Origin of the sequence: Komagataeibacter xylinus (genome assembly GCF_009834365.1) — a bacterium.
Lineage (GTDB): Bacteria > Pseudomonadota > Alphaproteobacteria > Acetobacterales > Acetobacteraceae > Komagataeibacter > Komagataeibacter xylinus_D.
In genome coordinates this window covers 1-57,194 of sequence record NZ_CP041350.1, presented here as the reverse complement: position 1 = coordinate 57,194, position 57,194 = coordinate 1, and the positions used below count along the sequence as shown (strand labels likewise).

Here is a 57,194-nt window from a genome sequence, read left to right as displayed (position 1 = left end):
AAAACTTCCCCACGATCCTGAGCGCCCACACCGGGCATCTGCCCAGAGGCAGGCGGATTGAACTCTGGTGGCAGGACGAGGCCCGCATCGGGCAGAAAAACGGTCTTGTCCGGCAATGGGCGCGGCGTGGCACCCGACCACGCCAGCCTGCCGATCAACGCTATGAGAATGCCTGGCTGTTCGGCGCCATCTGCCCCGCACTCGGCAAGGCGGCAGGCCTGGTGTTGCCGTTTACCGGCACGGCCAGCATGCAACTGCATATCGAGGAAATCTCACGCTGCGTCGCACGCGGAGCGCATGCCGTCGTCCTGCTCGATCGTGCCGGCTGGCATACGACACCCAAACTCAGACTGCCGCGCAACGTCAGCCTGATCTTCCTGCCGTCCCGCGCGCCCGAACTGAACCCGGTCGAGAATATCTGGCAGTTCCTACGCGCCAACTGGCTGTCCAACACCGTGTTCAGCGGCATCGAACACATCATCGAAGCCGCATGCACCGCATGGAACAACCTCACCGCCCTGCCACAGACCATCCGATCCATCGGCCTCAGAAAATGGGCTCATATAGGTCAAAGGTGATAGCCCGTAGTATAAGTGGGGTATCCTTGGCCTGATGAAGTCGGCGGCACTGGAGCTTGGGCGTTACAATATAACATGCAATGCTATTCTTCCGGGCCTGGTTGGAACTGCGCTCACTTATAACGAACAAAGATTCCGGGCCGCGATAGCGCAGTCAAATAAGGCAGTTTCGGCGTATCCTACCGCTCAGGAAACATGGGACGCCCGTGCGCCGACCGTTCCCCTTGGCGTAGGCTGGCTCCAGCCTGAAGATATCTCGCCTATGGCCGTATTTTTGGCATCGGACGCAGCCGCACTTGTGACCGGCGCAGAAATGGCAGTTACCGGGGGAGATGCTGCAAAAGTAAGCTAGTGCTGACCGACTGGGCGGTTCCGAGTATTGGGTGCCGCCCAGTAATACCCATATCACCCGAGAGAGTCTTTAAGTTGGCGCGCCATGAAATTAATGAAACTTTTTACTTTTGGCGCAACAACTTTCTTGGGGGATAAACTGCCCAGATGGCCCGTTCCGCTCCCGGGGCTAGAACCCACTCGAATTGCTCGAGAACCCGTACGAGTTTTCCTGCTTTTATGTCTTCCCCAATCAACCAACTTGGCAAAAGTGCCAGACCAATCTCGCTCAAAGTCGCTTCAAGAAGAGCTTCGGAATCATTTGCTTTCACAGCCCCGCTCACGGACAGCTTTTCGAACTGAGCCTCTGGCTTGCCACAAGGCCTAAAATACCATGCACTTCCTGCCTGGACGGTAAAAAACAGGCAACTATGATTTGTCAGATCCCCAGGACAGACAGGCAGACCTGCGCGTTTTATATAACCAGGGGCAGCGACAAGAATTCGTGACTGACCAGCCAGCCGCTTTGCGACAAGGGTAGAATCAGGGAGCGCACCAATACGGATCGCAACATCGGTACCGCTTTCTATTAGATCAACCGTGGCATCCGTTAATGTTGCGTCAATGCGGATTTCCGGGAACGATGTCAGAAAGGCCGACATATGTGGCATCACATGCCGTCGGCCGAAAGCGGCAGGGACATTTATGCGTAATATGCCTCGCGGCGAAGAATTGTGTAAGGTTACTTCTTCGCGGGCGATATCTAGGTCACCAAGGATACGACTGGCCCGTTCCTGCAACAAGGCGCCGGCCTCGGTCAGGTGAAGACCACGTGTCGTACGGTTGAATAGCGCGACGTCGAGGTCTGCCTCCAGCCGGGAGATATGGCGTGATACCGTTGATACCTCCATGCCCTGTTCAGCAGCAACCCCAGAGAAGCTTCCTATCTGGGCAGAACGAAGGAAAACGCGCAACGCAGTAAAATAGTCCACAACCTGCTTCCCCAAGAGATAACAGGTTCTTTCATATCGACATATAAGGGGGCCATACAATTACGTATCCCCAAAATAGGGAATAGGAGGATACCAGCATCAGCGTCTCACCACCATCGCGATACCCCCTGCCCGGAGACGCCTGAATAGTCTGTTGTAACGCCCAACATCATGGTGCCCATCGCGCGGAATACGCCGGATGGTCGCGACCTGATCATGGCCCGGTGGAGCATGCCCACGCCGCCGGGATACCTGAAAGCCCACAGGGTCGATCGAGGCGTGACCAATAATATCCGCAATCCCACTTCGACCTGACGGAAGCGTTGTGAAGGTGTGGCGCATCACTGCCTGGTGCCTCTCACGGCCTTTTCCGAACCGAAGCGCCTGCCAGAGAGCCCAGCAGACCCGTCTGGTTTACACGCATGAATGCCGGACGCTGGTGGTGGAGACGTCATTGGAGGGCGAACGCTCCGGCCGAGTTCGCGGCCGGAGTTGAGAATATAACGGCTGCTCTGGCACTGTCCGGAAGCCACTGATCTTTGAAATCGAATATATCTCAGGAATTCTCTACCTCCTCGCTGTGTGTACATGTTATGATGACACAGAGGGAGGAGACAATGAGCCAGCATCTTTCAGATAACGCACCATCCCCACAGAAAATCGGTGTTCGAGAATTTCGAGGAAACCTGACAGTTTATCTGCGTCAGGTCAGACAAGGCAGCACGATCCTTGTTACATCTCACGACCAGGTCGTGGCTGAACTGCGGCCGCCTGCTCCTTCCTATCGTCCCCGTCGTCAGCCAGGAGTCCTTCGAGGGCGAATCAGGATGAGCGAAGATTTTGATCAGACACCGCCGGACGTTCTTGAAAGCATGGAACGCGACCTGTGAAGGTTCTGCTCGATACGCATGCGTTGCTCTGGTGGCTTTCGGATTCTGATCGGCTAGGAGATAATGCACGGGAAATCATTGCGGATCCGGCCCATGATATTCTGGTGAGTGTCGTGTCATTATGGGAGATTGCAATCAAAATCCGTATCGGAAAACTGGATGCGGATATAAACGATATTCTGGCAGCAATTCCTGGCGAAGGCTTCTCTCTGCTGCAAATACAGCCCGAGCATCTGAAGATTCTTATGTCTTTGCCTATGCATCATCGTGATCCGTTTGACCATCTTCTAATGGCGCAGGCGCAAGCTGAGCATGCCACCTTTCTTTCAGAAGACGGACAAATGGATTACTATTCTATTAAAATAATCCGTTGTTCCTGAGAATGTGAACAGAACAGCCGAGGATCTGTATCGATGTCCATTCGCCACAGAGGAGAGTTGCTGCATCGGAAGAACAATGTCTATTATTTGAAAGAATTGGCGAGCATTCGGTGAGCATATTATGTTTTCTTGGCTAAAGCGTATTTTCAGCGGATCTGAAATTCCGGATACGACCAATGTGGCGACCAGGAAAGAGACTACTGCCTCGTCATCTACGCACGCTTCCTCATCCCATGCCCAACATATATTTCCCAATGATGAGGCGAAATTAGTATTGCATGGACAATCCCGGAGCCACAAGAAGAACGATGCGCACTGGGTCCCTCCCGGTGAAAAAGTCACGATCCATGGCTTCGAGATAACTGATGGCATGGTCTATGTCGGCAACTTTTTGTCTGCAGCGCCGGATGGAGGCTGGCGTGCCGACACTCCAGCGCCCTGCCTTATCAGACCATCGCTCAAGATCGCGGCCAGAGTGCCGCAAACGAACCTGGATCTGGGTTATTGGTCCTCATATACTGACATCACGCCCAATCAACGATTGGCTTACCTGCATTGGCTGGCGAGCGGAAAATCCGACACGAGCTACCCAATGGGCTATCCCTTCCTTTATTTTTATGGGCTTGAACGTCGCTTGGTAGCCGATACGCCTTCAATGGCTGAAGAGGCGTTGTTGATGGCCGAAGTAGAACGCCTGCGCAGCCTCTTCGAACATAATGGTTCTTTTGCAAACTACAGCACTGAACTGCTCAATTTCATTGAAATGCGACAAACCTTGACCGATATGCAAAGATTGGGGGCATGGAAACCGGATGTCTCAGCTTTGGGAGACCACATGTCTCCCTTACTTCGGGTCAAATTAAGTCTGCATGCGTTGCAAGGCATTCCGCTCGACTTCGATCTCGCCATGGCAGGTATTCTGTCTTTGCCCTCTCACTTAACCGGTTTATGGCCACGCATGGCAATGACACGAGCGCGTCCGGAGTTCATTGAACTCACGCGACATCGTTTTAATAAGAAATTTCCTGACGGTGTGCGGCTCAAAGATAAAAAAAAGAGCCGACTTGATCTGAGCTATCGAGCGGCAAGTCAGTATCTCCATGTCTCGATCAAGTTTGATGGCTTCGATCGCCTTCCTGATCCAGCGCAATTGACATGGACCAAAATGATCAAGCTCTGCGAAGGGGCCCGTGAGGATCTGACTCCATTTGCCAAGGTCATCGGCAAGGAACGTGAACGTGTCGACAGTATGGCTGCCGCCTTGATGCTGCCCGTAGAACTTGGGGAAAGAGAAACCGTTCGTGCTTTCAGAGCCTGGCTGGACGATCTGCCCCGGCCTGTTGCCGATGTGCCGCTTAAGGAACTGGGTCTGCGATGCTTTGGTTCTGGCAAGGGGGCCACGGGTCTGCGGCAAGCGCGCGACATGTCCGCCATGCTGGCACGCCTAGGTTACGGCATGGAACCGGATCCAACCTATGGTGGGAACAAGCCAGGCGAGAATATAATCTTATTCTACGCTGGCGACGCCCAGGATTCCCTGATACCCGTCGGTGACAACTTCCGCATCGCTGCCGTGGTCATGACCGCCATCGGCCCGGCAGCAAAAAACCTGACCTTGGGTACAAATCTGGTCAACGATCTCACCACACACCTGCAGCTTACCCCGCCTGAAACAAAACGGCTGATAGCCCGCCTGCGCCTGCTTCCGCCGCGCTTGCCAACGCCTGGCCGCCTCAAAGCCATCGTTGATAGTCTGGAGTCCGGGCAACAAACCATAGTCGCCACGCTGGCAGCTTCTGTCACTGTAATGACAGGTGAAACCGACCAAGGCATGATGGTGGCTCTTGAGCGGCTTTACGAAGCCTGTGGTCTCGATCGACGGGAACTCTACGCCACCTTGCATCGGGTTACGGCTGCCAGGGCATCCTATACCGCGGAACCGATCGTGGTCGAGGATGGCAGGTCACAGGGAGGCGGCCATCGAATTCCAGCACCGCCTTCGAAAGCGAAACCTGCTGACGGTATCATCATTGATATGGGGAAGGTCGGCACCATCCTGCGCGAAACGAGGGCGGTCGAGAAAATCCTGGCACCAATCTATGAGGACGAGACTTCTGAAATTCCAAGTCCGGCAGTCGTTGCACCCACTTTGGAACAGGCAACGCGCTTCGCCGGACTTGGTGCGGAGCAGACGCGACTGCTTGAGATCCTGGTCAACCAAAAGGAGTGGACACGCTCCGGATTTGAGGCCAAGGCACACGAACTCGGGTTGATGCCAGATGGCGCACTCGAAGCCATCAACGAATGGGCCTATGATACTTTCGATGAAGAACTCATTGAGGACGGCGACCCTTTGATCATCAATATGGCGCTCCTTGCTGACGCGCCGGGAGCAGCATCATGACCAACCTTGGTATTGCAACCTCAGACGGGGCGCGCACTGCGGAGAAAATCAGGCCCAGAGACCGCGATAGCGTCATTCAGGCGCTTCGCGCAGGTGTCGTGCCACGGTCAGGCATCCAATTAGTGCAGGTCGGTCGCGCGGGCGAAGTCAACCAGGTGGTGCTGGACGTCAAACGCATCGCGGACGGTGGTTCTGCTGTTCGTTTCATCATTGGCGACTACGGTGCAGGCAAGACTTTTTTCCTTAATCTGGCGCGCTCCATTGCCATGCAAAGCAAGCTGGTCGTGGCGCATGCAGATTTATCGCCTGATCGTCGCCTGCATGCCAGCGGCGGCCAGGCTCGCAGCCTTTACGCAGAACTCATGCGTAACATGGCCACCCGCACCAAGCAGGATGGTGGAGCGCTTGCAAGCGTAGTCGAACGTTTCATCATAGAGACACAGGCTGCTGCCAAGGCTTCGGGTCGCAAGGTTGGAGACGTTATCCAAAAAAGACTGCTTCCCATTCAGGAACTCGTTTCCGGCTATGACTTTGCAACCGTCATCGAATGCTACTGGCGAGCTTTCGAAGAAGGTAGCGAGAGCGGAAAGGCTGCGGCACTGCGCTGGCTCCGTGGCGAATACACGCTCAAAACCGAGGCCCGGGAGGCGCTCGGCGTACGCTCTATCATCGATGATGCCTCGGTTTACGATTACCTGAAAGTCATGAGCCGCTTCGTGACCCTGGCAGGCTATTCCGGCTTTCTGGTCATGTTCGATGAATGCGTAAACCTCTTCAAGCTGGTCAGCGCCCAGTCGCGCAATGCGAACTACGAGCAGATTCTCCGTATCGTGAATGATGTGCTTCAAGGTTCGGCTGAATCCCTCGGCGTCTATTTCGGGGGCACCCCCGAATTCCTGATGGACAGCCGCCGGGGCCTTTACTCTTACGAAGCGTTGCGATCCCGTTTGGCTGAAAACAGCTTTGCCCGAAATGGTCTGGTTGATCTTTCCGGCCCGGTCATCCGGCTTCAGAGCCTGACACCCGAAGACCTCTACATTCTGCTTGGCAGGTTACGGCACGTCTTTGCCTATGGTGACCAGAATCGTTATCTGGTGCCGGATGAGGTTTTCAAAGCCTTCATGACTCATTGCAACCAGAGGATTGGCGAGGCTTATTTCCGTACACCGCGTAACACCATCAAGGCTTTTCTCGACCTGCTTGCCATCCTGGAACAGAATTCACAGGCGCAGTGGCAGGATCTGGTGGACCAGGCTGAAGTCGCGCCTGATACGCCCTTGGCGGGTGGCGATATTGTCGAGGTCGACAATAAAGATACGCCTGGTGGGGCAGGCTCTTCGACGATCGGCTCCGCTCAGGCCTCTCCCGATGATGATCTGGCGGACTTCAAGCTTTGAACGACGCGCCGCCCGACCCACTCGGGCAAACTTCCGGTAAGGGTGCATCGACGGCTTTCGATCTGTTGCACGAGCAAATCCGGCGCTGGATCTGGCGTCAGGGATGGACAGAGCTTCGTGATATTCAGGAACGATCCATTCCCGTCCTTCTGGAAGGACAGCAGGATCTCATCATCGCGGCCGGGACCGCAAGCGGAAAGACCGAGGCGGCCTTCTTGCCAATTGTTTCGCGACTGGCAGCAGATGAACGCAAACCCGGTGCCGGCTTCGAGGCCATTTATATCAGTCCTTTGCGCGCACTGATCAACGATCAGTTTGGTCGCATGGAGACACTTTGCGAAGAAGTGGAAATTCCAGTCTGGAAATGGCATGGGGATGTAGCCAGCAGCATCAAGGAGCGTGCACGCAAGCGGCCCCAAGGGATATTGCTGACCACGCCAGAAAGTCTGGAGGCCATCCTTGTTCGACGGGGAAATGAGGCGAAGCGTCTGTTCGCTGCGCTAAGTTACATCGTGGTTGACGAAATGCATGCCTTTATGGATGCAGAGCGCGGACGCCAACTTCAATCGCTGCTCAATCGTATCGAGATCGCCGCCGGACATCGGGTAGTTCGCGTAGGCCTTTCGGCCACCCTGGCCGACATGAGAACCTCTGCGGCTTTCCTACGGGCATTGAATGCGGATGGCGTGGAGATACTGGAATCTGAAATGGGCAGCCAACCCCTGAAGCTCCAGCTTCGCGGCTATATACAGCCGCGCCTGAAGCAACGGGGCGACAATTCAGACAAGGGCGAGGTCGCCGAGCGCACGGCAGACATGGAGATTGCAACACACATCTTCAACACGCTCCGGGGGCATCGGAGTTTGATCTTTGCCGGCTCACGACGGAATGTTGAACTTTATACCGCAAGGTTACGTGGCCTTTGCGAGACATTGGGCGTGCCGGAGGAGTTTTTCGCTCATCATGGCAGTTTGTCGCGTGAGCACCGTGAGGAAGCTGAACGAAGGCTGAAAGAAGAAGATCGACCAGGTTCCATTGTCGCAACCACGACCCTCGAACTGGGCATCGATATTGGCCACATTGATGCTGTAAGCCAAATCGGGCCGGGACATACTGTTTCAGGCATGCGCCAGCGACTAGGACGTTCCGGTCGTCGTGCAGGACAATCCTCGGTAATGCGGGTTTACACCACCGAGATGGCGATCGACGAGCGCATCCATCCCATTGATGCTATGCGGCCAAGCACGGTGCAGACCATAGCCATGCTCAATCTCATGCTGAGGCGCTGGAATGAACCGCCTCAAATTGGGCGGCTCCACCTCTCCACGCTGATACAGCAAATTCTGGCCCTGATCGCTCAACACGGTGGTCTGACAGTCAAACAGGGCTGGAACCACTTGATCGAGAGTCGGGTATTTCCTGAAATTGATCAGGCCCTCTACATTGATGTGCTGCGGCGAATGAAGCATCCGGAAGTCCAGCTTATTGAGCAGGCGCCAGACGGGACGCTTTTGCCAGGCGAAGAAGGTGAGCGGGTCATCAATGACCGTGGGTTCTACGCCGTATTCATGACGCCTGACGAGTTCAAGGTTATCACGGATCGCGGACGGAACCTCGGTACGCTGCCGGTCGATAACCCCGTGATGCCGGAACAACTCATTATCTTCGCTGGACGGCGGTGGCAGATAATCGAGATCGACAATCGACGCCGGGAAATTCTGGTCACACGAGCTTATGGCGGCGTGCCGCCTGAATTTGGTGGCGAGGGCCTGCCCCCGGCTGACGAAGTCGTGGCAGAGATGCGCAGGGTTTACGAGAACATCGCTATTCCCCGCTTTCTCGACAAGGCAGCACTTGAGTTTCTTACTGAAGCCAGAGAGACGTTCGATCATCTTGGACTGCGCCATGCGAGCCTGCGACGACATGAGGACGAACTCCTGCTTTTCCCTTGGGTCGGCAATCGGGCACAACTGGCCTTCGTGCTGGCGCTTGCCTCTCATGGCGTAATGGCTAATTCGGAAGGTATCGCGGTCACGGTTCCTGCTAAGGATGGGAGCAAATTGATTGCCGCCCTAAAAATCATTGCAGAAGGACCTGTGCCGGACGCGAAAATTTTAGCTCGACTAGTGCCGGATATGAAGCGAGCGAAATATGACGCCTATTTAGGAGACGAATTGCTGGCGCGTTGCTACGCCAGTGAGCATATCGACGCGGAACGTGTGCCGATTATTGCGGCTGACCTGCTTTCTAGATTTCCGACTGAGGTAAAAACAATTTTTGAATCCTAAATACCTTTATAATGTTTGGCGTTGACCGGAATGTATTGGAATGGCGGATACCCCGGCCCGACAACCTGCTCAAAAGTCGAAATATAATCTAACAGTCTGTCGGGTTGGGCATTTTGCGGCTGATAACGCCGAGGCTGACCCGGCTTATGCCGCCTGAAGCCGCGCCATTCTTTTGCAGTTATATGCGAGTGCAACGAGGGTCCATTCGGTCGTGACTTTTGCAAGGCTGCGCAGGCTGAATCTTCTGAAGCCCATGATGCTTTTGATAATTCCAAAGACCGGCTCCACGGTCTGTTTGCGTAGTCTGTAAACATCTCCGGCTTCTGTAGTTTCCAGCCTGTCCTTCATGGCAAGCCGCCAGGGTTCAGTTATCCGGCGTGGCTCCTTTGCTTCGGGATGGGGTCGGAAGTCGTAAGGTCTGCGGGCACAGGGCCGTCCGATGGCGACCAGCGGATCAATGCCCTTTTTCCGCAATTCCCGGACCGCCTGCCCGCTGGCGTAACCGGTGTCGGCGAGCACTGTCTCCGGGAGACCGATCGTGTGTTCCATCGACAGCACGGTGCTGGCAAAGGACGGCGCGTCCGCTGACGTGGCGACAACGCCGGTTGTCACGATCAGCTGACTGCCTTCGGCGCAGACCACGGCCTGGGCATTGTAAGCCTGCCGGAACTCGTGGGCATCCGAACGCCGCATGAGGCGACTGTCGGGATCGGTCAGGCTGATCTGCCGGTCGGGTGGTGGTTCATCATCCGGCGGTTTCGGCGCCCGGCCGCGACGCCCTGTTTTTGCGTCATGCGCCGCCTTCTTTTTCTCGTATGCCGGTCGCGCCGCCTCGGCCTGCGCCTTCGCATCTGCTTCCAGCCGGGCGCAGGCTCCGTCCAGCTTCGCTTTCAGCGCTTCCCGGCGGGCAAGCTCTTCTGGCAGGGCCTGCGGATCTCTGTCTGTGGCATCCGCGTGCTCCGCCTGGTCCATCAGTTTCGCGATATCCACCGCCAGCTGTTCGCGCAGCGCCCTGATCCGGTCGTAGCGCAGGGAACGGTATTTCGAAGCGTCGGCATCGATTTTCGTGCCGTCAATCGACACCACGCCCAGACGCAGCAGGCCCGTCTCGCGCGCCAGAAGCAGGACCTGCGCAAATGCAGCTTCAATGGCTGTCCGGTTCGTCCGGCGGAAGGTCGCAATCGTATCATGATCCGGATGCAGGTTCGCCGCCACGAAGCGCACCCCGATATCGCGATATGTCGCCCGCTCGATCCGGCGTGAGGAAAACAGCCCGTTCGCATAGCTGAAGATCAGAAGGGCCAGCATCAGACGCGGATGGTACTGTGCCTTGCCACCCGTGCGCACTGGCACGCAGAACGCATTCATCGGAACCCGTTCAACGGCGGCTACAACGAAATGCGCCATATCATCAGCCGGAAGCCACGACTTCAGATCAGGCGGCAGAAGATACGGCTGAGACCGGTCAAACGGGATGAAGCTGCTCATCTCACCACCTTACAACCTTACCCCTTCACAGGGTACCCCAACCCTGTGAGTGCTGGTTGTAATCTCCCCAAATGTGCTGGTTGAAAATTCCCCAGTTTGAGGACTGTGCGTGATCGTCATGGGGGCATGCCCCCATGACGATCACGCGGCACATTTATCCCTGCTGATGCCAAAGGAAGGGCGAGCAGGTGATAGGACTCAGGGAGGTCGTTTTGATCCAGGAACTCAAAAGACAGGGGCTCAGCATCAGCGCCATCGCGCGCCAGACAGGGCTCGATCGCAAGACAGTGAAGAAGTATCTGGCCAATGGGCTGGAGACTCCAGCCTATGCACCGCGTAAACCGGTGGCCAGCGCAGCAGAACCTTATCGAACCTATCTGTTGGAGCGGATGGCAAGTTATCCCGGACTTTCATCGCGCAGGCTGCATCGTGAAATTCGCGACATGGGATATGACGGTGCCTATTCATCGCTGACGGAATATCTCCGGCAAATCCGCCCCCCGCTGCCCAGGCCTTATGAGCGGCGCTTCGAGACCGGAGCCGGCGTTCAGGCGCAGGTCGATTTTGCGGAATTCCAGACAGTCTTCACCGGCGAGCCAGGCATCGTGCGCAAGGTCTGGTTGTTCAGCATGGTGCTGGGGCACAGTCGCTGGCTGTGGGGACGTTTCTGCCCGAACCAGGGTCTGGAAACAGTGATGCGTTGCCACATCGCCGCCTTCGAGGCGATGGCGGGCTGCTGCACGGAAATTCTCTACGATCGCATGAAGACCGCTGTCATCGGTGAGGATGATGCGGGCGTGGTGACCTACAATGCCTCGCTGGTGGCGCTTCTGGCCCATTATGGCAGCGCCCCCAGAGCCTGCCAGCCCTATCGCGCCAAGACCAAGGGCAAGGTCGAGCGACCCTTCCGCTACATCCGTCAGGACTTCTTCCTTGGCCGCAGTTTCCATGATCTCGATGACCTCAACGCCCAGTTCGACGTCTGGCGCGCGGATATCGCCAACGCGCGGGCACATGCCACCACCGGGCGGATCGTGCAGGAGCATTTTGCACAGGAGCAGCCCCATCTGCATCCATTGCCTGCCCTGCGCTACGATGCTGTTCTGAGCGTCGAGCGGCGGATCAGCCGCGAGGGGATGGTGGCGGTGGCCGGCAATTATTACAGTGTGCCTGACACTGCCCGCCGTCGCGTGGTCGAGATCCAGCACCATACACATGAAGTCCTGATCTTCGAGGAAGGGAAACTCATCGCCCGGCATCCCGTGCTGGAAGGCAAAAACCGTAAGCGGATCGAGCCAGGCCACCGCAAGGCCCCACCGGTTCAACACGCCGAGATGTTGCCGACGACACCGGCGGTGCCGATCCTCCAGCGTCCTCTGGCTTTCTACGGCGCGGTGGGTGAACGCCTGGCCAACATCAATGCCAAAGGGACCGCATGATGTCTGTCACCGAACGCATCCGACAAAGCCTGCTGGCTCTCCATATGGCACGCGCCCTCGAAACGCTTGATCACACGCTGGGCAGGCTGGAAAAGGGCGAGATCAGCGCCATCGAGGCCATCGACGATCTGCTGGCCGAAGAACTGAACCTGCGCGAGGGACGGCGCATCAGCGTAGCACTGCGCACCGCCCGCCTCATGCCGATCAAAACTATCGAGAGCTTCGACTTCTCGTTCCAGCCTTCACTCGACAGGCATCGCATCACCGCGCTGGCCCAGCTCGAGTTCATCAATCGGGCCGAGGTGTTGCATTTTCTGGGCCCGCCAGGCACCGGAAAATCCCATCTGGCCACAGCCATCGGCGTGGCCGCCGTCAGGGCCGGACGCAGCGTCTATCGCTGCTCTCTGGCAGAACTGCTCGAGGCGCTCACCAGAGCCGAACGCGAGGGGCGTCTGGCCGAGAAAATTCGCTTCTACACGCGGGCTTCGCTGCTGATCGTCGATGAAGTTGGCTACCTGCCAATCACGCCAGGTGGTGCCAACCTCTTCTTCCAGCTGGTCAATGCCCGCTACGAAAAGGGAGCGATGATCCTGACCTCCAATCGCGGTTTTGCCGAGTGGGGCGAGGTCTTCGGCGACCCGGTCGTCGCCACCGCGCTGCTCGACCGGCTACTTCACCATGCTGTCGTCGTCCACATCGAAGGTGCCAGCTATCGCCTGCGCCAGCATGCCGATCTGATCCCCGAGCATACACGGGCCCACGCCAATCTGATGCCACCGGCAGCGCCAAAGCGCCGCGGTAGGCCCCCAAAGCATGGAGCTATCGATCACCTCAATGGCTGATCACCATATCCGTGCTGGGGAATTTTCCGACAGCACATGTGGGGAATTTTGAAACAGCATTTACAAACCCGACAGACTGCTAAGGCACACACTATCACCGCTATGGTGGGGAGACGCAGATCACGGCGAGGGAAACGCAACATTGGCAATCGATGCCTCTCCCCGTCGCACCAGTTCAAGGCCAGCCACAAACGTAGCAGCAACAACCGCGCGACGATCAATGATCCTGTCCGGTCCCCTTAAATCCGTTAGGAGCATACAGTCTTCCCATATGCTGCGGAAGGTTCCGTTCGCTATTTTTTCACAGACCAGAGTCAGCGCATCTGTCACACGCCAATATGCAGGCACATTAATCCGATAGACGGGAACGGACGTCGCAACCCGCGCCAATTCCTGCTCCAGTACACTGAGACAGGCTTCCATCAGACTGAAATACGTCCCCTGCCATGCAGAAACACTGCTATCCGCCCGCGCCCCGCCCCGCGTAAAAACCGACACGCCAAGCTGCGGTCGCGCCTCCAGCCAGTCCGCTGCCGCGCGCATCTGCAACAACCCCTCGATTTGGTCCGCCGTCCGGCGTGCCTCGCTCTCGGCAACCTGCTTTTCCGCCTGCGTGGCAAACAGCAGCCGCGAGCGCAGGAATACCAGCCGGGCGATCCAGATCACCCAGTCCGCGCGCTGCATGAGTGGCGTGGTCTGGGCCAGCCGCTCCGCCTCATCCACAAACTGGGCCGCTAGGTCCGCAATGGACAAGATGCCCAGATCCAGGCGCTGCCGTTCCGCCAGATCCAGCAGCAGGTCCAGCGGCCCGTCAAACCCCTCGACATGGAACTCGGGCACCGCCGGGCGCGGCAACCGACGCGGCTGATCGCCCCAGTCTTCGTCCTTGTCAGGCAGCATCGGCGGTCTTCCCGGCATCAGCGCGCGCGTACTGCGGCCGGATGTCGAAAACCAGCTCTGGCCAGTCCGTCCGCACCCGCTCCAGCGCCTGCCACGGCGTCCATTCCGCCGACCAGAAGTTGTAGACCAGCCGCGCACTGCGGCGGGCGCGCTGGTCGCGCACGGCTTCGACCTCCACCCGACGCAACGGCAGCAGCGTGCCCCACTGTGCCTGCAGCCAGGCCGCCGCCGCGCATGAATCCGCCCCGGCTTCCAGAATGGGACCGGGCACCGGTACCAGCCGGTGCAGGTCAAAGGCACAGGCGGGCGTACCCGCCGCCTGATGCTGCAGGGCGATCCGATGCAGGCGTTCGGATGCCTGGCGCAGCAGCCGGGCCAGCGTCACCGCCTGCGCCCCCTTTGCCGCCATCGGCGCCAGCAGGCGGGCCTGTTCGTAGTCAAAATCCACCTGCCAGGGGATGATCCCCGGTCCCCGGGCCGCCACCCGGAACCGGGCCACTTCGTCTACCGGACCGCTCACCGTCAGCGTTGTCCGGATCCAGCCCGGGGCGGCCCTCATCGTGCGTCGACGCACCGCCGTCCCAACTGGGGACTCTGGCGGGGACCCGGATTTTGTCCGCCGCGTCCGGTGGGCCGGGCGGTCCGGACGTCCCAGCGCCCGGTCCAGCACGAACCGGATCCCCGGCACCGACAATGGATCCCCGACCGTGCCATGCGCATCGATCCCCCGGAACGCCGCCCCCCACCGCAATTGCGCGGCATCGCGCCAGGCCGCCCAGCTCCGCACCGGACAAACGGCCGGGTCCCGGCGGCGCCGCAACCGGCGCAACCGGTGGCGCCCGGACCGGGGCCGCAGCAGGGCAACGGTCATCCCGTCTGTCGTGTCGCTGATGTCTTCCACCGTCAGACGGGCCAGCGCCTCGGCGCCGATGTCCAGCGTAGCCGCCAGCAACAGCAAAGCCCGGTCGCGCAAGCCGGGCAGGTCGGCCCTACAGCGTCGCGCGGCGGCCAGCAGCGAAGCCGCATCGACCCCGGCCCCGGTCCGGCGCACCCGCGTAGCGGGCAGGGCGACATCGAACGCCTCGCCATTGGCAGCACACCATGCCGTCAGCGCCGCGCGATCCACCACCAGGCTCTGCCGCGGCCGTCCCGTCTTCGCCCGGGCCTCCAGCCACGCTGCCACCGCGACAGGGCCGACCGGAAAGCCGCTATCGGCTGGCTGGGTTCTGACAAAGGCGCGCCAGGAGGCCGCATAGGTCCGTGCCGTGGCAGGCGACAGGCCGGTCGGCGAACGCGCCGCCTGCAGCAGTCGGCCGGTCTCAGCCATTCTGATCGGATCCCCGGTTTTCCGCCCTAAACTCGCTGCAGGCCGACGTCGGACGGACGGCGAAAGCGGACAGCCTACCCGCCCTCAGCGGAAAACCGCGCTGCCTGACCCTGACCATATTAAGGCGTTTGTGCTTCATATAATGCGTCGTATCATGTTAACGGGTTTTGGAGAACGGAAAAGCGCCCGATTGATCTGGAAAGGCGCGGTTTCCCGGACTTTCTGCCCCCTCCCTTCCTCGCGGGGCAAAATCCGACCAATCAAAAACTTACTTCCGATAAGTTATCTTGTCGGAAGTAGGACAAATCTGGAAATTCCTGCTAATTTTATCGAATGGCCCTTAATAAGGAGAATGTCAGGTTTTCCGCGATCCTCTCCGATTCAGGTTCCCCTTAATCAGGAGAAAAATGATCCTTATTAATGCGAAAAAGTACCCTTAATTCGGTTACGCATCATCAGTGCTTCCAGGCAGCAGCCTCCCCCAGCCCGCTATGCTTGGATGACGCCACTGCAAAAAACTCTCTGGACTGAAAACCTCGCGTTGCTTTCCTCTCCCCACGGGGCGCCGTCGACTTGTCCCGCCAAGCCCCCTGTCCATCCCGGACAGGGCTGAAGAAAACTCTCATTCTGGTCCGTTATGGCGATCTCCTGACAGCTTTACTCCGTCAATGGTTGAGCGCAAAACAGCATATGCGATAATCTGACCTGCCCCTCGCCCGTCCCATAACCGAAAGAGAAACGTCAATGATCTGTTTGCGTCCGCTCGTCATTGCCGCATTGCCGTTCCTTATTTCCGGGCATGCGCGTGCCCGCATGGTCGACAGGCCAGTTTCGTAGACGTTCGAGGGCGCGCGTTATGACTGCGTCCTAATCTACGACGACACGACTGCCGCGCGGCGGCCGGGTCTCCTGATGGTGCCCGCATGGTTCATGCGTCAACGAGAGCGTGATCCGCAAGGCCGAGGACATCGCAGGGCAACGCTACGTGATCCTGCTGACGGATATGTATGCCGCCGCGATCCGCCCGAAAGACGCCGCTGGCGCACGCGATGCCATATCCCCTTCTGCTCGCTGACCGTTCCATGATGCGCCGTCGCGTGGCCTTTGCCCTGGCACAGTTCAGGTCGTTTGTATCGCAGGCACCAATCGACACGACCCATCTTGCGCCATCGGTTATTGCTTCGGCGGCGCGGCCGTGCTGGATCTCGCGCGGTCCGGTCCGGAGATCGCAGCCGTGGTCGCGTTCCACGGCAATCTCTCGACGGATAATCCCGCCCTGGCACATGCGATCCGGGCACGGGTTCTTGCCATGAACGGGGCGGATGATACCTCGACCAGCTCCCAGTTTGACGGCTTCCTGACCGAAATGTACGGCAGCCCTGCCCCGTGGCAGTTTCTCGCCATCGGCCATGCTGTCCATTGCTTCACCGAAAAGGAGGCCGTGGCCTCATCCGGCCTATGCCGGTACGATGCGCAGGCAGATGCCTGGTCAATGCATATGGCTCGACAAAAGTTTCTCCTCGCATTGACGATCCGGGATGAATGTCCCGCTTCGGTCCAGATTGCGTGGAAGAGCGAACCAGATCCGCACCATTTATCTACTGTTGGGAATATCTCGCCTTCATCAGAAAACGGCGGATATGATGTCCGTCTTAGTGAACATTATGGAATGCTGCGGGCCACTCTGGGTTCATACGCAGCATAATCCGTCACGCCGAAGGATCGATAGATTAGACTTCTATCAATCATAAAAATGCGATAGAATGATTGATAGAGCCTTGGGATATCAATCATGCTTTGGAATTGGCAGCTTCCGGACTGGCCACATTTTCACTTCGAGAAAAGCTGTCTGCGAGACGCCGAAACGGAGTTCCTGAAAGGTTCAGGCGTGGTCGTCGGTGCGATGCAGCATCTGGACAAAGACGCCAATCAGCATCTTGTCGTTCAACTCATGTCGCAAGAAACGGTCGAGAGCTCCGCTATTGAAGGCGAGGAGCTTGATCGGGCCAGTGTGCAATCGTCGATTGCGCGACACCTTGGCTTCGCCACAGACAGGCGACGTTCTACGCCAACTGAGGCTGGGGCCGCTGAATTGATGGCGGACCTCTATCGGCATTATGCGGCCCCTTTGACTGACCAGAGTCTCTTTGAGTGGCATGCCATGCTCATGAACGGTCGGCGAGATCTGGATGTCATTGGCAGATATCGGACGCATGCCGAGGCAATGCAGATTATCTCCGGCCCCATCCATGCGCCGCACATCCACTTCGAAGCCCCGCCATCTCGAAGCGTCCCTTCGGAGATGGCGCAGTTTATCGGCTGGTTTAACAGGACCGCCCCAAGCGGGATCGACCCCTTGCCCGCGATTGAGCGGGCTGCGATTGCGCATCTGTGGTTTGAGACCATTCATCCCTTTGAAGATGGAAATGGTCGCATCGGACGGGCTATTGCTGAAAAAGCATTGGCGCAAACCCTCGCAGCCCCAACGCTGACGGCGTTGGCCGCGACCATCAATACATACAAGAAAGCGTATTATCTCGAACTGCATCGGGCCAGCAAGACGAACCAGATAGAGAACTGGATGGTCTGGTTCTCTCAGGTCGTGTTGGAGGCGCAATCCCGCACGCTTCGGAACATCCGGTTTCTTATTGAGAAAACGCGGTTTCTGGATCGCTTACGCGGAAAACTGAACATTCGTCAGGAGAAGGCCCTGCTTCGAATGCTGGCAGAAGGGCCTGATGGTTTTCAAGGTGGCCTGAGTGCCCAGAATTATCGGTCGATTACAGGGGCGACGTCTGCCACGGCGACGCGTGATCTGGTTGATCTGGTGGCGCTTGATGCTCTTATTCGGACAGGAGAAAACCGGTATGCCCGGTATTCTCTTCGTCTCTGACAAACATGTAGTTTACTGTTCAGCCACGAAAAAACCTTCAAGGTCGCTGCTTATGGACGCGGATAATCTGACAGAGCTCCCGACCGCGCTGGATAGCATTTTCTGCCACGATTAACTGGACGGTGCCAAATAGGTGGTTGGTAAAATAGGATTTCTGTTCCCATTCATGAGGCATTTCGACAAAAATCCCAAAATGCGCTTGTTCCAGAGCCTTTCCACCCTACCTGCCTGTCTGCCCCTCCCCTGCTGCCCGCGTAGCGGTCGGCTCTGTCCTGCCGAACCGATCGCCCAGCCTAGGCCGGGCCAGCGGAAAAGAGGCAGGGGCGACCCCGGTCACCTTTTCTGCACCCAGGGGTCTTCGGACCGGGAAAGCCGGTCATGCTGAGCGACATCCGCATCCTCGGCTCCAGCAGGCGCGCGCAGGCCGCGCTGCACGCCCGCGTTGACCATTTGACACGACAGCGTCTGGCCGAGACACAGGACCCGGCGCGCTGGCGCGAAATCCTCTCGACCGCGCGGTTCACCCCGCCCCTGCCCCTGCTTCTGGCGGGCATCGAATTGCCGGACGGTAGCTATTCCCCGGATATCCCCCTCGCCCAGGGCGTGCCATATGCGTCGGCTGCCCAGCAGATGGCTCAGGACCATGTGGCCGATGTCCCATCGGGGTTCGAACTGGCTGTCGGACTGGAAATCGACGACGGTACGCCCAGCTTCCTGGCCTGGTTCCGGCCGCTCCAGCCCGTAGGAGCCTGTCCCGGGACGTCAGACGCATCGCCTCCTGCGCCCGTCGGCCAGCCGGCTGCTGCCGTCGCGCAATGGTTTTCCGTCGTCTCGACACAGCCTGTGCCCGAACATGATGGCCGCCTGGCCACGGCCCGTCAGGCGGCCGATGCCTATATGCACCGCAGCAAGGCCGAAAACACGCTGCGCACCTATCGCGCCGCCGTGCGGTCCTGGTGTCGCTGGGCTGCCGGTCATGCCCTGCCCGCCCTGCCGGCCCGCGGCGAGGATGTTGCCGCCTATCTGGCCGACATGGCGCTGCAGGGCCGCAGGACCAGCACCATAGACCTGCATCGGGCCGCCCTGCGCTACCTGCATCACCTGGCGCAGATTGCCGTACCCACCGCCCACCCGATGGTGACCGCAACGCTTGCCGGCATCCGGCGGGAGGCAAAGGAGACTCTGCCCCGCCAGAAAACCGCGCTCACCTGGGACAGGCTGGTCCGGGTCGTCGAAGCCATCAGTCCACATGATCTGGTCGGTGCGCGGGACCGGGCCATTCTCCTGATCGGTTTTGCTGGCGCGTTCCGGCGCTCCGAACTTGCCGCACTGAAGGTGGACGACATCACGGTGGATGAGGATGGCATGCAGATCCGGCTGGGCCGGTCCAAGGGTGATCCCCAGCGCAAGGGTACTCTGATCGGCATCCCGCGGGGCCTGACCCGGAACTGCCCGGTTCTGGCATACGAGACCTGGCTCCGGCAGGCCGGGATCACGGAAGGTCCGGTCTTCCGGCGCATCTGGTCCGCGCGGGGCCACAGGGCGGGAGTCACTCCCGTCGGAGCCCCGCCCAGGATCGGGCCGCACGCCCTGTCGGACCGGGCAGTCACGGACATCATCCGCAAACGCTGTGGCGACACCCACCTTGAGGGGGACTTTGGCGGACACAGCCTGCGCCGCGGCGCCATCACCACGGGGGCGAAAGACGGGTATGATCTCCTGGAACTGAAGCGCTTCTCGCGGCACAAAAGCCTTCAGGTCGTCGAGACCTATATCGACGCGGCCAGCATCAAGGCCCGGCACCCGGGAAGATCGAGATTCTGAGCCTGTCTTGACCCCTGCCGCCAGAGCGCTTCAACTCGCCCTCAACCGCAACACGTCAGGGCGGATCAAAGAGAGGAAACAGCGTCATGGGTTCCAGAATTCTTGTTGTCGGCGCAGGCGCCGTGGGTGGGTATTTTGGCGCCCGCATGGCCAGCGCCGGGCATGACGTGACCTTTCTGGTGCGCGAAAGGCGCCTGCAGCAGCTCCGTGCCGGGGGCCTGTGCCTGATCAGTTCCGTTGGCAACGTCACCATGACCCCCCGGATGGTGATGGCCGGTGGGATTGAGGGGCCCTACGACATCATCCTGCTCAGCGTAAAAGCCTATTCCCTGATGGCTGCAATGAACGATTTCGCGCCTGCGGTGGGACCGCAGACACGGATTGTCCCGCTTCTCAACGGCATGCAGCATCTTGATATTCTGGCAGACCGCTTTGGCCCTGCCGCGGTCATGGGAGGCACGTGCTTTATCGTCAGCATGCTTGATGCGCAGGGGCGCATTGTCCAGACGGGCTCCCTTCCCCGGCTTTCCGTCGGGGAGCGGGACGGTAGCAATACGCCAGCGGCGCGCAGTATTGCGGAAACCCTGTCGGGCCCCGGATTTAAAACCGTGTGTTCCACCCACATCCTGCAGGATATGTGGGACAAATGGGTGCTGCTCGCCGCCTTGGGCAGCATCTGCTGCCTGATGCGCGGAACCGTGGGGGATATCGCCAGCCAGCCAGCAGGTCAGGGCTTTGCGCAGGCGGTCATCCATGAATGTGCGTCAACGGCCGCCGCTGCCGGTTATCCCCTGCGGGATGCCGCGCTAAAGGGCACTGTCAGTCTCCTGACGAAAACGGACTCCACCCTGACGTCCTCCATGTTCCGGGATCTGCTGCAGGGCGCTCCTGTGGAGGCGCAACAGATTATTGGTGTCCTGGTCAGGCGGGCGCGCGTCCATCAGATCCCGACGCCTCTCCTCGATCTCACCGATCTGAATCTGCGCGTGTATGAACAACAAAGGCACGCATGAAGAGGCACAGTGCAGATACGACGTCCCAGCGGACATATCCACTTCACAAATCATGCCCGCCTTGCTCAAAGATAATTTCTCCCTGCATGAACAGCCGGAATGGAACGTCTGACTTGGGGGGGTAACAGAATGTCGGTTATCAAGCGACAAGGCTGGCAAAGCAGTCATTCATGGGAACATTTGTGAGCTTTTCGTCGTCACCGTAATGGCGAGAAAGTTTCCGGTAAGCAAAGGCAGGACTGGGCATGAATAATTTGCTCAGGCCCTCCTTTTGGCGGCCAAAGTCCGTCCACGTAATGTTGCTGACGCAGAATATTGCGTTGTTCAAAGCTGTCGAAGGCCCAGATATGGCAGATGCGTGACGCACCATCCAGCGCGAACATGTTGGTGATCAGGTGGCGGGTATAGGCTTGTGCAGGCTTCAGAGCACTCTGCCACGCTTTCAGGGTCGGTTCCAACCCTCCAGCTTTTAAACTGTAAGTTCGGATTTCATAGAGTCCACCACATTCACCAAACTCCGGGGGTTTAAGAAACGGAAAGCCTTCAAACGCCTCAGCTTCTATTAAAACGTCGTTCATCTTGATACCGAAGGGCGTTCTGGACTCCAGTGTTCTGTGCCGCGCCTTAAGCAAGGCATCCTGACAGGAAAAGGAACGCAGCAGGAGTAGCGTTCCAAGTTCACCGATCTCCGTTCGCCATACCCCTGTGAGGCTTCCCGCAACAGGATTCAGGGTATCCGAGAACCGTGCTTTCAGGAGACGGGAGAGGGCTGGCACTCCCAAAACATCCGTCCGAAAGCGAATCATTTCATAGATCATGAGTGTTCTTCGGATGGGAATAGAGATTGCAGTTCCACGGGCGGTTTGCCGGTCGATAGGTTGGACAGGCAACCGAACAGCGGATCCCACTCTTCAATTCGAAGATCACAGATCAAACCTTCCGGCGAGAACGGATCCCGAGCCACCATCGCTTCAATCTCCTGCCGATTGGCACCTTTCATGATCAGAAAACCTGACCGCAATGGGGTGCCTTTCAGCGGACCAGAAGCCAGAAGACTACCTTCCTGAATGAGGCGCTTGAGATACAGCACATGCGCCACGACATGCTGCCCCCACCCGTCGCCGTCCGGATGATCCATTCGCACAAGATAAATAGGCATTCTAAAGAGCTCCATCGGAGAAGATGCTTGCCGATCAATCAGCAGGCTCAACATATTCCTCTTTTTTAAGAGATAAATTGTCGATAGAAGATGTCAGTCACAACTGAGGATGATGAATGCTTGATCGTTTGACCAGTATGAAGGTTTTCATCAAGGTTGTGGAACTGGGGTCTTTTGCCGCGGCCGCTCAGCGTCTGACCTTATCGCCGCAGATGGTGGCCAAACATATAGAGGCTCTGGAGCGTCATCTTGGCACGCGCCTGCTCCATCGGACGACACGTCGTCAGAGCCTCACAGAAATAGGGAGTCTTTACTGCGAGCAATGTCATCTCGTCCTGAAGGCTGTCGAGCGTGCTGATAATCTTGCCGCCAACACGCTGGGCGAACCACGTGGTACACTTGCTGTCAGCGTACCAGTTACCTTCGGGCGGACCATGTTCCCCATGTTTCTACATAATTTTCGGAAGAAATTCCCGAAGGTACGATTACAAGTATCCCTTACGGATCAACTGGTTCATCCGACGCTGGATGGCCATGAAGCTGTCATTCGTATTGGCGAGCCAGATCCCGATCTTACGGTCGTCAGTCGCCCTCTGGCCTCATATTCCCTCACGGTCTGCGCAGCGCCTGCCTATCTCGAAAAATTTGGCGCTCCGGACAGTCCTGAGGAACTCGCCCGGCATCAGTGTCTTGTCTACGAAAACTCTGCAAATTCTGTACGAACAGCATGGCACTTTATACGAAAGACCTGCACACGATCTGTCATGGTTTCTGGCACTGTGACGTCCAACGACTGGGGCTTTCTATTGGCCCTCACCTTGTCAGGAGAGGGCATAGTATTGGGTTCTGAACAGGCCTTGAAGCCCGAACTTGATTCTGGCCGCCTTGTCCGCATTCTATCCCAGTGGAGAGTTCCTGGTCGCCCGATGCATCTGCTTTACAATGCCGGCCCTGCTATGACCCCAAAACTGCGGAGTTTCGTTATCGAAGTTCAAAACGCCTTTCCGCCATGACATCTGAGATATCCTACGATGCTCCGGCGCGTCGAAAGGTCCATGCTCTTCGACGGTACGCTCAAGCCCACACGGCAAGCTGCCAGCTGATTTCACAGTTTGAAAGATGCCCCTAACAGATTTCATCTCCACTCAAAGCCAGAAAATTCCGGATCCCAAAAGACAGACAATCTATTCATCGTAGTTTACTCACGAAATATCTGAGATGATCTGCAATAAAACTGGCTACAAAATAATAGCTGTGATCGTAATCAGGACGAAGATTCAGGATGAGTTCCTGCCCTGCATTCTGTGCGGCTTCCTGGAACAGTTCTGGCCTGAGCTGTTCTTTCAGAAACTGGTCCGCCAGACCCTGATCTATCAGAACAGGCAGTCTTTCCTTCGCTGTCCGCACAAGTTCAAGCGGGTCATAGGCTGCCCAACTGGCACGATCCGGCCCCAGATAAGCACTGAATGCTTTTTCACCCCATGGTACCTGCGTTGGTGCCACAATGGGTGAAAAGGCTGACACAGAACGATAGCGGCCAGGATTACGCAGCGCGATCATGATGGCGCCAAATCCACCCATCGAATGTCCCGCAATGCCTCGCTGCTGCGTAACCGGAAAGCTCGCCTCAATCAGCGCAGGAAGTTCCGTGACGACGTAATCATACATCCGATAATGCACAGCCCACGGCTCCTGCGTCGCATTGAGGTAAAATCCGGCACCCTGTCCAAGATCGTACGCATCGTCATCAGCCACACCCACGCCCCGTGGACTGGTATCCGACGCGACAATGGCGATGCCCAGTTCTGCGGCCACGCGTTGCGCGCCAGCCTTGCCAATGAAATTCTGCTCCGTACATGTCAGACCGGAGAGCCAGTAAAGAACGGGAACCTTTTCAGTTTTTGCCTGCGGCGGCAGGTAGATCGCGAAGTTTGCTTCCACACCCAACGACACGGACTTGTGTCGCCAGACTTCCTGCACGCCCCCAAAAGAGGCGTGTGTTTCCTTGCGTTCCATGGCTCTCACTGCCTTTTGCGCATGTCAGTTACCGTCCGTGAAGGTATAAGTGCAGATCTTGTTCCCTGCCGGATCCCGGAGATAGGCAGCGTAAGCGCCCGGTAAGTGGCTTCGCGGACCGGGTGCGCCTTCATCGGCTCCCCCATTGGCAAGACCTGCGGCATGAAAAGCCTCCACTTCGGCGGGTGTCGCTGCTGCAAAACCGATGGTGACACCGTTGCTTGAGGGCGCTTCACCGTTGCCTGGACGTGCAATGATGAAGGCTGGCTTTTCGCGGCCATACAGAATCCACCCATGCCCGAACGGCCCCAGGTTTTTTATGCCCAGAGCCGCAAGCGCGGCGTCATAGAATTTCGCGGATACCGCAGTATCCACTGCCCCAAGAAAAACATGAGAGAAAACACCGTCACCGGAAATAACTGCCATGATCGTTCTCCTGTAATTTCCAACCATTGGAAATGATGTTGCGCGGTGAGACGCAGACCTTAGAAATGAATGACGGAACGGATGGATTTTCCTTCATGCATCAGATCGAAGGCCGTATTGATGTCTTCGAGCGGCATGGTGTGGGTTACGAAAGGCGCAAGTTCGATATCGCCACGCATGGCATCTTCGACCATGCCGGGAAGCTGGCTGCGTCCCTTGACCCCACCGAAAGCCGAGCCGCGCCACGAACGCCCCGTCACAAGCTGGAAGGGACGGGTCGAAATTTCCTGACCGGCCCCTGCCACCCCGATGACGATCGACTGCCCCCACCCACGATGCGCGGCTTCTAACGCCGCGCGCATGACGTTGACGTTTCCGATACATTCAAATGTATGATCAATACCCCAGCCGGTCATTTCCACAAGAACCTGCTGAATCGGTTTGTCATAATCCTTGGGGTTGAGGAATTCCGTGGCGCCGAATGCTTTGGCAAGTTCAAACTTTTCCGGGTTGGTATCAATAGCGAAAATCCGGCCAGCCTTTGCCTGTCGCGCTCCCTGAATGACCGCGAGACCGATCCCGCCCAGACCGAAGACGGCAACCGTATCTCCCGGCTGCACCTTGGCCGTGTTGTGTACCGCACCAATCCCTGTGGTGACGCCACATCCCAACAGACAGACATGCTCTGGATTGGATGCGGGATTGATTTTTGCCAGAGAAACCTCGGCGACAACCGTGTATTCGCTGAACGTCGAACACCCCATGTAATGATGGATCGGCTGACCTTTGTAGGAGAAGCGTGTCGTGCCATCCGGCATCACGCCTTTACCCTGTGTGGCGCGCACTGAAATGCAGAGATTGGTTTTTCCCGACTTACAGAACAGACATTCACCGCATTCCGCCGTGTAAAGCGGAATGACATGGTCGCCGGGGGCAACGCTGGTGACCCCTTCTCCGACCTCGATGACAATTCCCGCGCCTTCGTGACCCAAAACGGCTGGGAACAGTCCCTCGGGATCATCCCCTGACAGGGTAAACGCATCAGTGTGGCACACACCCGTATGCGTGATCTGCACGAGCACCTCACCAGCACGAGGAGGCGCTACATCGATCTCGACAATCTCAAGGGGCTTACCCGCCTCGAAAGCAACTGCGGCCCGTGATTTCATGATTTTTTCTCCAAATAACCTATCAGCCAGCATCGAGGGCATTACCGGAGATAGGATCGAACGAGTGACACCACATTCTCGATCGAACCACTGGCAGCATCACGATCACCGGCACACTCAACAAATTCTTCCCGCAGGTGGCTTTCGAGAACACCGGCCATTAATCCGTTGATCGCTCCCCGGATAGCCGCCACCTGTTGCAGCACCGGACCGCAATCAGTTCCCTTCTCCAAAGCCTGTTCCAGCGCATCAAGTTGCCCGCGAATACGGCGCACGCGGGTCAGAACGCGCTTTTTCTCAGCCGGTGTGTGCGGCACGAACGCTTACTCCCGAATATACTACCCTTGAGTATCCTTTTCATACTATGGGGCAGTATGTAAGGGATATAAGGAACGTGCTTGTCATATGATCCGATCACAATTCCGTATTGCTGAAATTTTCACCATAACGTCCATGGGTTGCCTGTCTGTGTCTTGGGATCATTCAATAGGTGCAATCAGTGAGATCCAGACAATCTCTGCAACGAGGCTTTGAAGCGCTGATGTCCGCTATTTGGCAAACAACCTTGTGGTCCAAACGACCGAGATGAGGCGAAAGCGGACTATTTCCTGAGCCTGATGATTCCGAGTTCGTGCCACATCCACCCAAAATCGTAGGCAGCCATGCCACCGCCACTCCCTTGGGCGCGGACCGTAGTGTTTTCGATATCCTTCAACCAGATGGTCACCTTTTTACGTCCTGAAGCTGTCTGGACGGCCTGGCGCGGCGTCATATCCCCCAGGGCCGGGACTGGCTCATCAAGCACCTGCCGATAGTGCTGCTCCAGCATCTGCCCGATAATCCGGGCTTCCTCCTCGGGCGGGATCTGCAGTTCTGGCGAGACCTCCCGTCCATGCGTCCCCCGCTCTTCCATCGCCTGCGCCGGCGTCATGATCTGCATGAGCGGAGCGCGCACGAGATCTCCCAGACCGACCTGCAGCATGGCACGACCACGTTCGGCACGCTCTTTCGAGTTCACCTGCAGCCGCAACTGCCGCCCCTTCAGATCCAGCGTGCCCAGCACGATCGCACCATCATCCATCTCCGTGCGCAGGAACCGCCCGTTTTCATCCCGTCCAGCCTTGCGCACGGGATCGCTCATCGGCTCTTTCAGCCAGTTCCAGAATGACCGGCTCTCTGCCCGCAGGGCTGCCATCCCGTCAAGCACATCCGCCACCATCTTCTGCGTCACGCCCTTTGCCAGCGGGAAACACACTTCGTGGAAGACCAGATCCTCTCCGTCCCCATTGAACAAAGCTGGCCCCTCCATCTGCCGGGCCATGTCCTCCAGCGTCCGGAACAGCCAGGTCAGCGTGAACATCGGCGCAAGCTCACGCAGGGTCTGCGTATCGACTTTCGGAAACTCCGCCTTGCCCCGTCTTTTCCGCAGAGCCCTGTAAAGGTTCGCAGCCAGATCCTCACAGGCACCCCGCGAATAGGCGAGCAGTCCGCCTGCCAGAATGGTCTTCCCATCGGACGGCACGAGACGTGCTGCAATCCGGTCCCACTGCTCCAGTGTCCGGGTTGCCGTGCCTTCATGCACCAGAACCGGATCACTACCCCGCAGCAGGTCTCGCGCCATCAGGCTCTGGCCGGGTCTGATGTCCGAGACTTCATACAGGCTCATGACCGAAGCCTTGAGGGCACGCATGTAGGCGCTGTTACGCGGCCCTTCCTTCCAGCTCCGACGCTTGAGGTAAACGTCGACGAAGTTCCGGCCGTCATCCCAGTCCTGCCCGAGAAAATCCTCGAAGGCGCAGCCCCACAGCGTCATGGCAACGTCGGGGCCGATCATCTCCGCCAGATCCTCGAAGGAGATGTCGCCCGCTTCCAGCGCCGGACCAATGTGATCGCCAAGCACTTCGCCAAAACACTCCTGCCAGTCCTCCTGGCCGAGATATCGGATCAGTCCCGTGAGTTCGTCTGCGGCCATGACTGCTCCTGCGTCTCCTGAACCTGACTCGGTGAGGCCGGAACGATATCCCGAAACAGGCATCAGGGCACCCTGCCCCACATTCACACACATGTGACCTTCGACAAAATTGCGCCGGATTACCTTTTCATCTGTTTCCCATGTGTTTCCTGCAGGGAATTTCAGACAACAAAAAACCCGCCGTGTGCGAGCGGGTTTATCGTGTCAAATCAAGGATTCATATCTGGTTTCAGGGGGCCTGCAACCAAAGAAAATTGCAGTTTGTCAGCGGGTTCGTAGAGAGGCTCTACTGCATGACATAGTCGATTGATAAACAATCGTTTTTATCAATATTCTGTCTCGCCGCAGCCTTTCCCGGTCAGACCGTGTCAGTCAACCAGTCCTCGGTTCGAAGACCTTCCACCCGCTGAAATTCCCGCAGATTGCCGGTCACCACAATCAGCCCCCTGCTCCGGGCATGCCCGGCAATCATGAGATCATACGGATCTATGATACGGCCATTCCGTTCAAGAGCAGCCCGAATGTCCGCTGTATGGGCGGCCGCTTCACTGTCGAATGGCAGGACCGCCAGCCTTGCCGCGAAGTGCTCGACCTCACGCCTTGTGTGCACGGGATCAGACGAGCGTTCCGCGCCATAAAGCAGCTCATACAGCACCACGTCCGAGATGCAGAGTTCCTCCGCACAGCTGTTGAACCTCGGACGCAGCCCCTGCGGTCGATCCCGCAACACCCGGATACAGAGGTTCGTATCCAGCAGGTAACGCAGCATTCAGAGCGCCTCGCGTTCCTGCATGGCTGGCTGGTTCCGCTCCCCCAGATCCACCCCGGGAGCCGCAAAGAAATCATCCCACGCCACATCGACCGGAGCGATGATCCGCCGTGGACCTTCGGACACGATGACCACCTCACGCACCTGTTCCCCGAAGGCGACCATCTTCGGCAGACGCACCGCCTGCGAGCGATTGGATAGAAAGAGTGTTGTGCGGGTCAGCATCGGAGATCCCTCCTCATGGATATGTATCGTGTATATCCAATTTGGACAAAAATGTCCCGTATTTTTGGAACTCTCTGCACCGCATACATACAATCCGGACAGGTGATTGGGAATATATGTGATATCGGAACACCAGTCTTGGTTAGGCCGATTGATGACCAGATCCCGCAGCAGATATGGATATTTCCGATGCTCCGGATGGGGCATGGTCGTACGCGGCTTCTGGTAAATCGCCCGCAGGCCCATGATCGCCATGAGCCGCCGGACCCGCTTGCGGCCCACTTCATGTTCCAGGCGGCGCAGATGCCATGTCATCTGCCGTAAGCCATAATAGGGCGTTTCCAGGAACTGGGCGTCGATCAGCCGCATCACCTCTGTGTATGATTGGCGTGACGAGTGTTTTCCCAGTTCCAGGGAAGGAACTCGTGCAGGCATGAGACCGGCTGGTCGTTGATCCGGGCGAGAACGTCGGCGAGACAGGCCTGGGGATCGACGTCGTTGAGCTTTGCAGTGACGATGCGGGAATACATGTCGGCCGCGCGCGGGCCGCCCCGATCGGAACCGGCGAACAACCAGGCTTTCCTGCCCAGAGCGATGCCGACTACAGAGCATAGTTGCCTTACTCCGCCAGGTTCGATGTTGCCAGCTTTCTTCACCAGCCAGAAGATCAGCCTGCATGCAGGCCCGGTGCCATGCAATGCGGAGGCAAGGAAAGCTGATCCTTCATGTCGCCACGGGTGATGGAGACTCCACGTCCCCCCTGCGACGGGGAATGCGGTTCCATGCATCAAGGGCCGCGATCTTGTATGCTTCCGCCAATGTCGGGTAATTGAAGGTCGCATCGATAAAGTAGTCGAACGTTCCCCCGAAATTAAGCACGGCCTGACCGATATGGATTAGTTCCGTGGCACTTTCACCGACTATATGCACCCCGAGCAGCCTGTGGGTTTCAAGGGAAATCACCAGTTTCAGCATCCCCGAATGCATGCCTGCGATATGCCCGCGTGATGTCTCGCGAAAGCGTGCGATCCCGCATTCATACGGTATGGATTTTTCCTTTGCCTGTTCTTCCGTCATGCCGACCGTTGAGATTTCAGGCACGGAATATATCCCATAAGGAAAGAATTCAGGGGCTGGCGGCACGGTCTGGCCAAAAGCATGGCACGCTGCGATACGCCCCTGTTCCAGCGATGTGGAAGCAAGGGACGGAAAACCGATGACATCCCCCGTGGCATAGATATGCGCGACACCTGTCTGGAACGTCTTCGGGTCTACTTGCAACCTGCCGCGACTGTCGGCCCGCAGACCGCATGCATCAAGCCCGAGTTGATCCGTAGCCCCGGAACGTCCGCCGGTATAAAGCAGGATATCAGAACGGATCTGCCCGCCATCGGCCAGGAGGGCCACGGGTTGTCCATCCGCGACCGTGATTGAATCCAGCCGGCTGCCCAGCCTGAAGCGCATTCCGCGATCGCATAACTGATGCATGAAGTCGACAATGATGCCCCGGTCCACAAAACCCAGAATACTGTCACGTGCCTCGACAACGCTCACCTGCACATCCAGCGCACTGAATATTGTCGCGTATTCAATACCGATCACCCCCCCGCCAATTACCGTCAGGGAACGTGGCAGGCGCGCAAGGCTGGTCATTTCATCGCTGTCCAGCACGACCGTCCCGTCAAAGGGCACATTGGCCGGACGGTGCGGGCGGGTACCGACGGCAATAATGATCCTGTCACCCGACACGGTCCGCGCAACCCTGTTGTCCATGGTGATCGTAATATGGTGCGGATCCACGAACCGTGCCGTGCCATGCACAACCGCTATGCCGTTGCGGGCGAACTGGTGGTCCAGCATATCGACTTCATAATCCAGGGTCTTGCGCAGGCGACTGTTCAGGTCGGCTATGGTTATATCCTTGCGGGCACGATAAGCCCGGCCATAGAAAGCCTGCTCCCGCCAGCCTGTCAGGTTGAGGACCGTCTCCCGCAGGGTTTTGGACGGAATGGTGCCGGTATGCACGCAGACCCCGCCAACCCGGGTATTTTTTTCGATAATCAGCACGGATCGACCCAGTTTCGCCGCCTGAACCCCAGCCCGCCTGCCTGACGGGCCGCTGCCGATCACGACCAGATCATAATCATATGTCTCGGTCATGCCCCATCCCCCAAACCGGACTGTTCCGGCCCATGTCGTGCCTGTATGGCTAACGCACGGATCATATGCGGGATTTCGCCGGCCATGATGGCTGCGGACCAGAACTCGACCTTTCCCCTGCTGGAAGTGGCCCGGATCGATTTCGTCAGGCGTGGGAAGAGCATGACAGAAGCGATGTCTTTAACGTGCATGCAATTCATGGCAGCGGGGCAGGCCTGTATCCAGTTTGCCTGTCAATATCCCGGTCTTTATCGGCTGATGTTCAGTTCCGATGTCGGCAAGACGATAGCCCCAGTTACATGATGCGGCCATGAATACCTTCGGAAGTCTTCCGGGTCTTCTGGAAAGAGGACAACGTGACGGAAGCTTCCGACCGGTTGCCAGCAGCGCCCTGACGGCAGCAAACCAGGCATCGTGAAACCTTGAGAATGTGGCCTTACCGGTGATAATCTCGCTGCACGATCCAGAGTAATCCAGCCTTATGAAAGCCATCGAATGTTTGATACAGGGAAGTTTGTATCAGTTGGCGATACAAATTTGTTCGTCTCTGAAGCCGGGAACCCGAAAGGAATAGTAATTATATTGCTTCATGGCGGCTTGCAGAGCCGGCTGGATTTCATTCCGCTCGCAAAGTACTTGGCAGAAGATTATAGGCTGATTGCTATTGATACGCGCGGGCATGGTCGATCTGGTATCGGGACGGCCCCCTGACATATCGACAGCTTCAGGATGATTTTACCGCGGTTCTTAACGCGATGGGGCTGCAACAATCCGGTATAATCGGACATAGTGACGGTGGCATTGTCGCCCTTCGTCTGGCTGCATCTCATGCCGTACAACCAGAGTTCGTCATAGCGGTCGGCGCGCACTGGGTGTTGCCGGAAAATGATCCGGTCCGGCAGATTTATCAGAAGATCAATCTTGAAAAATGGCGTGGGATGTTCGGGAATCAAATATCGGTCTACAACGCGGAAAATCCCGAACCGGATTTCGAAAAGTTATTCAAGGCGGCGACGCATATGTGGCTCGGCTGCGACGAAGATGCCTATCCCGGCGCGTCTGTAAAAAACATCCGGTGTCCTCTGCTCGTCGTGCATGGTGACGACGATATGCTGGTGTCGCGGCAACAGGCGTTTGAGCTTGCTGAGCAGGTTAAAGGTGCCAGATTGCTTAACCTACCCTTCGCGAAACATACGTTACTTGAAGACATGCCTGAACGTGTTTTTCCCTTTTTACAGGATTTCATGAATCGCGTTACTGCCTGAAGGCCATGCAGTTTCATGTCCCGTCAGAGAAATCCCTTTCTGATTCCCCAATGTCTGGCATGAGGCGACTATCGCCTGTCCATTTGTTCCATCAAACGAAACATTCGTGTGTTCCAAAGGACGAAAAAGCCAAACGGAAGAGAGGTTATCGAAATATAGCCTGTGTGGTAGGGTTCTGCTTCAGGAAACAGGGATTTTTCTCAAATATGAAATTGCGGCAACTTGGCAAGAGCGGCCCTCAGGTATCCGAAATCGGTCTTGGGTGCATGAGCATGTCCGGCATGTATGGTCCGGCTGATCGGAAAGAAAGCATCGCTACCATCCATGCCGCGCTGGACGCCAGGATCACGCTTCTCGACACCGGCGATTTCTATGGCATGGGCCATAACGAGATGCTGATCGGTGAGGCGATCAGGGATATTCCTCGCGACAGATTCCTCGTCAGCGTCAAATTTGGTGCGATGCGCGACCCGGGTGGCAACTGGGGTTCCTACGACGCACGGCCTGCCGCCATGAAGAACTTCCTGGCCTATACCCTGCAACGGCTCGGGCTTGATCATATCGACATCTACCGCCCTGCACGGCTGGACCCGGCAGTGCCTGTTGAAGAGACTATTGGCGCCATTGCCGAGATGGTTCAGGCTGGTTATGTCCGGCATATCGGGCTTTCGGAAGTTGGCCCGGAGACCATCCGGCGCGCGGCGTCCGTCCATCCGATCAGCGATCTTCAGATTGAATATTCGCTGATTTCACGTGGCATCGAGGACAAAATTCTTCCTATCTGTCGTGAACTCGGCATCGGCATAACAGCCTATGGCGTGCTCGCGCGTGGTCTGATCAGCGGGCACTGGCAAGGAGCAAAGGGTCCAGGGGACTTTCGGGTTCATAGTCCCCGCTTTCAGGAAGGCAATGTCGAGCGCAATCTGGCTCTCGTGGAGACATTGCGCGAAATGGCAGCCACCAAGGGCGCAAGCGTGGCCCAGCTGGCAATTGCCTGGGTGGCGGCACAGGGTGACGATATTGTACCACTTGTAGGAGCCCGCCGGCGCGATCGGCTCTCCGAGGCGCTGGGGGCGCTTGATCTTACGCTGACGCCCGGTGATCTGGCTGCTATCGAGAAGGCTATTCCCAAAGGGGCCGCAGCCGGGGAACGCTACGATCCGAAACAGATGGCAGTACTCGACAGCGAGATGGGGTGGTTGCCGTCCTCCCCGCACGGCATCGCAATGTGCCAGAATGGTCGTTGGAAGAAACGACTGCGCGAAAGGACGGCAGATGAAGGATACAGTGATAGGCATTGATCTGGCAAAGAACATTTTCCAGGTTCATGGAGCTTCGCGTGCGGGCGAGGTGATGTTTCGCAAAAAGCTGCGTCGTCAGCAGTTTATGCAGTTCATGGCCACGCAGCCGCCTGCTCTGGTCGTTCTTGAAGCGTGCGGGAGCGCGCATTACTGGGCTCGCGAACTGGCAGGAGCTGGTCACGAGGTCAGACTGATCGCTCCGCAGTATGTGAAGCCTTTCGTGAAGCGCCAGAAGAACGATGCTGCTGATGCGGAAGCGATCGTCATTGCGGCCCGTCAGCCGGAAATGCGCTTTGTCGAACCACGCACTGAAGCGCAGCAGGCGCGTGGCGTTCTTTTCCGGGCCCGGCAGCGTCTGGTGCACCAGCGCACGGAACTGGTGAATGCCCTGCGTGCCGTTCTGTATGAATTCGGTCTCGTCGTGCCACAGGGGATTGCGCATATCAGACACATTGAAGCCATGCTGGATGAGGCGGTTCTGCCAGAGGCTGTGAAGCAGGAATGCCTTGATCTGCTGCGACAGATTTCGGAGCAGAGTGTGCGGATTGATGTCAGAACAAAGAAGATCAGGATGCTTGCCCAGGAAAGTGAAAACACCTGCAGATTGCAGAGCATGCCTGGAGTGGGTCCTCTGACCGCTCTTGCGATTGAAGCTTTTGCGCCTGACCTGCAGAGCTTCCGGCGCGGGCGCGACTTTGCTGCGTGGCTGGGGCTGGTGCCCCGTCAGTTCTCATCTGGCGGAAAGGAAAGGCTGGGGAAGATATCAAAAGCCGGGCAGGCTGATATCCGCAGGCTTCTCATCATGGGCGCCATGACCCAGGTGAACTGGGCCAGCCGTAAGGCCCCTGCACCGGGAAGCTGGCTGGCACGGATGCTGGCCCGCAAGCCCCGTATGCTGGTAGCCATTGCGCTGGCCAACAGGATGGCACGAGCCATCTGGGCCATGGCAACAAAACAGGAGGATTATCGGGATCCGGCCCTGTCCGTGGCAGCCTGAGCGATGGCTCGGCTCCCGCGGATGGAACCGGTAGGGGTGTGAGAGGGCGATGACCTGAATGGGCGCATGATCGTCTGATCCGGATCGGAAAAACCAGTGGATTTCTCTGTGCTTTAAAGCACGCCTGTGAGATTTGGATCTGATCCGCTGATCACCATACTGGCCAGTGGCTTCTGAAAGGCCACATCAACAGGCCTTACAGAAGACCGCACACGATCACACGTCAATATGGGTCAGAAAACTCTTGCATAACGGACGGCAACCACAGAAGAAATCCGGGCTCATCGAAGGTTAGAAGTAAGATATGGCCGGTTCAGGGATGAATGTCTCAACGAAACGTTGCTCACGTCCCTGATGCATGCCCGCCAGATTCTGGCTGACTGGCGGGCAGACTACAATACGGTGCGCCCCCACATCCCCAACTGGATGGCAAACACCGGACCCGGTCGCCAGACAAGGGTCTCAAGGGCATGGCAGAACGGCATGATAATCTGGATAATGAAACCAGACGGAACTCACCAGATGTATGAATGATCTACGTAGCAGTCCCGTAGATTTTGAGGATGAATCTCCTGTAGCTTCCCGGTATGGGTTCTGAGCAGGGGCGTAAGAAAAAATGGTATATGCCCCGTTCCTGTCTCACAGTCTGGACCTTCTCTGCCGTGACCATTTTGCCGACATTGTCATACCATGGTGCAGATCAGGCTGACTGCCAGTCCGTTCCGGGCCGAAATCGCGCCAGACGAGCCCGTCGGCTTCGTCGTCTGGCGCGTGTCAGGACCCTGAAATGGCAAAGAACACTCATGTATTGCTCGGGGGCTGTGCTGATCGGGATTATTTCCGTGATCTTTGCCCATCTGGGGGATGCGGCGGCCGATCTGCGTTACCACATCGTCGCCCTGAATGCCTGGTCCATGCTTCTGATTGCACCGCTTGGACTGGTCGCCATTACCTGGTTGACGCGCGTGCTGTTCAATGGTGCCCAAGGCTCGGGTATCCCCCAGACAATTGCAACATTGCATATGCATAATTTCATGCTGGTGGACCGAATCCTGACATTGCGCATTGCGCTCGGCAAGATCCTGATGACATGCCTCGGTCTGATCTGCGGCGCCTCAATCGGTCGTGAAGGACCCAGCGTCCAGATCGGGGCGTCCATCATGCATGCGTTCTCGCGGGCCATGGGTCAGCATAATGACGTCACCCGACACGGTATGATCCTGGCGGGCGGAGCCGCCGGCATGGCTGCGGCCTTCAACACGCCCCTGGCCGGAGTTGTATTCGCCATTGAGGAACTCGCCCATTCCTTTGAACAGAAATCGTCAGGACGGACACTGACCGTCATCATCTTTTCCGGGATCACCGCGATTGCCCTGCTGGGGAATTATACCTATTTCGGTCGCACCAGTGCCTCCATCCCGGTTGGTGTCGCATGGTTGGCCGTTCTGGTGTGTGGTGTAAGCGGTGGGCTGGCAGGTGGCCTTTTTGCCCGCCTTGTCATCAGGCTGTCAAAAGGATTGCCTGGATCACTTCGTCCGTTTGCAGCACGTTTCCCTCTCGGGTTTGCTGCTCTATGCGGTCTGCTTCTGGCCCTGATCGGACTGGCATCCGATGGTGCAACCTATGGTACGGGCTATCTCCAGGCGCGGGGGATCGTGGATGGCAGCCTCCATTATCCCGCGTCCTTCTTTCTCCTGAAGTACCTTTCCATGCTCATCACCTTCTGTTCGGGGATACCCGGGGGCATGTTTGCACCATCTCTTGCCATTGGCGCCGGAATGGGCGGATGGATCGAGCAGTTCCTGCCCCATACATCTCCAGGCGCGGTCGTTCTGCTTGGGATGGCGGCATATTTCTGTGGCGTTGCCCAGTCCCCCCTCACGGCGACGATTATCGTAATGGAAGTATGCGATAACCAGCAGGTCACGCTGGCGCTTCTCGCGACTGCGTTTCTGGCGTTCGGGGTCTCGCGCACGGTCTGCCCGCATCCGCTTTATTCCGCCCTCGCCGCGGGGTTCATGGAGAAGACGGAACGGAAGGCAGGTCAGGAAAAAACACTTTCAAGGCAGGAAACTGATCCCTCCTGAACCGGGACCCGGGTTGCTGATGCAGTATTCCGAGCCAGAGAACCGTCAGTCAACGAAAGAAGACACGATGCTGCAGCAGGTGCCGAACCGGAAACCACAACCGGAACAGACCGGGAGTTCCTGCAGTCTGGTTTTCCTGGCGTCAGCGTCAATCCTGATCGGACTTGCGACCGGTGCAATCTGTGGGGTCTTCCGCCTGTTTCTTAAAGGGCTGGAAACCGCGCGAACGGATCTGGCTCTCCGGTTTCTGCATGGTTCTCCGTGGGAGGGTTGCTTTCTGGTCGTGGGGGTTGCCCTGGCGGCCCTTGTCGCAGTGGAAATGGTGCGCCGTTTTGCGCCGCTGGCATCAGGCAGCGGTATTCCCCATGTCGAGGCCGTGCTGTCGGGCGTCGCAGTCCCAGCGCCATGGGTGCTCATCCCGGTCAAGTTCATTGGTGGTCTGCTGGCGATTGGAAGTGGACTGGCCCTGGGACGCGAAGGGCCAAGCGTGCAGATGGGTGCCGCGGCAGCCAATACGATCGGACGACTGCTCTCTCTGGGGCAGGCGGACTGTCGCGCTCTCCTCGCCGCTGGCGCAGGAGCCGGTCTTGCAACGGCCTTCAATGCGCCTGCTGCAGGTGCCGTTTTTGTCCTGGAAGAACTGGTGGGACGGTTTGAAGCCAGAATGGTGTGTGCGGCACTCGGGGCGTCCATTTCAGCCATTCTGATCAGTCGTGGCATCCTGGGCGGCCAGCCTGATTTCATCGTGTTCCATCAGGTCCCGCCTGAAGCGATCGCGAAGCAGCTGTTCTTTGTCATGACCGGTCTCATGACCGGTCTGCTGGCGGTTGGATATAACCGGACAATTCTTGCAGCACTGCGCCTTGCCGACCGTCTGCCTGTCAGCATACCCGTCAGGGCCGTTCTGATTGGTGGTCTGGCTGGACTTGTTGTGTGGCTTGATCCCCATCTGGCAGGTGGAGGAGACTGGATTACCCAGGCAGCGATAAATAATACGATAAGCTGGCGTATTATCCCTGCCCTGTTCGTTTTCCGGTTGATCTTCGGTGCGATTTCCTATGCTGCCGCAACACCAGGAGGACTATTTGCACCCATGCTTGCCCTGGGGGCACTGTCCGGATTGGCCTGCAGCTTTGTGGCGCAGATACTGAGCCCGGATACAGCGCTGGCGACCACGCCATTTGTGATTGTCGGCATGGCCTCCATGTTTGCGGGATCCGTTCGATCGCCCTTGACGGGCATTATCCTCGTCATGGAAATGACCGGATCGTCCGATCTTGTATTGCCGCTTCTGTCTGGAAGCTTCGCGGCAATGGTAGTGGCAGGAGCGCTCGGCGATACACCGATCTACGAGGCGCTGAGGCTCAGGGCAGCAACCGGAAGACGCTGAAATTATCACCTTTTGGAATACCTGTTTCATAAGGAATCATTCAGACCGGGATGCGGATGACGGATAGAGCCTGCGGGCGACCCGTTCCATGGTCAATCCCTGCACGATAATGGTGAACACTACCACGCCGTAACAGACAGGCAGCAGCAGATTGCGCAATTCACCGGGTGGCAGTCCAAGCGCCAGCGAAACCGAGATGCCGCCACGCAGGCCGCCCCAGGTCAGGATACCCAGAACACGGCCACGCTCCCATTGCCGGAGATGAACCGGGAGGGTGGAAAACAGCACGCTCAATGCCCGCACGGCGATGGACAGCGGGATCACGGCAAGCGTTGCCAGCACCGTAAACAGATGCGGCGTGATCTCCAGTATTTCAAAGCCGATAAGCATGAACAGCAGGACATTCAGCACTTCGTCAATCAGGGTCCAGGCGATATCGAGTTCCTTGCGGGACGCTTCATCGAAAACGGAATGGCTATAGCTTGTTCCGAAACACAATCCGGCCACGACGACAGCAATCGCGCCTGACATGCCAAGGTGGTTGGCAATGCTGAAGGTTCCGGTCGCCAGGGCCAGTGACGTCAGCAGATCGATATGCGGATCCCGCTGCCCCTTGAGCACACGAAGCGCAATCCACCCCGTCAGTGCACCCAGCAGGCCGCCACCAAGCGCCTCGCGGCAGAAGCTGAGGGCAATCCCGGAGGCGGCTACGCCCTGACTGTCTCCGGTCGCCAGTCCGATCGTCACACCGAAAATAACGACCCCGACGCCGTCATTGAACAGGCTCTCGCCCGCGAAAATGGCCTGAAGCGGCCCCGGCAGCCCCAGACGCTTTAACATCCCCACGACCGAAACCGGATCAGTAGGCGCGAGAATGGCGCCGAGCACGATGCACCATGTAAAGGGAACAGCGTGGCCCAACAGCGGAAAAACACTCCAGGCCGCGCCCGCCAGAAAGGCCACGGCCAGAACAGTCCCGAGAATGGACAGGGCTGTCACGGACATCAGTTTCGCACGCAGGTGTCCGACATCAACCTGCATGGCTCCGGCAAAGAGAAGAAGTGACAGCGCACCATTCAGAAGCGCCGCGGGTAGGTTGATGACCCCCAGCACAGACCGCGGCAGGGCCTGAAGATCATAGGCCGGGATCAGCAGGTTCAGAACCATGACCAGCAGGGAAGTCAGCAACGAGAAGATCAGAACGCCGATCGTCACGGGAACGCGAAGCGTGTGGTGATTGAGAATGCTAAAGGCAGCGGCAAGCACGAGAAGCAGGGCGATCAGGCTGATGGTATCCATGGTATGATCGCTGGCCTTTCTGGCGTTTCGCGTCAAGAAAAACCGGTGCTCTCTTTTATAGACCGGGATCTGCCAGAAGGACGGATATTCACAAAAGGTTACCGGTTCTGGCATCCCGAGCGGAATGCCCGCCATCACTGATCCGCCCTAGCCTGAGCGCATTGGTAACGACGGTGACGGAAGACAGCGCCATGGCGGCACCTGCGATCATCGGCGATAGCAACAGTCCGAATACCGGGTAGAGGACGCCTGCCGCAACCGGAATGCCGATCCCGTTGAACAGAAACGAGAAGGCAAGGTTCTGCCGGATATTGCGCATGATCGCGTGCGCCAGTTTTCGGGCGCGGACCAGCGCACCCAGGCTGCCATGGGCCAGTGTGATGCCTGCGCTCTCGATGGCGACGTCAGTCCCTGTTCCCATGGCGATACCTACGGAAGCCGCCGCGAGGGCCGGCGCGTCGTTCACGCCGTCTCCCGTCATCGCCACATGGCGGCCGACACTCTCCAACTGTCTGATGATATCGGCCTTGTCCTGGGGCTTCAGCCCGGCGTGTACCTCTGCAATGTTCCCGGCAGCCTGTGCCACAGCTCTTGCAGTCGTCTCGTTATCGCCAGTCAGCATGACGATGCGCATCCCGTCATCATGCAGCGCCGCTAACGCAGCTTTCGTGTCTTCCCGCAGCGGATCGGCCACGGCAATCGTCCCCGCTGCTTTCCCGTCTATCGCAACAAACATGACCCCCGCGCCGGACTGACGATATCGCGTTGCATCTGCCTCCAGCGGAGCGGAATCTGCCCCGGCCTGCTTGAGCCTTTCGGCATTGCCGATCACCACCTGACGGCCGCCTGCCGTGCCGCTGACGCCTAGGCCGGGCTGTGAGGCGAAATCGCTGACCTGCACCAGCGTGCCATGGCGCTCCTTCAGTGCCCGGACCACTGCCTGGGCCAGCGGATGCTGGGACTGCGCTTCGATTGAGGCCGCCAGACGCAGCACATCGTCCTCCTGCCACTCTGGCGCAACGTCGAGGGCGATCAGCCGGGGATGTCCTTCCGTGAGCGTGCCGGTCTTGTCCACCACCAGGGTGTCCACCTTGTCCAGTGCCTGCAGGGCCTCGGCATTGCGCACCAGAACGCCCTCACGCGCGCCGCGCCCGGTGCCGACCATGATGGACATCGGCGTGGCCAGTCCCAACGCGCAGGGACAGGCGATGATCAAAACGGATATGGCATTGAGCAGGGCATGGCCGAAGCGCGGCGTGGGACCGACAAAATACCACACGACGAAAGTCACGAGGGATATACCCAACACCAGCGGGACGAACCAGTCCGACACGCGGTCGGCGATGCTCTGGATCGGCGCACGACTATGCTGTGCTGTGGCAACCATTGCCACGATGCGAGCAAGCATGGTGTCGCTGCCGACCGCCCGTGCCTCGATTTCCAGGCTGCCAGTGCCGTTAATGGTGCCACCCGTTACCGCATCGCCCGGTTTCTTCGCCACGGGCGCAGGCTCGCCGGTGATCATCGCTTCATCCACACTGGACGCGCCGTTCAGCACCTTGCCATCGACAGGGACGGATTCACCGGGCCGAATGCGGAGACGGTCGCCTGTCGCGATATCTTCGACCGCAACATCGTTTTCCTGGCCGTCAGCGCCAATGCGATGCGCCTGTTTCGGCGTGAGATCCAATAGCGCGCGGATCGCGTTGCCGGTTGCGGCGCGAGCGCGCAGTTCCAGGACCTGCCCAACCAGCACGAGTGCCACCACCACGCCCGCGGCCTCGTAATAGACCGGAAGGCTGCCGTCAGGCATCCGGAAGGTCGCGGGGAAGGCGTCGGGAAAGATCGTTGCCACGAGGCTGTAGCCAAAGGCCGCACCCACGCCGAACATGATCAGGGTGAACATGTTGAAATGGCCGGTGCGTAGTGAGGCGAGACCGCACTGAAAGAACGGTAACCCGGCCCAGCAGACGGCAGGCAGCGTGAGCGCGAGTTGCACCCATGGCGACAGCACAGGCGGCACAGGATGCAGACCGACATCGCCTCCCATGGCGATGAGCATGAGCGGAATGGCAAGCACCCCGGCCACGATCAGGCGGCGCGTAAAATCCCTGAGTTCGGGATTTTCCTTATTGTGCCCGGTCGGATCCTCCGGCTCCAGCGCCATGCCACAGAGCGGGCAGTCTCCGGAGTGATCCTGCCGGATCTGCGGATGCATGGGACAGGTCCAGATTGTGTGGTTTCCGGCAAGAGAGGGCATTTCGTTCGTGGACGTATGATGGTCATGGCCGGTATTGCTGCCCGATTTCTGACCATGTTCCATTGCTGGCATCGCCGGAGCATTACCAGTTTTCTCTGCAGGTTCCAGCGCCATGCCGCACTTAGGGCATTTTCCCGGATGCGTTTCCCTGATTTCCGGGTGCATCGGACAGGTCCACGCCGTCTGGCCTGCCAGGGACTGGTCATGGGTAATGGACGCCTCGTCCGCCACGAAAGCTGCGGGGTCTGCCCCGAATTTCCGCTGGCAGTGTTCACTACAAAAATAATAATCGTGCCCATCATGCAGCGTGTGAAATTTTGCTGTCACAGTATTCACACTCATGCCACAGACCGGATCATGTACGGTTCTGGGCACCATCATCTGCCGATCATCCTGTCTGGTATCCGTCATGCGTGTTTCCCCGATGGAAGCGGCTGAATTTCAGACTGCGATGGAACAGGCATTGAAACCATGTCACAGCACAGACAATGAAACGACCACTTTGTCGAGACAGTTGCCCGCATACCGGTGATCCCCAAAAAGAGCATACATTCAGCGATTACATGATCGTCAGCAGGCATTGACCTACGTCGCTGTTACAATCAGTGTCTGGAATGAACGTAATCTTAGCTTCTGGACTGATGACCGACCTTATTCGAGACCTCATTCTTCGCTGGCGGGACGATCCGGCAGCGACCTATCAGAGCTGGTTTTTATGGGACGAGCGTATCAAGAACTTTCGCTCCATCCGCAGGGGGCTGCAGCAGGTTGTCACCGAGATTGCCGCTGGTACGTTCGGGGTCGCCTATCGTGGCTCCTCACTGGAAACAGTTGTCCATTCGATTGCGGAGCAGCGTCAGATTTTCAGGGGGGCAGATCATGCGTTCCTTTGGAAGCCAAAGCTACGAATTCCAGATATCTACGAGAATCCCGTCAACCAGAAAGCGTTCGGTCAGCTTCTCGATACCTGTCTGTGCTGCAATACTGAAGAGTACGTGGTTTCGGCCATTCATGCGATTGATGCTCGCAAGATAAAGGGACTGGGACCAGCCGTGGCCAATCTGCTGTATTTTCTGCATCCGACAATCATGCCGCCGTTCAACACGGCGATCGTGAAGGGCTATAACGCTCTGACCGGATCGAAGGTGAAACTGGGGCGATGGGAAGAGTATCTCGCCATGCGGCAGGGAATCCTGAAGCTGAATGCGACCTATCGTTCACTGCTTTCCAATGATCTGGGCGCCATCGGAGGACTGCTGTTTGACCTCGGTAGCGGACGCTATACAGCGCCACCTCTCGAGGATGACGAAACCGCGCGAAAGCTTTGGGAAGCCGATCTCCATCAGGTAAGGGAGCAGAGCGCGAAAGAAGCCCGGATCCTCGCCGCGGAGCGGGAAACGGATCATACCCATACCGAGATTCAGGGCTGGCTTCGTGATCTGGGGCTTTCCCTGGGGTATGATGTCTGGATTGCGGCCAATGACCGCAGTCGTCCATGGCAGGACGGTAAATTGGGAGATGGCTGCCTGTCGGTGTTGCCAGGGTTCACGACAGAAACGCAGGGAGCGGAATCCGTGCGCCTGATCGATGTCCTGTGGCTGGACCAAGAAAGCCGCAGGATTGTTGCAGCATTCGAGGTCGAACATTCAACGACCATCTATTCCGGTATCGTGCGGATGCTGGATCTTGCTCTCGGGTCAGAGGCGCAGGCCCTGGAGGGCCTGTTCCTTGTTGCGCCGGACAAGCGGGAAGCCGATGTGCGGGAACAGTTGAAGCGGCCGGCCTTCAGCAGGATTGCCGACCTGAAAGTCCGGTATCTGCCTTATGAGGCGCTTGAGAAGGATCGTGAGGCAATCGAGCGTTTTGGTCATGGGATGAAGCCTATTCAGGCAATATCCCATCTTCTTACCCCAGCGTGATGTTGATGACAGCAATGAGCGGTACAATATCTGTTTCAGAGCGGGCAGAGAAATCGGGGCAGCTTCCCTCTCTGTCCCGAACGTCTTTTGCCATACGATGTCCGCTTATCGGAACCGGGAGCGGTCCTGTTATACTACCAGGTGGAGAGATCGAAGAACCGTTGATTGAAGGCATTATGTCCTGATTTTGGGCTTAACGAGCAAGTATTGATGGTTCTGGGTAATGACTTTCGCTCTGTGCCTGGGGCAGAACGGGGAGCATTATAGGCTGGTTTTCTACGCGGCGGCGCTGATCCGCTCCAGAAACAGAAAGCGGCGCATGTTGTAGACGATATTGGCCAGTCGGCCGCTGCCGTCGCGCAATGGTTTTCGGTCGTCTCGGCACAACCCGTACCCGAACATGATGGCCGTCTCATCATCGCCCGTCAGGCAGCCGATGCTTATATGCACCGCAGCAAGGCTGAGAACACACTGCGCACCTGTCGCGCCGCCGTCCGGTCCTGGTGTCGCTGGGCCTGCCCTTCAGGAAACGTCCGCGCCTGCGGACTCAGCACCACCTGACCTGCCTGTCGTCCCGCCATCGTTCTGCTTCCGTCATTGCGACAGGAGCATCATCTAATGATGCTTATTTCAGTTTCAGATGACGAGGAGGAAAGAGTTCTTCGTTCTCTGGAATTGATGCTCGCAAAGGAAACGCCGAACAATTTCATGTAGAGTAAGCGCTAACTGAAATCGAGACGGCAAAAATCCACTTTTCCGTTCACATCTCAGTATCCTTAATGTCTCGAATGAAGGCGGCAGCCGCCTTTTCCTCGCATCTCGCCCACATATGTGCTAATGTTGGTTTGTGCTTCATGGGAGAGATATATCATGAGCCGACTGATCATTGATATGACGGATCAGCAGCACCAGAGCCTGAAAGCACTGGCGGCGCTACAGGACAAGACGATCAAACAGTATGCCCTTGAGCGCTTGCTCCCTGATAATCTTGATACTGACCATGCGTGGCAGGAACTTAAAAATCTTCTTAGAGCCCGCGTTCAGGAAGGTCTTGACGGCAAGGTAAGCTCAAAGAGCGTCAGTGCGATCCTTAGTGAGGAACTCAACGAGAAGCACGCTTGAAAAGTTACATCCTTACTGAAGCAGCGGAAGCTGATGTGCGTACAGTCATCCGTTACACAACAAAACAGTGGGGAGACGCTCAGGTTCGTCGATATGTCGCCGTTCTGGAGCAAGGCATTTATCAGTCTCGTCGAAGGTCATAGCGCTTTCAAGGATATGAGTACGCTGTGTCCTGGGTTGAGAATGGTGCAGGTCGACCATCACTACATTTTCTGTCTACCGCGTGAGGGTGCGCCAGCCTTGGTCGTGGCCATTCTACACGAGCGCATGGATCTTCTGACCCGCTTGGCAGGCAGGTGGAGGGATCGAAGAACCGTTGGTTGATGCGCCTGGCTCGTGATTTCAGGGTTTTGGCGATTTGATTTACGGTTTTTGGGGTAGCTTTTGATCTGCGTTTTGAGCAGATCGGGGACTGCCCTCCCGCTGGATGACTACGCGCTCGCGTTCAACCTTTCGAGGAAGAGGAAGCGGCGCATGTTGTAGACGATATTGGCCAGCCCGATCCTCATGGTGGCCCGGGTGATACCGACAGTTCGGATGAACAATCCCGTCTGTGATTTCTGGTCGGCAAAGACGTGCTCGACGCGTGATCGGATCACGGACTTTCCAGCATTCGATTTCTGGATATGTCGGGGCATAGGCTTGAGATGCGGCTTTTTTCTGTGAACCTTTGAGACAAAACCCTCTTTGTCCATGAAGTCCTCATTCGCTTTCGAGCGATAAGCTGTATCAGCCCAAACGCTTGAGGCCGTATTGGTTTTATCTAACAGCCCCTCTCTCAATCGCGCACCATCACTGGCGGCGGCATCCGTCGTCTTCCATTTTCGGATGAACCGAAACTTCCGGTCGATGGAGATGTGGGATTTGTAGCCAAAGAACGGGATGGCGAGATCGCTCGACGGTATGGTTCCATCGTCCTGCCGCTTCGCCTTCGTGAACTTAAGTGTCCATCGTGCATGACGATCCTTGTGCGACATCTTTGCGGGCTTGTCCTGCCAGTCTTCTGGAATACGTCCCGCCCGGAGATCCGCTTTCTCCCCTTTGGTATTGCGCTGCTTTGGCGCTGCCACCAGCGTGGCATCCAGGATCTGGCCGGACATCGGCAGATACCCAGCGTTACGCAGGGTGGCGTCAAAGCGCTCGAACAGCTTCTGGATGGCGCCTGCCTCGGTCAGACGCTCGCGAAACAGCCAGACCGTTTTGGCATCGGGCACCCGGTCCGACAGTCCCAGACCGAGGAAACGCATGAAGGACAGGCGGTCGTTGATCAGATATTCCGTTCGCTCGTCGGAGAGATTGTTCAGCGTCTGGATGACCAGGATCTTGAACATCAGCACCGGATCGAACGGGGGACGGCCGCCTTTGCTCCTGTCTGAATAGGCCAGAGCCTTCTCCAGATCAGGGCGGAACGCCTCAAAATCCACAGTCCGGGAAAATGCCTCCAACTGATCGCCAAGCCCGCTTAACCGGGCAAGCCGCTCGTCAACATCAAAGAAACCCGGCTGCTTCATGAGCCATCCCCCCAATCATCACACAAGGTATGGAATCACAGCCACCAATTCAGAGCCAAGGGGTTTTTCGAACCCTCCAGGTTATGATCTGACGTCTGCTTTCGGGAACGCAGATTGCCGAGCCCTACGTCCGGGAAGAGGCAAGTGCTGCCTGCCTGCTTAATTCCTGATCCCAGTGGTTCCGAACCGGATCATCTTATGAGTTGGGAGTTTGACCGGCGATCCGATGCAGGTCCGCATTGTCATATGTCCGGCATCCATCTGCCACCTGCCCCACAAGCCCGGCAATCGCCTTCGCGACAGTTTTCGCGTCAATCGCGCCATATCCAGCAAGCCTGCCGATCATGAACGGTGCCAGCGCCGCCGCCAGCCGCTGACCGATCGCCTCCATCGGTCGTGCCTCTGCACGGTGACCCAGCAACATGCCGGGACGCAGGATGTCCACGCGGCTGAAACCGAGCGCCCTGATGTCGCGCTCGATCTCGCCTTTGGTCCTGAGGTAAAAACCGGGACCGCCCGCCCCCACGGAAGAAACGAGAATGAATTGACGTGCGCCAAGCGCATGTGCCGCTGTAGCAAAAGCGAGGACATAGTCATGATCTACGCGGAACATGGCCGTCTGCGATCCAGCGGCACGAATTGTGGTGCCCAGGCAGGAAATCGCCACGTCAGCGCCAGTTGGGGCGACGGTCCGTAACGTCACCTCGGGCGCCGCGTACAGGCGTTCGAAATCAATGACATGATCGGAGCAAGATGATTTCCGACGCGTCAGGCTGGTGACGACGGTATCAGGCCACTTGGTAAGGTCCGCATCGACAGAACGCCCGATGAGACCGGTGCCTCCGATGAGCAGAACGCGCGTCGTCATCGCAGGATCAGATTGGTGATGACGTCGATTAGTTTGCCGAATGGCGGCTGAAGCAGTGTTGCCGCATTGAAACGCCCCTGTCTGTACACCCCACGGGCATGTGTAAGTGCCATGAAGCCTTCCTTTCCATGATACGCGCCGATCCCACTGTCCCCCACACCGCCAAACGGCAGATCGTCCTGCACATAATGCATCAATGTACCATTGATCGTCACGTTTCCTGAAATCGTGTTCTTCAACACCCTGTCGCGTTCAACGCGGCTGTCGCCAAAATAATACAGGGCCAGAGGCGGGAGTGTCCTGAAGTCTGTGTATCTGGCCTGGCCCATGGGTTTTCAGATACTCAAGCGGCGAAGCGCTCGCCGAACATTATGGCGAACTGGTTGCGGGCTGCAAACCATTCCCGAACATTCCGCCCGTCTTTCTCGAAGCTGCGGATCGCCAGGTAGATCAGCTTCGTTGCGGCATCGTCGGTCGGGAACGAACCGCGCGTCTTGATCGATTTGCGGATGACCCGGTTCAGGCTCTCGATGGCGTTCGTAGTGTATATGATCTTGCGGATCGCCGGATCGAAGGCAAAAAACGGGATCACTTCTGGCCATGCCCGGCGCCATGCCGGGGCGATCGACGCGTATTTCCCGGCCCATTTCCCCTCGAACGCATCAAGTTCGGCGGCCGCCATGTCAGCGGTGGCGGCCCCGTAGATCCGGCGCAGGTCGGCAGCCACGGCCTTACGGTCCTTCCATGAGCAGAAGTTCAGGCTGTGGCGCACCAGGTGAACAATACAGGTCTGAACCATCGCCTCGGGAAAGGCGGCGGTGATGGCCTCGGGAAAGCCTTTCAGCCCGTCCACGACCGCGATCAGGATGTCCTGGATGCCCCGGTTCTTCAACTCGTTCATGACCGAAAGCCAGAATTTGGCGCCTTCATTCTCGGCGATCCAGAGCCCCAGAACCTCGCGCACTCCCTCGCGGGTGACACCGAGAGCAACGTAAACCGCCTTGTTTTTAACGGTCCGGCTGTCAGCATCGCGGATCTTTACCCGAAGGGCATCGAAGATCACGATGGGATACATCCGATCCAGCGCCCGGCCCTGCCACTCCCGGACCTCGTCCAGCACGGCATCGGTGACGCGGCTGATCAGGTCGGGAGAGACCTTCAGGCCATAAAGATCAAGCAGATGGGTCTGGATGTCCCGGACCGTCAGACCGGCGGCATAGAGACCGATGATCCTGTCGTCGATCCCGTCGATCCGGGTCTGGCCCTTCTTTATAAGCTCCGGCTCAAAGCTGCTGTCGCGGTCGCGCGGCACCGTCACCGGAAAGGCGCCGTCCTGGCCTTTCAGCACCTTGGTCGTGGAGCCATTCCGCCGGTTCGACTGGCCCGGCGGGGCAGCCTTGCCTTCCTCATAGCCCAGATGCGCGCTCAACTCTGCACCCAGCATACGCTCCATGAGCCGAATTTTCAGCTCCTTCAGCAACCCGCTGTCTCCGAGCAGGTCTTCAGGACGCTTCACGCCCGTCAGCAATTCGTCCAGGAGTTCCTTCGAGATGGTCATTCATACTTCCTTTCGGTGAAGTATGGACCAGATCAATTATACACAGAAGATCGGACACTCTCATCATCTCCAGCATGATGGGTGAGATATCTTATGCAAAGCTTGCGTTCTTGACCTTCAGGAGAGGGATGTCGGTCTTCATACTCCGCACGCCTTTGATCCGTGCAAGGTGTTCACTCTGAAAACGTCTCAGTCCTGGAAGGTCTTCTGCAACAACGCGCAACAGGAAATCACAATCTCCCGCAAGGACATGCGCTTCCGTCACCTGCAGAAGCTTCCCAATTTCCTCGACGAAATGCTCGGACTGTCTCTCGTCTTCTCCCGTCAGCCATATCCTGACAAAAGCCGTCACACCAAACCCAGCTTTCGCGGGATCAACGACGGCGACATACCCCTCGATGACGCCACTTTCTTCCAGCAGCCGCACGCGGCGCAGGCATGGCGATGGAGAAAGCCCGACGCGCCTGGCAAGCTCATTGTTGGGGCAGCGTCCATCTTCCTGAAGAACACGAAGAATACGCCGATCGATCGCATCCAGTTTCATTGGCATCTTATATCAGGAATGAGTGCACTAGCGCAATTGAATGCCAGATATTGATGGTTCAATTGGCATAAACGCAACCCCATGCCCGCTGGTCCGCGCTATCCTGCCATCTCTCCCATCCGATCCGGAGCGTAACCGGAGACCATGAAAACACCTTGGTATCCCTGTGGGTTTTCTTGTAAAGCGACGCATTTTCGATGAATTTGCATACACTTCTTGCCTTCTGGACGATCTCCATCCTCCTTGCCGCAACTCCTGGTGCTGACTGGGCGTATGTCATTTCTGCCGGAATACGTGATCATGCCGCAGTCGTTCCCGCTGTGTTCGGTCTGTTCCTGGGATATATCGCCATTACCGGAACAGTCGCGGGCGGTATCGGTGCGCTTGTCGCCAGCATGCCGCTTGCGATCACCATTCTGACATTTGCAGGCGCGGCCTATCTCATAAAACTGGGCATTTCCCTGCTGCGTCATCCTCCCTTGCCAAAAGAGGGACATGAACGGGAAACTGGTGCGCGACGCTGGATTACCAAAGGGTTCGCCATCAGTGGCCTGAACCCAAAGGCTCTTCTGTTTTTTCTCACCCTTCTGCCCCAGTTTACAAATCCAGGTTCATCATGGCCGATTTTTTTAAAGATCGGGATCTTGGGCATCATTCATACAATAAACTGCGTATCCATCTATCTGATGGTCGGATCTGGCGCGCGGACAATATTAAGCAGCCGCCCCAGAGCATCCATCGTGACCGGCTACATATCCGGAGTGATCATGATTATGCTTGGTCTGGGTCTGGCATCGGAAGACATCATAAAATTACTTCATTCATGACGATGGAATATGGAGAGCGAAGATATTGGAAACTGGTTTCCTGCATAGATTTCGTGGATTTAGAGTAAAGCCCGTTGTATCGATTTACCGATTTCCATAAATGTCGAGACTGCGGGGTTTTTTGTAGTGATCGGCGCGCGAAGGACAACGTCAAGTTGAGGCGCATCTGTCAAAGCCCGTGATATCAGCCCTGCCCCCAGTTCGGTACACAGCGATGCGGGGATGAGGGCTACGCCCAACCCTTTTGCAACAAGCTGAATGATCGTGTGCTGCAACCGCGGTTCAAGCACGACATGCGGGACAATTCCCCTGGCCGAAAAATAGCTGTTGATCGCGGATCGCAGAGCCGGCGCCGTCGCGGCAGGTGCCGCGATGATCTTCTCCTCGCGGAGTCCCTCAGGACCAATCTGCCCGGTCGTGGCAAGGGGATGGTCCTTTTGCATGATGATGCGTAACCGTTCCCTGGCCAGCAGCACGGTCTGCAGGTGTGGCGCATATCCGCAGTCAAATGTTACGGCGGCATCCAGTGTTCCAGCCACCAGCATCTCATCGATTTCTGTCGGCGTGCGTTCATCAAGCACAAGGCGGACGTCCGGCCTCGCCTCTGCATAAAGCTGCACGAGTTGCGGCACGACACTGTGGGCGGCATGCATCATGAATCCAAACCGCATCTCGCCTTTCATGCCGCTGGCGACCAGCCTGACATCACGACAGGCGTCCTCAAACTGCCCCAGCACGTTTCGGCAGTCTTTCATGAAGTGTTCCCCGGCCGGGGTCAGCGCCACGTTGCGCGAGTTTCGTTCAAACAGCTTCACGCCCAACGTGCGCTCGATCATCGCAATCTGGCGGCTGAACGGCGGCTGGCTCATGTTCATCCGCTCGGCGGCCCGACCGAAATGAAGCGTCTCCGCCAGAGCCATGAAATACCGCATATGCCGCGTGTCCATCTGATACCCTGACAGCATTAATCGTGAACCATATGAGCATTGGATTATATCAATAGCGTCCGGTAGCGTCACGCTTTTGCTGACCGCCCGAGATCCCTGATGCTGAACAATCTGCTGATCGTCCTGCCTATCTTTGCCCTCATCCTCACCGGATGGATCGCACGCAAATCGGGTGCGCTGGGTCCCAATGCCACGCGCGAGGTCAATCGGCTCGTAGTCTATCTTGCGTTGCCCGCGGTGCTATTCGACATCGTGGCGAATGCAAAAATGACCGATCTGTGGGAGCCGGGATTCATTGCGGCGTTCACGCTCGGCTGTTTTATCGTGTTTGCCGGGACGCTGTGGTGGCGGGTGTCGACGGGACATCATCTTGCCGATGCCGCCATTGACGGACTGAACGCGAGCTATGCCAATACAGGGTTCGTCGGTTTCCCGCTTGTCCTGTCTCTTGTCGGCGTTACCGGCATGGCGCCGACGCTCATCGCCACGATCGTAACGGTCTGTGTGCTGTTTGTCATAGCGATTGTTCTGATCGAGGCCGGACTGCAGACCGAAGCACGACCGCGCGACATCGTTGCGAAAACGCTCTTTTCGCTGGTGAAAAATCCTTTGCTGGTGGCGCCAGCACTTGGTGGCCTTGTCATGGTATCCGGTGGCCACCTGCCGGAACCGGTTCATGCCTTCCTGAAGCTTCTCGGCGGGGCTGCATCCCCCTGCGCCCTGATCGCCCTCGGTCTGTTCCTTGCCGGAAATTCGGCCGGTGCTGCGTCTGCACGCCCGTCGACTGCTGCCATTCTTGTCGGCCTGAAGCTGATCGCCCAGCCTCTGGTTACATGGATCATCGCAGCGCCCGTGCTGCATTTGCCGCCAGCAATGACACATATTGCCGTGCTTCTTGCCGCACTCCCGACAGGAACCGGCTCGTTCATGCTGGCGGAATTCTATGACCGGGAAGCTGCCCTTACCGGACGTGTCGTCCTCGCCTCCACCGTGTTCTCGATTGCAACAATCTCGCTCTATCTCGCCTTTGCACCCGCATAGGGACGCTTACGCGCATTGTCGATGAAGTCGCGGGCCAATAATTTCCACCAACCAATCCACGAACACCCGTACACGCGGGGAAAGCTGCCTGTTGCTCGGATAAAGCACAGAAACCGGCGTTGGCGTGGGTGGGAAATCAGGGAAGACTTCAATCAGTGTGCCATTTGCAAGGTCATCCTCAAAGCCATAGCGCGGAACCTGCACAAGGCCAAAGCCAAGCCTGGCCGCTTCGGCATAGGTATCAACGCCGCCGACCAGCAGGCGTGCGGGAAGCGAGACCTCGATCACTTCATCTCCGCGCGTAAACTCCAGTGGCAGGGGCTGGCCGGTGCGTGAGGATACGAAGCCGATCATCTGATGCCCCTGCAGATCGTCGGGGGAGGCAGGCGTTCCGTGCCGCGCCAGATAGTTCGGGCTGGCGACCGTCACCTCTTCCATCACGCCCAGCGGCCGGGCGATCATGTCGCTATCCGGCAGGGTTCCGGTCCGGACCACGCAATCCACCCCTTCGCGCACCAGATCGACAAACCGTTCGCCCTCGCCAAGATGAACGGTTAGCGCCGGATGGCGCGCAAGGAAGGCCGGCAGCGCTGGCAGCAGGATCATGCGCGCCAGACGGCCAATGACGTCAGCGCGCAACAGACCGGCTACAGCCCCACTCGCACCACGATCGGCATCTTCAAGGTCCGCCAGGATCGCCACACACCGGCGATAATAGGCGGCGCCTTCCTCGGTAGGCCTGACGTGGCGGGTGGAGCGTTGCAGCAGTCGGGTGCCGAGCCTTTGCTCCAGCGCCTTGATCGCAGCGGTCGCAACCGGGCGGGAGACGCCGCAATCGGCTGCCGCGGCGCTGAAGCTGCTGCGGTCAACAATGCGGACGAAGAGGTCGAGTGTGGCAAGCCTGTCCATGGGATTATTCCATGCCGCAAAACAATGCTGACCGAAAGTGCTGTCTTATCGAACGGCCGATGGTGTGACCAAGATTGGTCCCTCACCAGTTGGAGATTCCTATGCCTGCAACAAACACCATTGCCATCGTCACCGGCGGAAGCCGTGGACTGGGCCGCGCCACCGTTGAGGCCCTCGCCCGACGCGGCGTCTCGTCCATCTTCACCTACCACACCAACAGATCCGCAGCCGATGAGGTGGTTGAGAATGTCCGGCGCAGCGGCGCCCGCGCGGTGGCCCTGCAACTTGACACCGGTGACACGCACGCCTTTCCTGCCTTTGCCGACGAAGTCCGGCGGGTGCTGGGCGAATGGGGAGCAGAGCGTTTCAATTATCTGGTCAACATGGCCGGCACGTCCCATGAGGGGCTGTTTGGCGAAGTGACGGAAGAGGATTTCGACGCCGCCTACCGCGTTCACGCCAAAGGGCCGTTCTTCCTGACGCAGACCCTGCTGCCGCTGATTGCGGATGGTGGCCGGATCGTGAACATCTCATCGGGCCTGACACGCTTCGCCTATCCCGGCAGGGTTGCCTACGCGGCCATGAAGGGTGCGGTGGAAGTCATGACGCACTACATGGCCAAGGAACTCGGCCCACGCCGCATTGCCGTCAATACGGTAGCGCCGGGTGCCATCCAGACGGATTTCTCGGGGGGCATGGTGCGGGACAATCCGGACATTGCCCGTCATATCGCGGAGATCACCGCACTTGGGCGTCCCGGACTTCCCGATGATATCGGCCCGATGATCGCCTCGCTCCTGTCCGAGGATAATCGCTGGGTCAACGCGCAGCGGATCGAAGTCTCCGGCGGTCAGGCCATCTGAAGGCTGGCCATTCCACAAATGGAACGCCACAGTGATATACGAAGCGCCTCGGAGACCACGTCTGGTCTTCGGGCGATGAGCGATAGTGGGCCCGGACACAGGATGAGATGATCATAACCAGTCTCCATAGGCCCATGTCAAAATACCTGCACTGCACGATGATCGTGGTGACTGCCTGCGCGCTCCTGCCAATAGTGGCTTATGCCAGCGACCACATTGCCCCGGGGATCACTGCCAATATCGTAGATCCGGGTATCAATGAACGTGTCATGAATATCCCTCTCAATGCTGGCGGGTCTATCAGGGCCGTCTTCGGTTCTCCGGCCCGGCCACAGGCAACGATCATCATGTTCCCGGGCGGCATAGGTGACATCGGCCTCGGGCAGGACGGGCGCATCCGGCATGGTGACAACTTCGTCGTGCGAACGCGCAAGGCATGGAACAAGCGCGGCTATGCGGTTCTCATTCCGGACACAGTTGGTCACCGCAATCTTCGAGGGCAGCGTAGTTCCGCGCGTTATGCCCAACTTATCGAGGATATCATCGCTTTCGTGCATAGACAGGACTCAGGGCCTGTTTTTCTACTTGGTACAAGCCAGGGCGCCATTGCAGCCGTCAATGGCGCGGCCCATGCCGCTTCAGGGGATATTGCCGGTGTCGTGCTGACTGAATCGGTATCCGTTATGGGCGTCAGCGGGGAAACCGTTTTCAGCGCCCATCCAGAGAAGGTGCAGGCGCCTGTTCTCGTTGTCGCCAATCGCGATGACCGATGCAATGTTGCCCCGCCACAGGACGCAAAGCGAATTGGCGCAGCCATGACAGGCAGTCGTGAAGTCACCGTGTTAATGGTGGCAGGCGGTACAACCCGGTCTGAAAAGAACTGTGGTTCGCTTACGCCACACGGCTATTTTGGCATTGAGGCAGAGGTCATTACCCGCATTAGTGCTTGGCTGGAGGCCACGATCAGGACTGCTTCCTTGAAATAGAACAGCGCTTTTTCCGGAATATGGAATAGCGCGTCCCCCACCATCAGGCATTTCTTATGGCGGCAATCAGCCAAGTCGCGACCGAATGAACCGGCAATGTCCAGTCTCTGTCTGCTCACGTCCTGAAGGCGATCAATACTTCGGCGATGAATAATCATCAAATATCGTATTTCCCGGAATCTCGGGCTGTCTGATGATGGATTATTCCATCGCGAGGAAAATGAAGCCAGCCGTCTCCTTGATTTCTGCAAATATTCGCAGCCAATCTCAATCAGCAGCTTTGTTCCGCTGGACAGAATGCGCATAGCGATCTCCCCACGTTTTGAGCGCCTGAATGACCGGCTTCAGCGTCTTTCCCAGATCGGTCAGGGCGTATTCCACATGCGGGGGCACCTCGGGGAAGACGGTGCGTGACACCAGCCCGTCCGCCTCGAGTTCGCGCAACTGATTGGTCAGCATCCGCTGTGTGACGTTGGGCAGGCGGCGGCGCAGTTCGCCGAACCGCAGCACCCCGTCCTCGAACAGGTGGTACAGAATCAGCGCCTTCCACTTACCCCAAACAGTTCGAGCGTAGCTTCCACCGTGCAGCCGGGACTGCAGGCCAGCGTGGTATGACGGATGCGGGGCATGGTATCATTCCTGACACTAGTGGCGGTTTATGTGCGTTCTTGCGCACGCCGCTGGCTGGGTCAATGTTTACATGCGGGCCGGACGGATGGCCTGCATTTGTAAACAGGGTTGATCATGTCTTCATCTTCTTTATTCGGGCCTATGCGGCTGGGCGACCTGTCGCTTGAAAACCGGATCTTCCTGCCACCGCTGACACGCTGCCGCAGCACCCAGCCCGGCGATATTCCCAACGCGCTGATGGCCGAGTATTACGCGCAGCGCACTCAGGCGGGTTTCCTGATTACCGAAGGCACGCAGATCGAACCCCGCGGACAGGGCTATGCCTGGACACCGGGCATCTACTCCCCTGAACAGGTCGCGGGCTGGAAACTGGTCACCGATGCGGTACACGCAAAGCGGCGACCCATCTTCGCACAGTTGTGGCATGTTGGCCGCGTGTCCCACCGGGCATTGCAGCCCGGTCATGAGGCACCGATCGCCCGTCCGCCGTGGCCGCAACGGGTGTCAACGTGTTCATCCCCACGGGGCCGGGCACGGGAAAGCTGGTGCCGCCCGACATGCCGCGCGCGCTGACCGTTCCTGAAATCCATGCAATGGTGGAGATGTATGCACAGGCAGCACGTAATGCGCTGTCTGCCGGGTTCGATGGAGTGGAAATCCACGCCGCCAATGGCTACCTGATCAACCAGTTCCTATCCGAACGGGCCAATTTCCGCACCGATGCCTATGGCGGTAGTCTGTCCAATCGCCTGCGCTTCCTGCGTGAAGTGGTCGAGGCCGTCTCCGCCGTGGTCACGCCTGACAGGCTGGGCGTGCGGTTTTCCCCGCTGTTCGGCACGACCGCGGAAGAGCGCGTGTATCTCGGCCTGCTGGAAGACAACCCGGCGGAGACCTACACGCAAGCCGTGCGCGTGCTGGCAGAGGCAGGCATCGCCTATGTCTCGCTGGCCGAGGCTGACTGGGACAATGCGCCCGAAATGCCGGATGCCTTCCGCGCCAGCGTGCGCGACATCTTTGGCGGCCGCATTCTGTGCGCAGGCCGGTACGACCTGCACAAGGCACAGCATGTGCTGGGTCATGGATGGACGGACGTGATCGGCTTTGGCCGGAAGTTCATCGCCAATCCGGATCTGCCTGCGCGGCTGGAACATAACTGGCCGCTCAATCTGCTGGACCCGGCGACGATGTATGGCGGCAGCGCACATGGCTACACCGACTATCCTTTCCACAATCAATAAACAGGGAAACGGACCAATGAGTTTTTACCAGACCCTCAACCCGACCACGGAAACCGTGGAACGCACGTTTGAACTGCATACCGCCGCACAGATGAAGGCGATTGTGGATCGCGCGGACCATGTGTGGAAGACCGACTGGAAAAAGCGCGACATCGCAGCCCGCAAGGTCATCATGTCAAAGGCCGCCGCCCTGCTGCGCCGCGACCGGGTGGCGCATGCGCGCCTGATCGCGACCGAAATGGGCAAGGCGCTGCCTGACGCGCTGGAAGAAATCGACATTACCGCCGATATCCTGTCCTTCTATGCCGATGGCGCGGCAGAATTCCTCGCCCCCACGCATCTGAAGGTCAAGGAAGGCCACGCAAAGATCATCAACCAGCCGCTTGGCCTGATCTACTGCATCGAGCCATGGAACTTCCCCTACTATCAGTTGGCTCGCGTAGCGGGCCGAACCTGATGGCGGGTAACGTGGTCATCGCCAAGCACGCGCCCAACGTGCCGCAATGCGCGCTGGCCTTTGAAAAGCTGTTCACGATGCAGGTGCGCCTGTCGGCGTCTATACCAACATCTTCCTCGACAATGACCAGTCCGCTGAACTGATCAAGGATGTCCGCATCCGTGGCGTCGCCCTGACGGGCAGCGAACGCGCGGGCCAGACGGTCGCGGCCGAAGCGGGTGCGGCGCTGAAGAGGACACGATGGAGCTTGGGCAGCAGACGCCTTCATCGTGCTGGATGATGCGGACCTTGAAC

The 57,194-nt window shown here is 57.9% G+C and carries 49 protein-coding genes and 11 pseudogenes (1 of these 60 running past the window's edge); 33 read left to right on the top strand and 27 right to left on the bottom strand.

All coding sequences use genetic code 11. The features are described 5' to 3' along the window. Both FMA36_RS18255 and FMA36_RS18250 read left to right on the top strand, forming a co-directional pair. Positions 1–578, top strand: a protein-coding gene (locus tag FMA36_RS18255; RefSeq protein WP_110571345.1) for an IS630 family transposase; it begins 489 nt to the left of the window's first position. Within the gene, positions 1–578 belong to an annotated coding region that runs on past the window's edge; the region does not span the whole gene. Between the two features lie 13 nt (positions 579–591). Beyond that, positions 592–930: pseudogene (locus tag FMA36_RS18250) on the top strand (SDR family oxidoreductase); the annotation flags it as partial. A gap of 103 nt (positions 931–1,033) precedes the next feature. Here the strand turns inward: FMA36_RS18250 and FMA36_RS18245 are convergent. Continuing rightward, complete coding sequence (locus FMA36_RS18245; protein WP_240906634.1) at positions 1,034–1,900, bottom strand: LysR family transcriptional regulator; 867 nt, start codon at positions 1,898–1,900, stop codon at positions 1,034–1,036. Between the two features lie 156 nt (positions 1,901–2,056). Here FMA36_RS18245 and FMA36_RS19635 point away from each other — a divergent pair. The 6 genes and pseudogenes from FMA36_RS19635 to FMA36_RS18220 all read left to right on the top strand — a co-directional run. Then, a pseudogene (locus FMA36_RS19635) lies at positions 2,057–2,322 on the top strand (SOS response-associated peptidase); the annotation flags it as partial. 171 nt (positions 2,323–2,493) lie between these two features. After that, complete coding sequence (locus tag FMA36_RS18240) at positions 2,494–2,790, top strand: type II toxin-antitoxin system Phd/YefM family antitoxin (RefSeq protein WP_081500394.1); 297 nt, start codon at positions 2,494–2,496, stop codon at positions 2,788–2,790. Next, positions 2,787–3,170: a type II toxin-antitoxin system VapC family toxin gene (locus FMA36_RS18235; protein WP_010516112.1), complete on the top strand. Its 384-nt coding sequence runs from the start codon at positions 2,787–2,789 to the stop codon at positions 3,168–3,170. The genes FMA36_RS18240 and FMA36_RS18235 overlap by 4 nt, the downstream gene beginning before the upstream one ends. Before the next feature lie 121 nt (positions 3,171–3,291). After that, the gene (locus tag FMA36_RS18230) at positions 3,292–5,574 is read left to right on the top strand and encodes a TerB N- and C- terminal domain-containing protein (protein WP_159264376.1); all 2,283 of its coding nucleotides are present in this window, start codon (positions 3,292–3,294) and stop codon (positions 5,572–5,574) included. Continuing rightward, complete coding sequence (locus FMA36_RS18225) at positions 5,571–6,971, top strand: ATP-binding protein (RefSeq protein ID WP_159264374.1); 1,401 nt, start codon at positions 5,571–5,573, stop codon at positions 6,969–6,971. Before FMA36_RS18230 ends, FMA36_RS18225 begins: the two co-directional genes overlap by 4 nt. Next, positions 6,968–9,259: a DEAD/DEAH box helicase gene (locus tag FMA36_RS18220; protein ID WP_159264372.1), complete on the top strand. Its 2,292-nt coding sequence runs from the start codon at positions 6,968–6,970 to the stop codon at positions 9,257–9,259. The genes FMA36_RS18225 and FMA36_RS18220 overlap by 4 nt, the downstream gene beginning before the upstream one ends. Before the next feature lie 144 nt (positions 9,260–9,403). On the opposite strand, the gene FMA36_RS18215 is transcribed toward FMA36_RS18220, so the two are convergent. Then, entirely contained in the window at positions 9,404–10,747 is a 1,344-nt protein-coding gene (locus FMA36_RS18215) for an IS1182 family transposase (RefSeq protein ID WP_159264370.1), read from the bottom strand. Positions 10,748–10,935: 188 nt separating this feature from the next. Here FMA36_RS18215 and istA point away from each other — a divergent pair, with 188 nt between their 5' ends. Together istA and istB are read left to right on the top strand one after the other, a co-directional pair. Next, the gene (istA, locus tag FMA36_RS18210) at positions 10,936–12,186 is read left to right on the top strand and encodes an IS21 family transposase (RefSeq protein ID WP_007396168.1); all 1,251 of its coding nucleotides are present in this window, start codon (positions 10,936–10,938) and stop codon (positions 12,184–12,186) included. After that, positions 12,183–13,028, top strand: a complete 846-nt coding sequence (gene istB / locus FMA36_RS18205) for an IS21-like element helper ATPase IstB (protein ID WP_159264368.1) — start codon at positions 12,183–12,185, stop codon at positions 13,026–13,028. Before istA ends, istB begins: the two co-directional genes overlap by 4 nt. A 120-nt stretch (positions 13,029–13,148) precedes the next feature. On the opposite strand, the gene FMA36_RS18200 is transcribed toward istB, so the two are convergent. Both FMA36_RS18200 and FMA36_RS18195 read right to left on the bottom strand, forming a co-directional pair. Beyond that, on the bottom strand, positions 13,149–13,928 hold the full coding sequence (locus FMA36_RS18200; protein WP_159264366.1) for a segregation and condensation protein A: 780 nt from the start codon (positions 13,926–13,928) through the stop codon (positions 13,149–13,151). Next, positions 13,918–15,255, bottom strand: a complete 1,338-nt coding sequence (locus FMA36_RS18195) for a site-specific integrase (RefSeq protein WP_206065364.1) — start codon at positions 15,253–15,255, stop codon at positions 13,918–13,920. Before FMA36_RS18195 ends, FMA36_RS18200 begins: the two co-directional genes overlap by 11 nt. Positions 15,256–16,201: 946 nt before the next feature. On the opposite strand from FMA36_RS18195, the gene FMA36_RS19860 reads away from it, so the two are divergent. The 5 genes from FMA36_RS19860 to FMA36_RS18175 all read left to right on the top strand — a co-directional run bounded on the left by FMA36_RS19860 (position 16,202) and on the right by FMA36_RS18175 (position 20,985). Further along, the gene (locus tag FMA36_RS19860; RefSeq protein WP_346766536.1) at positions 16,202–16,330 is read left to right on the top strand and encodes a hypothetical protein; all 129 of its coding nucleotides are present in this window, start codon (positions 16,202–16,204) and stop codon (positions 16,328–16,330) included. Positions 16,331–16,450: 120 nt separating this feature from the next. Then, positions 16,451–16,960 carry a dienelactone hydrolase family protein gene (locus FMA36_RS19855; protein WP_278534033.1) on the top strand — a complete coding sequence of 170 codons (510 nt, stop codon included), beginning with the start codon at positions 16,451–16,453 and terminating at the stop codon, positions 16,958–16,960. Between the two features lie 87 nt (positions 16,961–17,047). Beyond that, on the top strand, positions 17,048–18,148 hold the full coding sequence (locus tag FMA36_RS18185) for a Fic family protein (protein ID WP_130732964.1): 1,101 nt from the start codon (positions 17,048–17,050) through the stop codon (positions 18,146–18,148). Between the two features lie 378 nt (positions 18,149–18,526). After that, complete coding sequence (locus FMA36_RS18180; protein ID WP_159264364.1) at positions 18,527–19,972, top strand: tyrosine-type recombinase/integrase; 1,446 nt, start codon at positions 18,527–18,529, stop codon at positions 19,970–19,972. A gap of 86 nt (positions 19,973–20,058) precedes the next feature. Then, the gene (locus tag FMA36_RS18175) at positions 20,059–20,985 is read left to right on the top strand and encodes a ketopantoate reductase family protein (protein ID WP_159264363.1); all 927 of its coding nucleotides are present in this window, start codon (positions 20,059–20,061) and stop codon (positions 20,983–20,985) included. 197 nt (positions 20,986–21,182) lie between these two features. On the opposite strand, the gene FMA36_RS18170 is transcribed toward FMA36_RS18175, so the two are convergent. After that, positions 21,183–21,803, bottom strand: a complete 621-nt coding sequence (locus FMA36_RS18170; protein ID WP_039733240.1) for an NIPSNAP family protein — start codon at positions 21,801–21,803, stop codon at positions 21,183–21,185. Then, a complete protein-coding gene (locus FMA36_RS18165) occupies positions 21,800–22,144 on the bottom strand; it encodes a YciI family protein (RefSeq protein WP_171789708.1) in 345 nt (114 codons plus the stop codon). The genes FMA36_RS18170 and FMA36_RS18165 overlap by 4 nt, the downstream gene beginning before the upstream one ends. A gap of 116 nt (positions 22,145–22,260) precedes the next feature. On the opposite strand from FMA36_RS18165, the gene FMA36_RS18160 reads away from it, so the two are divergent. After that, entirely contained in the window at positions 22,261–23,157 is an 897-nt protein-coding gene (locus FMA36_RS18160) for a LysR family transcriptional regulator (protein ID WP_082084838.1), read from the top strand. A gap of 175 nt (positions 23,158–23,332) precedes the next feature. On the opposite strand, the gene fghA is transcribed toward FMA36_RS18160, so the two are convergent. From fghA to sthA, 10 genes and pseudogenes are all read right to left on the bottom strand, one after another. Further along, complete coding sequence (gene fghA, locus FMA36_RS18155; protein WP_039733239.1) at positions 23,333–24,160, bottom strand: S-formylglutathione hydrolase; 828 nt, start codon at positions 24,158–24,160, stop codon at positions 23,333–23,335. A gap of 24 nt (positions 24,161–24,184) precedes the next feature. Next, positions 24,185–24,586 (bottom strand): VOC family protein, encoded by a 402-nt coding sequence (locus tag FMA36_RS18150; RefSeq protein WP_039733238.1) that lies wholly within the window; start codon positions 24,584–24,586, stop codon positions 24,185–24,187. A 59-nt stretch (positions 24,587–24,645) separates the two neighbouring features. After that, positions 24,646–25,755 (bottom strand): S-(hydroxymethyl)glutathione dehydrogenase/class III alcohol dehydrogenase, encoded by a 1,110-nt coding sequence (locus FMA36_RS18145; protein ID WP_039733241.1) that lies wholly within the window; start codon positions 25,753–25,755, stop codon positions 24,646–24,648. 41 nt (positions 25,756–25,796) lie between these two features. Continuing rightward, the gene (gene frmR / locus FMA36_RS18140; RefSeq protein WP_025829448.1) at positions 25,797–26,072 is read right to left on the bottom strand and encodes a formaldehyde-responsive transcriptional repressor FrmR; all 276 of its coding nucleotides are present in this window, start codon (positions 26,070–26,072) and stop codon (positions 25,797–25,799) included. 284 nt (positions 26,073–26,356) lie between these two features. After that, positions 26,357–27,727 carry a DUF7986 domain-containing protein gene (locus tag FMA36_RS18135; protein ID WP_130732834.1) on the bottom strand — a complete coding sequence of 457 codons (1,371 nt, stop codon included), beginning with the start codon at positions 27,725–27,727 and terminating at the stop codon, positions 26,357–26,359. 358 nt (positions 27,728–28,085) lie between these two features. After that, on the bottom strand, positions 28,086–28,496 hold the full coding sequence (gene vapC, locus FMA36_RS18130; RefSeq protein ID WP_061276389.1) for a type II toxin-antitoxin system tRNA(fMet)-specific endonuclease VapC: 411 nt from the start codon (positions 28,494–28,496) through the stop codon (positions 28,086–28,088). Then, positions 28,497–28,721, bottom strand: a complete 225-nt coding sequence (gene vapB / locus FMA36_RS18125) for a type II toxin-antitoxin system VapB family antitoxin (protein ID WP_025440224.1) — start codon at positions 28,719–28,721, stop codon at positions 28,497–28,499. It abuts the gene before it with no gap. An 84-nt stretch (positions 28,722–28,805) separates the two neighbouring features. Further along, positions 28,806–29,096, bottom strand: a pseudogene (locus FMA36_RS18120) (IS3 family transposase); the annotation flags it as partial. After that, positions 29,090–29,320: pseudogene (locus tag FMA36_RS18115) on the bottom strand (transposase domain-containing protein); the annotation flags it as partial. The pseudogenes FMA36_RS18120 and FMA36_RS18115, both read right to left, overlap by 7 nt. A gap of 124 nt (positions 29,321–29,444) precedes the next feature. Beyond that, on the bottom strand, positions 29,445–30,881 hold the full coding sequence (sthA, locus tag FMA36_RS18110; RefSeq protein ID WP_061276393.1) for a Si-specific NAD(P)(+) transhydrogenase: 1,437 nt from the start codon (positions 30,879–30,881) through the stop codon (positions 29,445–29,447). Positions 30,882–30,926: 45 nt separating this feature from the next. Between sthA and FMA36_RS18105 the strand changes: the two are divergent. From FMA36_RS18105 to FMA36_RS18075, 8 genes and pseudogenes are all read left to right on the top strand, one after another. Continuing rightward, positions 30,927–31,293, top strand: a pseudogene (locus FMA36_RS18105) (TetR-like C-terminal domain-containing protein); the annotation flags it as partial. 83 nt (positions 31,294–31,376) lie between these two features. After that, positions 31,377–31,592 (top strand): alpha/beta fold hydrolase, encoded by a 216-nt coding sequence (locus FMA36_RS19630; RefSeq protein WP_240906632.1) that lies wholly within the window; start codon positions 31,377–31,379, stop codon positions 31,590–31,592. Next, on the top strand, positions 31,568–32,146 hold the full coding sequence (locus FMA36_RS18100; RefSeq protein WP_346766537.1) for an alpha/beta fold hydrolase: 579 nt from the start codon (positions 31,568–31,570) through the stop codon (positions 32,144–32,146). The genes FMA36_RS19630 and FMA36_RS18100 overlap by 25 nt, the downstream gene beginning before the upstream one ends. A 206-nt stretch (positions 32,147–32,352) precedes the next feature. Continuing rightward, positions 32,353–33,447 (top strand): aldo/keto reductase, encoded by a 1,095-nt coding sequence (locus FMA36_RS18095; RefSeq protein ID WP_240906631.1) that lies wholly within the window; start codon positions 32,353–32,355, stop codon positions 33,445–33,447. Then, positions 33,422–34,444, top strand: coding sequence for an IS110 family RNA-guided transposase (locus FMA36_RS18090; protein WP_159261362.1), 1,023 nt, complete (start codon positions 33,422–33,424; stop codon positions 34,442–34,444). The genes FMA36_RS18095 and FMA36_RS18090 overlap by 26 nt, the downstream gene beginning before the upstream one ends. 306 nt (positions 34,445–34,750) lie before the next feature. Then, positions 34,751–34,858, top strand: a pseudogene (locus tag FMA36_RS19930) (integrase core domain-containing protein); the annotation flags it as partial. A 389-nt stretch (positions 34,859–35,247) separates the two neighbouring features. Continuing rightward, positions 35,248–36,531: a chloride channel protein gene (locus FMA36_RS18080; RefSeq protein ID WP_019092385.1), complete on the top strand. Its 1,284-nt coding sequence runs from the start codon at positions 35,248–35,250 to the stop codon at positions 36,529–36,531. Between the two features lie 67 nt (positions 36,532–36,598). Further along, positions 36,599–37,921 (top strand): ClC family H(+)/Cl(-) exchange transporter, encoded by a 1,323-nt coding sequence (locus FMA36_RS18075; protein ID WP_061276665.1) that lies wholly within the window; start codon positions 36,599–36,601, stop codon positions 37,919–37,921. A 36-nt stretch (positions 37,922–37,957) separates the two neighbouring features. On the opposite strand, the gene FMA36_RS18070 is transcribed toward FMA36_RS18075, so the two are convergent. Next, complete coding sequence (locus FMA36_RS18070; protein WP_019087019.1) at positions 37,958–39,220, bottom strand: cation:proton antiporter; 1,263 nt, start codon at positions 39,218–39,220, stop codon at positions 37,958–37,960. A gap of 88 nt (positions 39,221–39,308) precedes the next feature. After that, the gene (locus tag FMA36_RS18065) at positions 39,309–41,891 is read right to left on the bottom strand and encodes a heavy metal translocating P-type ATPase (RefSeq protein WP_159264361.1); all 2,583 of its coding nucleotides are present in this window, start codon (positions 41,889–41,891) and stop codon (positions 39,309–39,311) included. A 230-nt stretch (positions 41,892–42,121) separates the two neighbouring features. Here FMA36_RS18065 and FMA36_RS18060 point away from each other — a divergent pair, with 230 nt between their 5' ends. Next, the gene (locus FMA36_RS18060) at positions 42,122–43,399 is read left to right on the top strand and encodes a type II restriction endonuclease (RefSeq protein ID WP_159264359.1); all 1,278 of its coding nucleotides are present in this window, start codon (positions 42,122–42,124) and stop codon (positions 43,397–43,399) included. Positions 43,400–43,675: 276 nt separating this feature from the next. Here the strand turns inward: FMA36_RS18060 and FMA36_RS19355 are convergent, their stop codons facing one another. Continuing rightward, positions 43,676–43,849 carry a hypothetical protein gene (locus FMA36_RS19355; RefSeq protein WP_174520980.1) on the bottom strand — a complete coding sequence of 58 codons (174 nt, stop codon included), beginning with the start codon at positions 43,847–43,849 and terminating at the stop codon, positions 43,676–43,678. A 420-nt stretch (positions 43,850–44,269) separates the two neighbouring features. Between FMA36_RS19355 and FMA36_RS18050 the strand changes: the two genes are divergently transcribed. After that, positions 44,270–44,521 carry an antitoxin gene (locus FMA36_RS18050; protein ID WP_061276282.1) on the top strand — a complete coding sequence of 84 codons (252 nt, stop codon included), beginning with the start codon at positions 44,270–44,272 and terminating at the stop codon, positions 44,519–44,521. Then, positions 44,518–44,845, top strand: a pseudogene (locus FMA36_RS19625) (type II toxin-antitoxin system RelE/ParE family toxin). The gene FMA36_RS18050 and the pseudogene FMA36_RS19625 overlap by 4 nt, the downstream one beginning before the upstream one ends. 107 nt (positions 44,846–44,952) lie before the next feature. On the opposite strand, the gene FMA36_RS18040 reads toward FMA36_RS19625, so the two are convergent. The 5 genes and pseudogenes from FMA36_RS18040 to FMA36_RS18020 form a co-directional block, all read right to left on the bottom strand. Continuing rightward, positions 44,953–46,032, bottom strand: coding sequence for an IS5 family transposase (locus FMA36_RS18040; protein ID WP_010516652.1), 1,080 nt, complete (start codon positions 46,030–46,032; stop codon positions 44,953–44,955). 196 nt (positions 46,033–46,228) lie between these two features. After that, entirely contained in the window at positions 46,229–46,900 is a 672-nt protein-coding gene (locus FMA36_RS18035) for an NAD(P)H-binding protein (protein WP_061276280.1), read from the bottom strand. After that, positions 46,897–47,190 (bottom strand): annotated as a pseudogene (locus tag FMA36_RS18030) (aldehyde dehydrogenase family protein); the annotation flags it as partial. The gene FMA36_RS18035 and the pseudogene FMA36_RS18030, both read right to left, overlap by 4 nt. A 53-nt stretch (positions 47,191–47,243) precedes the next feature. Next, entirely contained in the window at positions 47,244–48,458 is a 1,215-nt protein-coding gene (locus FMA36_RS18025; RefSeq protein WP_159264356.1) for an IS256 family transposase, read from the bottom strand. A 91-nt stretch (positions 48,459–48,549) separates the two neighbouring features. After that, positions 48,550–49,002 carry an Lrp/AsnC family transcriptional regulator gene (locus FMA36_RS18020; RefSeq protein ID WP_159264354.1) on the bottom strand — a complete coding sequence of 151 codons (453 nt, stop codon included), beginning with the start codon at positions 49,000–49,002 and terminating at the stop codon, positions 48,550–48,552. A gap of 197 nt (positions 49,003–49,199) precedes the next feature. Between FMA36_RS18020 and FMA36_RS18015 the strand changes: the two genes are divergently transcribed. Next, a complete protein-coding gene (locus FMA36_RS18015) occupies positions 49,200–49,829 on the top strand; it encodes a LysE family translocator (RefSeq protein ID WP_159264352.1) in 630 nt (209 codons plus the stop codon). 59 nt (positions 49,830–49,888) lie between these two features. Here FMA36_RS18015 and FMA36_RS18010 read toward each other — a convergent pair whose 3' ends face one another. Further along, positions 49,889–50,776: a LysR family transcriptional regulator gene (locus tag FMA36_RS18010; protein WP_159264350.1), complete on the bottom strand. Its 888-nt coding sequence runs from the start codon at positions 50,774–50,776 to the stop codon at positions 49,889–49,891. Positions 50,777–50,875: 99 nt separating this feature from the next. Here FMA36_RS18010 and FMA36_RS18005 point away from each other — a divergent pair, with 99 nt between their 5' ends. After that, positions 50,876–51,817 carry an AEC family transporter gene (locus FMA36_RS18005; RefSeq protein WP_159264348.1) on the top strand — a complete coding sequence of 314 codons (942 nt, stop codon included), beginning with the start codon at positions 50,876–50,878 and terminating at the stop codon, positions 51,815–51,817. A 6-nt stretch (positions 51,818–51,823) separates the two neighbouring features. Here the strand turns inward: FMA36_RS18005 and FMA36_RS18000 are convergent, their stop codons facing one another. Continuing rightward, positions 51,824–52,726: a LysR family transcriptional regulator gene (locus FMA36_RS18000; protein ID WP_159264346.1), complete on the bottom strand. Its 903-nt coding sequence runs from the start codon at positions 52,724–52,726 to the stop codon at positions 51,824–51,826. Positions 52,727–52,827: 101 nt separating this feature from the next. Between FMA36_RS18000 and FMA36_RS17995 the strand changes: the two genes are divergently transcribed. Beyond that, entirely contained in the window at positions 52,828–53,589 is a 762-nt protein-coding gene (locus FMA36_RS17995; protein WP_159264345.1) for an SDR family NAD(P)-dependent oxidoreductase, read from the top strand. Between the two features lie 134 nt (positions 53,590–53,723). Continuing rightward, the gene (locus tag FMA36_RS17990) at positions 53,724–54,575 is read left to right on the top strand and encodes an alpha/beta hydrolase (protein ID WP_159264343.1); all 852 of its coding nucleotides are present in this window, start codon (positions 53,724–53,726) and stop codon (positions 54,573–54,575) included. Between the two features lie 267 nt (positions 54,576–54,842). Here FMA36_RS17990 and FMA36_RS17985 read toward each other — a convergent pair. Beyond that, a pseudogene (locus tag FMA36_RS17985) lies at positions 54,843–55,204 on the bottom strand (winged helix-turn-helix transcriptional regulator). Between the two features lie 115 nt (positions 55,205–55,319). Here FMA36_RS17985 and FMA36_RS17980 point away from each other — a divergent pair. Both FMA36_RS17980 and FMA36_RS17975 read left to right on the top strand, forming a co-directional pair. Then, a pseudogene (locus tag FMA36_RS17980) lies at positions 55,320–56,443 on the top strand (alkene reductase). Positions 56,444–56,459: 16 nt separating this feature from the next. Beyond that, positions 56,460–57,193 (top strand): annotated as a pseudogene (locus tag FMA36_RS17975) (aldehyde dehydrogenase family protein); the annotation flags it as partial. Position 57,194: the final 1 nt, after the last annotated feature.

What these genes read in the sequence shown, in the direction of transcription:
- FMA36_RS18240 (WP_081500394.1), top strand. Translation starts at nt 2,494, where the DNA reads ATGATGACACAGAGGGAGGAGACAATGAGCCAGCATCTTTCAGATAAC.
- FMA36_RS18230 (WP_159264376.1), top strand. Translation starts at nt 3,292, where the DNA reads ATGTTTTCTTGGCTAAAGCGTATTTTCAGCGGATCTGAAATTCCGGAT.
- FMA36_RS18225 (WP_159264374.1), top strand. Translation starts at nt 5,571, where the DNA reads ATGACCAACCTTGGTATTGCAACCTCAGACGGGGCGCGCACTGCGGAG.
- FMA36_RS18215 (WP_159264370.1), bottom strand. Translation starts at nt 10,747, where the DNA reads ATGAGCAGCTTCATCCCGTTTGACCGGTCTCAGCCGTATCTTCTGCCG.
- istB (WP_159264368.1), top strand. Translation starts at nt 12,183, where the DNA reads ATGATGTCTGTCACCGAACGCATCCGACAAAGCCTGCTGGCTCTCCAT.
- FMA36_RS18200 (WP_159264366.1), bottom strand. Translation starts at nt 13,928, where the DNA reads ATGCTGCCTGACAAGGACGAAGACTGGGGCGATCAGCCGCGTCGGTTG.
- FMA36_RS18195 (WP_206065364.1), bottom strand. Translation starts at nt 15,255, where the DNA reads ATGGCTGAGACCGGCCGACTGCTGCAGGCGGCGCGTTCGCCGACCGGC.
- FMA36_RS18185 (WP_130732964.1), top strand. Translation starts at nt 17,048, where the DNA reads ATGCTTTGGAATTGGCAGCTTCCGGACTGGCCACATTTTCACTTCGAG.
- FMA36_RS18180 (WP_159264364.1), top strand. Translation starts at nt 18,527, where the DNA reads ATGCTGAGCGACATCCGCATCCTCGGCTCCAGCAGGCGCGCGCAGGCC.
- FMA36_RS18175 (WP_159264363.1), top strand. Translation starts at nt 20,059, where the DNA reads ATGGGTTCCAGAATTCTTGTTGTCGGCGCAGGCGCCGTGGGTGGGTAT.
- FMA36_RS18170 (WP_039733240.1), bottom strand. Translation starts at nt 21,803, where the DNA reads ATGATCTATGAAATGATTCGCTTTCGGACGGATGTTTTGGGAGTGCCA.
- FMA36_RS18165 (WP_171789708.1), bottom strand. Translation starts at nt 22,144, where the DNA reads ATGCCTATTTATCTTGTGCGAATGGATCATCCGGACGGCGACGGGTGG.
- FMA36_RS18160 (WP_082084838.1), top strand. Translation starts at nt 22,261, where the DNA reads ATGCTTGATCGTTTGACCAGTATGAAGGTTTTCATCAAGGTTGTGGAA.
- fghA (WP_039733239.1), bottom strand. Translation starts at nt 24,160, where the DNA reads ATGGAACGCAAGGAAACACACGCCTCTTTTGGGGGCGTGCAGGAAGTC.
- FMA36_RS18150 (WP_039733238.1), bottom strand. Translation starts at nt 24,586, where the DNA reads ATGGCAGTTATTTCCGGTGACGGTGTTTTCTCTCATGTTTTTCTTGGG.
- FMA36_RS18145 (WP_039733241.1), bottom strand. Translation starts at nt 25,755, where the DNA reads ATGAAATCACGGGCCGCAGTTGCTTTCGAGGCGGGTAAGCCCCTTGAG.
- FMA36_RS18135 (WP_130732834.1), bottom strand. Translation starts at nt 27,727, where the DNA reads ATGGCCGCAGACGAACTCACGGGACTGATCCGATATCTCGGCCAGGAG.
- vapC (WP_061276389.1), bottom strand. Translation starts at nt 28,496, where the DNA reads ATGCTGCGTTACCTGCTGGATACGAACCTCTGTATCCGGGTGTTGCGG.
- vapB (WP_025440224.1), bottom strand. Translation starts at nt 28,721, where the DNA reads ATGCTGACCCGCACAACACTCTTTCTATCCAATCGCTCGCAGGCGGTG.
- sthA (WP_061276393.1), bottom strand. Translation starts at nt 30,881, where the DNA reads ATGACCGAGACATATGATTATGATCTGGTCGTGATCGGCAGCGGCCCG.
- FMA36_RS19630 (WP_240906632.1), top strand. Translation starts at nt 31,377, where the DNA reads ATGTTTGATACAGGGAAGTTTGTATCAGTTGGCGATACAAATTTGTTC.
- FMA36_RS18095 (WP_240906631.1), top strand. Translation starts at nt 32,353, where the DNA reads ATGAAATTGCGGCAACTTGGCAAGAGCGGCCCTCAGGTATCCGAAATC.
- FMA36_RS18090 (WP_159261362.1), top strand. Translation starts at nt 33,422, where the DNA reads ATGAAGGATACAGTGATAGGCATTGATCTGGCAAAGAACATTTTCCAG.
- FMA36_RS18080 (WP_019092385.1), top strand. Translation starts at nt 35,248, where the DNA reads ATGTATTGCTCGGGGGCTGTGCTGATCGGGATTATTTCCGTGATCTTT.
- FMA36_RS18075 (WP_061276665.1), top strand. Translation starts at nt 36,599, where the DNA reads ATGCTGCAGCAGGTGCCGAACCGGAAACCACAACCGGAACAGACCGGG.
- FMA36_RS18070 (WP_019087019.1), bottom strand. Translation starts at nt 39,220, where the DNA reads ATGGATACCATCAGCCTGATCGCCCTGCTTCTCGTGCTTGCCGCTGCC.
- FMA36_RS18065 (WP_159264361.1), bottom strand. Translation starts at nt 41,891, where the DNA reads ATGACGGATACCAGACAGGATGATCGGCAGATGATGGTGCCCAGAACC.
- FMA36_RS18060 (WP_159264359.1), top strand. Translation starts at nt 42,122, where the DNA reads ATGACCGACCTTATTCGAGACCTCATTCTTCGCTGGCGGGACGATCCG.
- FMA36_RS18050 (WP_061276282.1), top strand. Translation starts at nt 44,270, where the DNA reads ATGAGCCGACTGATCATTGATATGACGGATCAGCAGCACCAGAGCCTG.
- FMA36_RS18040 (WP_010516652.1), bottom strand. Translation starts at nt 46,032, where the DNA reads ATGAAGCAGCCGGGTTTCTTTGATGTTGACGAGCGGCTTGCCCGGTTA.
- FMA36_RS18035 (WP_061276280.1), bottom strand. Translation starts at nt 46,900, where the DNA reads ATGACGACGCGCGTTCTGCTCATCGGAGGCACCGGTCTCATCGGGCGT.
- FMA36_RS18025 (WP_159264356.1), bottom strand. Translation starts at nt 48,458, where the DNA reads ATGACCATCTCGAAGGAACTCCTGGACGAATTGCTGACGGGCGTGAAG.
- FMA36_RS18020 (WP_159264354.1), bottom strand. Translation starts at nt 49,002, where the DNA reads ATGAAACTGGATGCGATCGATCGGCGTATTCTTCGTGTTCTTCAGGAA.
- FMA36_RS18015 (WP_159264352.1), top strand. Translation starts at nt 49,200, where the DNA reads ATGAATTTGCATACACTTCTTGCCTTCTGGACGATCTCCATCCTCCTT.
- FMA36_RS18010 (WP_159264350.1), bottom strand. Translation starts at nt 50,776, where the DNA reads ATGGACACGCGGCATATGCGGTATTTCATGGCTCTGGCGGAGACGCTT.
- FMA36_RS18005 (WP_159264348.1), top strand. Translation starts at nt 50,876, where the DNA reads ATGCTGAACAATCTGCTGATCGTCCTGCCTATCTTTGCCCTCATCCTC.
- FMA36_RS18000 (WP_159264346.1), bottom strand. Translation starts at nt 52,726, where the DNA reads ATGGACAGGCTTGCCACACTCGACCTCTTCGTCCGCATTGTTGACCGC.
- FMA36_RS17995 (WP_159264345.1), top strand. Translation starts at nt 52,828, where the DNA reads ATGCCTGCAACAAACACCATTGCCATCGTCACCGGCGGAAGCCGTGGA.
- FMA36_RS17990 (WP_159264343.1), top strand. Translation starts at nt 53,724, where the DNA reads ATGTCAAAATACCTGCACTGCACGATGATCGTGGTGACTGCCTGCGCG.